This is a genomic window from Pseudomonas sp. BS-2016 (assembly GCF_001806145.1).
In the GTDB taxonomy this organism is placed as follows: Bacteria; Pseudomonadota; Gammaproteobacteria; order Pseudomonadales; family Pseudomonadaceae; genus Aquipseudomonas; species Aquipseudomonas lundensis.
Genome location: NZ_MLCT01000036.1, coordinates 227,798 through 284,858, shown reverse-complemented (window position 1 = coordinate 284,858; position 57,061 = coordinate 227,798). Strand labels below are relative to the sequence as shown.

Sequence of the window (57,061 nt, the reverse complement as noted above, 5' to 3'; positions counted from 1 at the left end):
AGTGAGCCGACGCGTATCGTCATGGGGCCGTTCAGTGCCGTGTACAACGACGCCATTCTGGCGGGTGCCAGCGAGGCGGGCAGAACCTACACCGTGCGCAGTGCGGGTTTCACCGTCAATGACCTGCAACAGATGAAAAAAACCCTCGACGACAACAGCCGGGCCCTCGCTGAACTGCAGTCGCTCAAGCAGACGGTGAGTGAGCAGGCGCGCCAGATTGAAGCGCTCAAACGCGACACCGGGTCGATTCACAGCACCGGCTCCAATGAGCTGTCGCGGCTGACACGCACCACCGAAGAGCAAAAGAAAGAACTCGACAAGCTCGCGCAACAAGTGGAAGTGCTCAAGCGTAACGCGGGCGCCACTGACGTAACGGCGCTCAAAAACACGCTCGACAGCCAGGGCCGTACACTCGAGAAGCTCGACAGGGAGGTGCAAGACCTCAAGCGCAATGCCGGTTCCAGTTCCAGCTCGGGTGCCAGTGAATGGTCTGCACTCAAAAACAAAGTCGATAGCCATCACAACAGCCTGGACAAACTGGAGCGTCAGCTCGACGACGTGAAACGCAGTGCCGGTTCAAACTCAAGTGCCGCCGACCTGTCTTCCCTCAAGCGCGAAGTGAGCGATCAGCAGCGTGCAATGGAAGGGCTGAAGCGCAGCGTTGAAGACCTCAGCCGCAAAGTGAAATGAGGCGTGGAATGGGATCCATTTTGGCCCACGGCTGAAAAGATTCAGCTTATAGCCATTTGGAATAACCTTATGGGACTAATATTATTAAAAACATGTGGTTATTTAATGACTTAGGTCAGTAAAGAATTGGAAAAAAACGTGCAAAATATCTTGTTACGAGTTGTAACGCTGAGGTAAGATCGCCCCGCGTTCACCTACCACGGTTTATGCATTTTTTAAGGCCCAAGTTTCCATCAGCTACTTGGGCTTTTTTTTGGCAGGGCGATTTATTGGATCCAAAGTTGTCAGGGCCATGAGCCCCATCAGCCGCGCGGGATCACTTGAGGCCCCGGTTACGGCGCCAGGGTGCCGGCGTTATACGCGCCGGGCTTTGGTACACGGTGAAAGCATGGCCGTCGTAATACAGGCTGCGATGTTTGCCCTGATTGTCCACCGTGACCATGAGTTTGTCGGGTTGCTTGGCCAGCAGGCGCGTGTGGTGGCGGATTTCTATGCTCTGGCCGTTTTCCAGCACGTGATCGATCTGGGCCCCAAACTGCTTGAGGCTGCGCAGGTCACTGCCCATGCGCGCCAAGGCCTGCACGGCGGCGGGTCGACCTCATCAGCGGCGTGGCACAGGCGGGACACCGCCAGCAAGGTCCTGAGCAGCGCGCGATGCACAATAGCCATGGCCCGGCCCTTATCAGACGAGCGGCAAGCGAACGGTCCAGGTGTTCACATCCGACGAGCCGGTGCGTTCTGCGACGATCACGGTTTGACCGCCGCCCACTGCACGTCCACGGGCTGTCGAACAGGGTGCGTCAATGAATCCCGGCTGGCCGCGTGCTATCGTGCACGCCTTTTTCGAGGGGTAATCCGATGCGAATGCTGATTGGCGCTGTGAGCCTGGCCCTGCTGGGCGGTTGTGTTTCCTCTGCGATGAATGAGGCGCGTCACCAGACGCCGGTGCGGGTGCTGGCTTCCAGTAAAGCCACGCCGTTGGTGGCACAGTGCATTCAGTTTTCGTGGCAGGACGAAGCCGTGTTCGGCGTGGATGCCAGCGGCTACATGAACACCGGCAAAGACGGCGGCATGACGGTCTACACCCGGGGCGCCGAATCGTTTGCCGACCTGACGCCCCAGGGCACGGGCACCTCGGTGAGTTACTACGCCGCCAAACCCGATGACAGTGTGGCCATGCGTCGAATGGCGGCGATGGCCACTTGTCTGTAATTACGCGGTCCCGGGGTTGAGGGGGCGCGTGTGAGCCTGCACCACGGTTTTGTGCTGACCCGCCACTGGCGCGACACCCCGTCGGGGATTGAAGTCGAATTCTGGCTGGCCACCGACAACGGGCCACAACGCCTGCGCCTGCCGCTTCAGTCGTGCACCGCGTTCATCCCCGCCGAGCAGCGCGAGCAGGCGCAAGCGCTGTTGCAGGCTGAGCGCGGGTTCGAATTTCGGCCACTGGCGATGTGCGACTTTCATTCGCGCCCGGTGGTGGGGCTGTACTGCCAGCAATACGGCCAGTTGACTGACATCGCCCAGCGTCTGCGACGTGCCGGGGTAGACGTTTACGAGTCTGATATCCGCCCCCCGGAACGCTACCTGATGGAGCGTTTCATCACGGCGCCCGTCAGTTTTCACGGGCACCCACAACCGGACGGCCTGTGGCTGGAGGCGCAGATCAAACCCCATCCCGACTACCGGCCGCGCTTGAAGCTGGTGTCGCTGGACATCGAAACCAGCGAGCAAGGCGACCTGTATTCAATTGCCCTTGAAGGCTGCGGCCAGCGTCAGGTGTACATGTTGGGCAAGGCCACGGCCGCCGATGCCCCGGTGGATTTTGACCTTGAGTTCTGCGCCACCCGTGCCGAGCTGCTGCACCGCCTGAACCAGTGGTTTGCGCGGCACGACCCGGACGCCATCATTGGCTGGAACGTGGTGCAGTTCGACATGCGGGTGCTGCACGAACATGCGCGCCGCCTTGGCATTCCGTTGGCGTTGGGGCGCGACGGCAGTGAGATGCAGTGGCGCGAACACGGCGCGCGCAACAACCACTTTTTTGCCAGCGCGGCCGGGCGGCTGATTATCGACGGCATCGAGTCCCTGCGTTCTGCCACCTGGTCGTTCCCCTCGTTCAGTCTGGAGAACGTTGCGCAAACGTTGCTCGGGGAAGGCAAGGACATCAGCACCCCGTACCAGCGCATGGACGAAATCAACCGCATGTTCGTCGAGGACAAACCGGCGCTGGCGCGTTACAACCTCAAGGACTGCGAGCTGGTGACGCGGATCTTCGAGAAAACGCAGCTGCTGACCTTCTTGCTGGAACGTGCGTCGGTCACGGGGCTGGAGGCTGATCGCAGCGGGGGCTCGGTGGCCGCGTTCTACCACTTGTACATGCCCCTGATGCACCGTCAGGGCTTCGTGGCGCCGAACCTGGGGGAGAACCCGCCCCAGGCCAGCCCCGGCGGGTTTGTCATGGAGTCGCAGCCGGGTTTGTACGAGTCGGTGCTGGTGCTCGACTATAAAAGCCTGTACCCGTCGATCATTCGCACGTTTCTGATCGACCCGCTGGGGCTGGTAGAAGGCTTGCGCGACCCCAGCGATAGCGCGTCTGTGCCCGGCTTTCGCGGCGCCCGTTTTTCCCGCACCCGGCATTGCCTGCCGGCCATCATCGAGCGCGTGGCCAATGGCCGCGAAGCCGCCAAGCGCGAGCAGAACGCGCCGCTGTCCCAGGCCCTGAAAATCATCATGAACGCGTTTTATGGTGTGCTGGGCTCCAGCGGTTGCCGGTTTTTCGACACGCGACTGGCCTCCTCGATCACCCTGCGCGGGCACGACATCATGCTCAAAACCCGTGCGCTGATTGAAGCCAGGGGCTACAGCGTGATCTACGGCGACACCGACTCCACATTCGTCTGGCTGCGCAGTGAACACAGCGAAGCCGACGCCAGCCGCATTGGCCGCGAGCTGGTGCAGCACGTCAATCAGTGGTGGCAAGACCATGTTCGCGAAGAGTACGGGCTGACCAGTGCGCTTGAATTGCAGTACGAAACCCATTACCAGCGCTTCCTGATGCCCACGATTCGTGGGGCCGAGGAGGGCAGCAAAAAGCGGTATGCCGGGATGGTGGAGCGCCCCGACGGGCAGTTCGAGATGGTCTACAAGGGGCTTGAAACGGTGCGCAGCGACTGGTCGCCGCTGGCGCAGCAGTTCCAGCAGGCCTTGTACGAACGCATTTTCAAGCGTCAGCCGTATCAGGATTACGTGCGTGATTTTGTGCGCAGTACGCTGGCCGGTGAGCATGACGACTTGCTCATTTACCGCAAGCGCCTGCGTCGCCCGCTCAGCGACTACGAGCGCAATGTGCCGCCCCATGTGCGGGCCGCGCGGCTGGCCGATGAATACAACGACCGTCACGGACGACCCCGCCAATACCAGCGTGGCGGCACCATCAGCTACATCATCACCGTGGCCGGGCCGCAGCCGCTGGAGAACCTGACGGGCGCAGTGGATTACGAACATTACCTGACGCGCCAGCTTCAGCCGGTGGCCGATGCGATTCTGGTGTTCGTCGACGACGACTTCAGCGCCTTGGTGGGCGGGCAGATGGGCCTGTTTTAAGCCTTGTCCGACGCCTCAGCCAAGGCTTTGGACTTGGCCCGGTCCTTGGCGGCCTTGGCTTCGACGGCCAGGCACTCCATGCAGAACTGCTCGGCGTAGCTCATGAAAATCTCAGTGGTGTCATTTTTGATCGTGCGCGAACCGGCGAGGATGTAGCGCATGCGCTTTTCCGTCACGCCGATGCGCGACGCAATCCAGGCCGGGGTCTGGCCGATGCGATCGACCAGTTTGTTGGCGTATTCGGTGTCAGGGTTGTAGCGGTCAGCATTGGGGTACATGAGTGTTCCGTGTGGGCAGGATGCAAATCAGGGCGGCAGGGTACTCCTTTTTCGCCGGGCTGACGCGGCAAATCCGGCGGCAGGTAGCGAAACGTCCGGCCCGCAGATATGAACTAGAGTTCTTCCCACTCACTGACAGACACGAGAGGGATTTTCATGACTGCGCTGGACGTTTTTTGGGTCGGATTGGGGGGCGGGCTGGGGGCACTGCTGCGCTGGTGGATCGGTTTACGGGTTGGCCAACTGTATAAAGGGCCGTTGCCGCTGGGCACGTTTGTGATCAACGTCAGCGGTGCGTTTGTGATCGGTTACCTGAGCATCCTGTTCAGCGTCGACTGGCGTGACCGTTACGGTGATTTTCTCAACGCGGCCGTGCTCACCGGCATTCTGGGCGGCTACACCACCTTCAGCAGCATGCAACTGGACGCCTCGAAACTGGCCAGCGCCAAGGACCGTGCCTGGGCTGCCGGGTATCTGATTGTTTCGGTGGTGTTGGGGTTGGCGGCTGCCGCGTTCGGCGCCTGGCTGGCGCGTTAATCAGGAGCAGGAACCATGTTGAATCTGATCATGTTGATTTTTGTCGGCGGCGCGTTTGGCGCCATGTGCCGCGAGTTTGTGATGCTCTCGGTGCCACGCCTGGCCGACGGTTTTCCCATGGACATCTTCGTGGCCAACATCGTGGCGGCGTTTTTGTTGGGCGTCGCGACGTCGTTGTTCAAAAGCAACCGCATCAACCAGTACGTACACGTGATGATCGGGACCGGGATCATGGGCGGGCTTTCAACCTTTTCCAGCTTCGTGTTTGGCGCGGTTGAAATGATGAAAGACCCGGCCGGGGTCTTTGTGTCCATCTGCTACCTGGTGGCCAGCCTGGTGATCGGTTTTGCGGCGGTCGAACTGGGGTTGATTGCCGGAGCGAAATGGCCTGCCCGGCCGGCGGACGATAGCCACGCCTGAACGCACGAGCGCAGGCGCGGGGATGGCCCGCGCCTGCGCCTAGGTGCCTTAGCCCAGCGACGTACGCTTGCCGAAGAACATTTCGGTGATCAGGTCATTGTTGATCGCATCCCCCTGCAGGGTACGCACCAGCAGCTCACTGCCCAGCAAGGGCAGTGACAGCACCATGGTAGGGTTGACGCGTTTGACCTTGGCCATGTTCTGGGTTTCGTTAACCAGAGCAATGATTTGCGTGTCGTCACCGGCCACTTCCTTGGCCGCCAGAATCACAAACACGTTTTCCGCGTCACTTTCTGACAGCACCACGATGTATTTCGCTTCGTTGGCACCCGCCAGCTTCAGGGTCGACACGGCCGAGGTGTCGCCTTCGATGATGTCGGCCTTTTCCGGCAAGTCGTGCGGGCTGCCGGGGGGGCAGACCACGGTCACGTGTTCGCCCCGTTCTGTCAGGCCCTTGTAGACGTTTTGTGCCAGAGAACCCATGCCCACCAGGATGTAGTGATTTTTACGCGCCATGTGAGAAATCCTGCCCTTAACAATGCGTTGGATGTTGTTGCTGATCAGCGGACCGGCAATGGACGCCACCGAGATCGCGAAGATGGTGATGCCCAGGATGATCACCGTCAGGGTGAACATGCGGGCATCGGTGGTGTGCGGGACGATGTCGCCAAAGCCCACGGTGGACATCACCACGATGGCAAAGTAGAACGCGGTCGGCAGGTCGGTGACCTGCGGCGCGAACTGTTCGCCCATGTACAGCGTGCCAAGCATGCTGTAGACGATCAGCGAGGCGATGCTGACCACGGCGAAAAAGCTGCCGGTGGCCAGGCTGTAGTGGTCGAAGCGGCGCCAGAAGTACACCAGCACGGCAATGGTGAACAGCGAGAACAACGTCACGCCATCGGGTTGCTTCAGGATGAACACGTCGACGCAGACCGTGGCCACCAGCAACAGCAGGCAAAAGAACCAACTGATGCGCGACTTGATCAGCAGGCCGATGGACATCAACAGCAACACCAGCCCCACCACGAAGCCGGGGATTTCCAGCAGCGCCAGAAAGCTCAGGGCTTCCTTCCAGGAGCTGAACAGGCCGGACGCGGCGTTGGAGTGCGCCACGCCGCGTTGCAACACCGGTAAGAACAAGAGAAAACCGTTGATGGCCACCAGCAGGGCGACCCCGTAGGCAAAGGAGAATCTGGCTTTTACGTCCTCTTTTAAAGTCATGGTTCCTACGACGCCTCAGTTAAAGAATGGATGGAGTGTAGGTCAGCGGCTAACGCGCACGTCCTTTTGCTGAATCTGTTCATCAGGCATTGGCTCCTAAATGGTCATAACCGCGCAGGTAGTAGTTCAAGGCTGAAATCAGCCAGCACAACACGAACATGCCGATGATCCAGTAGCCGATCTCGCCAAAGTGTTTGCTGATGGCGTTGATCGGGGTCCAGATACCGCCCGTCAGTTGCAGTTTGTCGGCAATCAGCCCGAGGGCTTCAACCCCGCCGATAAACAGGGCCACCACCACCGAAGCGGCGGTGATGGTGATGTTGTAGTACAGCTTGCGCACCGGTTTGGAAAAGGCCCAGCCGTAGGCGCCGATCATCACAAAGTTGTCCAGCGAATCCACCAGCGCCATGCCCACGGCAAACAGCACCGGGAACACCATGATCGACCACAGGCTGATGCCATGGGAGGCGCTGGTGGCACTGATGCCCAACAGGCCGATTTCAGTGGCGGTGTCGAACCCCAGCCCGAACAGAAACCCCACCGGGTACATGTGCCAGCTTTTGTTGACCAGGTTGAACACCCGGCGAAACACCCGCGCCAACAGGCCGCCGTTGTTGCTCACCAGCCCGTCCAGCTCGTGCGGGGTGAAGGTTTTGCCAGCCTTGACCTGCTTGAACGTCTTGTACACCGAGATCAGGATCACCAGGTTCAGCACCCCGAACAACAGCAGGAACACCGCCGATACCAACGTGCCGATCAGCCCGCCGGTTTCGTGAAACCACGCCATGTCGTCTTTGAACGCCATGGCCGTGGCGGCGATGGCCAGCGACGCCAGGACCACGATGGTGGAATGCCCGAGGGAAAAGTACGTGCCCACGGCAATCGGGGTTTTGCCTTGTTGCATCAGCTTGCGGGTGACGTTGTCGATCGCCGCGATGTGGTCGGCATCCACCGCGTGGCGCAAGCCAAAACTGTAGGCCAGCAGCGCTGTGCCCATCAGCACCGGGTTGGTGCCGAATTCACTGAAGGCCCAGAGCCATGCCAGTGCGTTGGCGACGATCAGGCCGGTCAGCAAACAGATCGCATTGCGCCGGGTCGTGGAGGGCGCTGCTGTGCCCAGAGGTTCGACGATGGCTGTCATGTAAAGGCTCCGCAAAAGGATGAAGGCTACTGGCGGTGGGCAGGCATGACGTCTTTGTTGGGCACCAGAAATAACCACGACGCCAGTACAAACGGCATGGTCAGGGTCGGTATGCCCACCGGTGCCAGCAGGGTATTCAAAGCCCCTTGCACAAACACCGTGAAAATCACCCCGATCACGGTGTAGATCAGCACCCGCCAACTGGGCGTGTTGAACGTTGAGCCCAGCGCAATGGCGGTCAGCACGGCGCTGAACGCGTACAGGCCATTATTGATGCTGGCATGCTCGGCTTGCAGCACGGTAGCCGTCAGCACCGCCAGCAGCGAACCGCAGACGGCAAACACCGCCGCCCACAGCGAGGACACCGCGAGCCCGGCGAGAAACAGCACGCTGCCGATCAGGGTGCTGATCAGAAACACTTCGGAAATGCCGTTGAACACCCCGTCGAGCAGGTGAATGCCGTCGAACAGGTTGCTGTTGTGGGCGACCAGATCGTGGGGCAGGTTGGGCACCGGCAGCGCCGTATTGGTCAGGCCGCCAAAGGCGTAGCTGGCCAGCAGGATCATCCAGGTCACCAAGACAAACGGGGCAGTCAGGGCGGCGACTTTCCAGGTGTTGAGGATGTCGGCAATGCAGAGCATGACGATCACCGAGACCACGCTGGCAAGGATGATGCACAGCCACAGCACCGGTGTGACCTCAAGAAAGGTCGGCAACGCCGCGCCTACCAGACAACCGTTGTAGCCGTACAGCCCGGCCTTCCACGAGGCGCGGTCCTTGAGGCTTAGCCCGGCGAGGGTCGCCACCGCCGTGCCCAGTACGCAGCCCCAGGCCACGGCCGGGATGCCTTCGGCATAGGCGCCGACGAAGATCGCGGCGAAGAACAACAGCCCGGTCAACGGGTTGTTCTGGAACATGACTTGGGCACAACCGCGCAGGGTGACGTCGATGAACTCGATCCCCCGATTGCCGTTTGCCAGTTGGGTCCATGTAGAACCGGGCGCTTTGGCGACATCCATAGATGCTTCTCCATTCGGGCTGCAAAGGGTGTGCAATCACCGGCGCCGCAGCCGGCCCCGGTCACTACTGCGCAGTGCGAGTCGCCTAGCGCCAGAGAAACGGCGGCGCTACGGTGACCCCCAGAATTTCCTCACGGGCGACTTTCCAGAACTCGCGGACCTGTGCCTTGACCTCACCGCTGTCATTGCCCAGCACCTTGAAGATCAGCCCGCAGTCATTGGGCAGGCGGGTCACGCCACTGGCCAGCCCGGCCTTGATATCGAACAGGGCAGGCATGCGTTCGACAATCCGGTCGTGATGCGCCTTGGGGGTGAGCAGCACCACGTTGCCGAACACGTCGAAGGTCTGCATCACGCCAATGGCGTCGAGGCTTTCCTTTTTGGGCTCCAATACGTATTTCTCGACAAACAGCTCCCGGCCCTCAAGGGTTTGGGCGCAGACCCGCGAGGAAAACACGTCAAAACCGAAGCGTTCATCCACGTGGTGGTATTTGCGCCCGGACATCAGGATTTCGCTGTAAATCGCCGTGGCCGTGGGGTGAATCGTGATCCGGGTGTCGGTGATAAACCGTGCATCGCGGTGCGGGATCAGCGGGTCGGGCATGAACTCCAGGTAGCCGTTTTCCTCGACCCGAAACTGCTGGATCTGCGAGGCATAATTGGCATTCATCGAATGCACTTTGGTGGCCGATTGGGTCGTCACGTGCCCGCAGGCGCCCACGCCCACATTCACGTCGGTGGCCAGGCGGTCGCCTTGCAGCACGCAGCCGGAAGTCGAAATCATGGTCACGCAGGGCAGACCGGGCATTTCTTCGTCCCAATACAAGGCCCGCTGCACCAGTGACGGCACGCGCCGCTCGACATCCGCCAAAATGCTGCGCTCCCCGCGCCGCTCAAACCCCAGGCGCAAGTAACCGCTTTTGCCGACCGCGCCGCTGTGCATCTGCGGCGGTTCATTCTGGTACTCCGCCAGCTCCGGCGCGTCCTGACCCAATGCATGAGCGCGAAGCCGTGAAGGGGTGTTCACGATGTTCAGGCTCTGAGCAGTCATGCAGTGACCTCGTGGGTGGCGGGTTTCTGGGCGAACAGGAACATGTGTTCAATCATGTCCACCAGCTCTTCAATGCCTTGGCCGGTCTTGCAGTTGGTGAGGATGTACGGGCGGTTGCCGCGCACCACTTTGGTGTCGCTTTCCATCACGTCCAGGCTGGCGCCCACGTACGGCGCGAGGTCGATTTTGTTGATGATCAGGATGTCGGCCTGCACCAGCCCCGGACCGTTTTTGCGCGGGATTTTTTCGCCTTCGGCCACGTCGATCACATAAATGTAGAAGTCGGCCAGCGCCGGGCTGAAGGTCAGGGTCAGGTTGTCGCCGCCGCTCTCGATCATGATCAGGTCGCTGTCGGGGAATTTCTCTTCCATTTCCTCGACCGCGGCGATGTTCATGCTCGGGTCTTCGCGCACCGCCGTGTGCGGGCAGGCGCCGGTTTCGACGCCGAGGATCTTGTCTTCGTCGAGGATGCCCTTGAGGGTTCGCTTGACCTGTTTGGCGTCTTCGGTGGTGACGATGTCATTGGTGATGATCAGCGGTTTGTAACCGCGATTGATCAGGATCGGGGTGATCACTTCAATGATTGCGGTTTTACCCGAGCCGACCGGGCCGCCAATACCAATACGTGTAATTTTTTTCACGGGACTTGCTCCTGAAACAGTCTTTTCATCGGGCACCGCGCCGGCAGGGGCCGGCGCGGTGCAGCGGGTCAGTTCATAAACAGCCGCACATGGGCTTTGACGTGGACCGCAGCCAGCACGTCGACAATGGGCACATAGGACGACATCTGCTCGATGTCGCCGATTTCAGCGATGTCGCAAAACGCTTCAATGTCGTGGTTGAGTTCAAACAGGATGTGCTGGGTGTCCAGGTGCGTGATACGCATCAGGCGCATGGCGGCGCTGAGGATGGTCATCGCCACCCCGTACTGGTGCATCACCACCACCTCGCGGGCGCCGATGCCCTGAGTCGACATCACCACGGCCTGGGTCACGGGGTACGTGCCTGCGGCGTTGCCGGCCTTGATTTGTTCCAGCCACCAACGCACCAGCGGGGTTTCCACCACATGGATTGACATCTGCGCGAGTTTTTTGCCCATGCGGGTGGCCATCAGGCGGCTTTCTTCGTTGAGCTTGCGGTTATTGACCGCCCAGTCCGCACGCAAAATGCCATCACGGTCATCAGCGATGGCCGCGCGGTGCGCCGCGACCACCCCCATGCCGTCACAACTGGCGGCCTGCTTGAGCGCCGTGAGTACAAACCCCTTGAGGGTTGCCACATCGTGCACGATGCCGGTCTGGATCGCGGACTCGACCCCGTTGGAGAACGTGAACGCACCGACCGGTAACACCGAGTCGCCAAACTGCATGATGCGGATGAGATCTGCTGCCTTCATGGTCACGCCTTCTGCAAGGTTCAGTGCTTATGGTCGTGGTGCGTATGGCCATGGTCGTGGCTGTGACTGTGGCTGATGCCGTCGCCATGGCTGTGCACGCCGTGAATATTGAGTGCCGCGGCCTCCAGCTTGTCCTGAGGGCTGGCGACGTGGACGTGGGTGTCGGTTTCTTCGGCGCCGCCGAATAGCAGGCGGGCTTCGGAGCTGGTGAGGTGCGGCAGGATTTCGGCGCCGCCGATGAAGGCGTAGGGCAGGTGTTCAAAGCCGTGGGTGCGCATCACCGAGTCCATCATCTTGGTTTCCACGGTGAGCGGGATGTACACCTCGTTGTTTTTGGTCACGGCTTTCCAGTGCTGGTTGCCCAGTGCGTGGCCGAGTTCGAAGCTGGTTTTTATCAGGATATCGAGGGGCTGTTTTTTCAGCTCCTTGAGGTCAATCACCATGACGTCGCGCAGGTTCAGTTGCACCACCACGGCGGTTTTGCTGGCCTCATCCCACATCAGCACATCGCCGTCGGCCAGCACCACGTTGCGTTCCAGCGAAATACCCAGGTCGCGCCCGCCGAGGCTGGTGCGGCGACAGCGGCTTTTCTGCGCTTCGCGCTGATCGAGCACCAGCAGGTCGATGTGAGCGCCTTCGAGTCTGCGCTGCCAGACCGGGTCTTTCTTGGCATTGCCCAGAATGTGTTCAATCAAAATCACGTCGCAAACTCCTTCCTTGATGCCCGGCCATCCACCCACGGGTGGCGGCCGGGCGGTCTGCCTTAACCGAAGAAATACCGCTGGTTCATGGTGGCCACATCGATCGGTTTGCACGTGGCGTGCACGCCGTCGACTTTCACCTCGAACGTTTCTGGGTTGACTTCGATGTGCGGCGTCTGGTCGTTGCGCACCAGGTCCTTCTTGGAAATGGTGCGGCAATTGCGCACCGCCATGACCTGACGGTCCAGCCCGGCCTTTTCCTTGACCCCGTCTTCCAGCGCGGCCTGTGACACGAAGGTCACGCAGGTGTCTTGCATGGTTTTGCCGAAGGCGCCGAACATCGGACGGTAGTACACCGGCTGCGGCGTGGGCAGGGAGGCGTTCGGGTCACCCATGGCGGCCCAGTTGATCATGCCGCCCTTGATCACCAGTTTTGGTTTGGCCCCGAAGAAGCGCGGGTCCCACAGCACCAGGTCGGCCATCTTGCCCACCTCGACAGACCCCAGGACGTGGCTCACGCCTTGGGCAATGGCCGGGTTGATGGTGATTTTGGCCACGTAACGCAGCACGCGGAAGTTGTCGTTGCCCGCGCTGTCTTCCGGCAATTTGCCGCGCGAGACTTTCATGGCGTGGGCGGTTTGCATCACCCGCAGCCAGTTTTCACCGACCCGGCCCATGGCCTGGGAGTCACTGGAAAACATGGAGATCACGCCCATGTCTTGCAGCACGTTTTCGGCGGCGATGGTTTCCGGGCGTACCCGGCTTTCGGCAAACGACACGTCGGCCGGCACGTTGGGGTTGAGGTTGTGACAGACCATGATCATGTCGAACAACTCGGCCTGGCTGTTGACGCCGTAGGGCAGGGTGGGGTTGGTCGAGCTCGGCAGGACGTTGAGCTGGCTGGCCACCTTGATGATGTCCGGGGCGTGACCGCCACCTGCGCCTTCAGTGTGGAAGGTGTGAATAGTACGGCCTTCAAAGGCATCGATGGTGTCTTCGACGTAGCCGCATTCGTTGAGGCTGTCGGTGTGCACCGAGACCTGAATGTCCATTTCATCGGCGGTGCGCAGCGCATGGCGCAGGGCGTTGGAGGTAGCGCCCCAGTCTTCGTGGACTTTAAGCCCGGCCACACCGGCAATGATTTGTTCGGCAAGCGGGTCGCGGGCAAAGGAGTTGCCCTTGCCCAGCAGGCCGACGTTGATCGGCAAGCCTTCGAGCGAGCGCAGCATCTGCCGGATGTTCCACGGCCCCGGCGTCACGGTGGTGCCGTTGGTGCCGTCGGTAGGGCCGATGCCGCCGCCGAAGAACGTGGTGATGCCGTTGGACAGGCCGTGGTAAGCCTGTTGCGGCGAGATCAGGTGAATGTGGGTGTCGATCCCGGCGGCGGTGAGGATCAGGTGCTCGCCGGAAATGGCGTCCGTGCTCACGCCCACCACCATGTTATTGGTCACACCGCTCATGGTGCCGGGGTTGCCGCTTTTGCCGATGCCGCAGATCTTGCCGTCGCGGATCCCCACGTCGGCCTTGATCACACCCTGAATGGCGTCAACGATGGTGACGTTGGTGATCACCAAGTCGAGCACGCCGTTATCGCGGGTCAGGTGGTTGTTGGCGCCCATCCCGTCGCGCAGCGATTTGCCGCCGCCGTACACGGCTTCTTCGCCATAGCCGCGCAGGTCCTTTTCGATTTCTACAAACAGGTCAGTGTCGCCCAGGCGGATCTTGTCGCCCGTGGTCGGGCCGAACAGCCCGGCGTATTCTTTGCGTGAAATAGTTGGCATCGGTGGCTCCTTCCTTCATGCGGCGCATTCGTCAATGGCGCAACGACGCGCAGGCAAAATGTGAAATGCGGCGCTTAGTTGGATGGTTTGGAAAACTTGAAGCCGCGATCGGCTGCACGCTGGATGGCTTGCAGTTTTTCCGGGCGTTCATGGCCGCTGACCGTGCTGTCGGGGGCCCAGCCGTCCACCAGGTTGTTGAAGCCGTACAGGGTCTGTTTGCCGCCGAAGGGGATCAACGGCACTTCAATTTCATCGCCCGGCTCGAAACGGATGGCCGTGGTGGCGGTGATGTTCAGACGCTTGCCGAACGCCGCGGCGCGGTCGAACTCCAGCGCTCGGTTGACTTCGAAAAAGTGAAAGTGCGAACCCACTTGAATCGGCCGGTCGCCGGTGTTGCGCACTTTGACCTTGGTCACCGCACGGTCTTCGTTGAAGGTGATCGGCGTGCTGGCGTAGATGCAACCGCCCAGCGGCACATTGCTTTCATTGCCGGTGGATACACCCCCGGGGTTTTTGGCGTGGGGGATGTGGTGGTCAGGATGGGTGTCCTGATGCGGTGATTGGGAAGGCTGGGGGGATGCTGGCTTTTTGATGCTCATGACGGAATCCTCAAACGGGTGTGTTTGGCGTTAACCGGCTTGACTGCTCGGCCGTTATTTGATCGGGTCGTGAACCGTGACCAGACGGCTGCCATCGGTAAAAATCGCTTCCACCTGAACGTTGGGGATCAGGTCGCTCACACCCTCCATGACGTCATCTTTGGTCAGTACTTTGCCCGCCTCGGTCATGACGTCTTCCACCGACTTGCCATCCCGTGCCCCTTCAAGCGCCGTGACGGTAATAATTGAAACGGCCTCGGGAAAGTTCAACTTCAAACCACGCGCCTTGCGTCGCAGTGCCACGTCCGACAAGGTGTAAATCATCAATTTGTCGATTTCTCTCGGGGTGAGCTGCATAAGCCCTCCTATTCACAGTGCGCTTAATCGTTAAGTTTCAATGTGCCGGTCAGACGGACAAACCCTTGTTTCAACATTCGGTAACGGGCAAGGATGCAACGGGTTGAATGTGGCGCAGGGTTTCTTAACGCGGTAATGGTTGTATTCAACACAGCGGGTATCACGCAGGCAGTTATCTTGCAGTGTTGATGCAGGGCGGCCGTTGTCGGAGTGCCACTGAACGTGAGCACGTTATATGACGCATACACTGCGCACGTTGCACCGGGGCGGTGTATCAGGTGTTTAAGCGCAGTGGTGTGTTCAGTGGTCATGGGCTCTTCCGTTCAGTTCCATCAAGACGGGCGCGATCAGAGCGTAGACGATAATTTTGCAGCGGCGAGCCAATCCAGGGCAGGGAAGGAGGCCCGGGCAAGGCTGCTTGACGAATCTGAAAAGCGTGAGCTAATTGTTTGTGTCACTTTTAAAACAGTAACTTAGAGCTACATTGCCTGTGATCGTGGTGGGGTGAATACGCTGCTATCGGGCTCGGTTTCTGGGTTAAATCTTCATGTTCGGTGCTCCATGTCATATTCATTTGTAGGTTTTTTCTTTGATTGTCGTAGCTTTTGTATCGGTATTCGATAATGTGTCGCGACGAGCTCACCCTGGGATGTGCCGCACTGCCGCTCAATGGTCCGCAGGCGGCTTGTTGTTTTTAAACAAGTGTTTATGTCCCGGATGGTAAAGCGCCGCGTGCAGTTGATCGTTCAATTCAGCCAGTTGTTTGAGCATTTCAAGGCTGAGCCATACATAGGCATAAAAAGGCGTTTCTATTTCTTTGCCGCTAATACTCTTAAGTGCCAACTCGCGTAACTGGTGCGAACTTTTACGTAACTGTGAACTGATTTCGTTATCGCCAATGCCCATGACTAATTTGTTTTGCAACGATTGCAAGGCCAACGGTATAAGCCGGTGCAAGTCACTTAAGGCCGGTTCGTTTTTAATCAATAAATGATTTTCGCGGGAAGACCAGTACGCATCGATCATCAGAATCAGTGTGGAGACCACATTGCGGTGTAACGTTTGCAGGCCATTGAAAACGTCCTGCTTGAGGTGGCTTTCGTTGCTTGCGGCGGCGATGTAACTGCGCAACTTGACCACCGCGTCCAGCTCATCTTTGAGTGAGTCGTCCAGGTGGGGGCGCTCTAGCACCTGCGGCGAAAAGTAGGCTTCATACAGGTCGTTGAGTTTGCCCATGCTCTGGCTGAACTTGATGCGCAGGTCGGTATAGGCCCGTTGCGGATAGATGCTGGTGTAGATCAGCGCCAGTATCGAACCTGCCATGACATAAACGCTGCGCAACACGGCGGCGTCCATGTCATTGGGGGCCGAACAACTGACCACGGCCAGGGTCGCGCCAATCAGCAGCGCCATGTAGGGGTGTTTGCCCAGGGTCAGGTAGCCGCACGCGAACATCACCACCGCGCACCACAGCAGCATCGCGGGGAATGAATACATCTCCAGGTACAGCGCCACCAGCCCCGACACGGCGCCGATCACCGTACCGCCGGTTCGTTGCACGGCGCGTGAGAACACATTGCCCCAGTACGGCAGCGGGCCCATCACGATCAGCATGGTAATCAAGGCCCAGGAGGCGTCTTCGAGCTTGAACCAGCGGATCCCCGCGAAGGTGATTAAAAACGCCAGGCTGATGCGGGTCGCGTGAATCCAGCGGTAATAGCGACAGGCCAACTGTTCCAACGTCGAGATCTTTTTGCCCAAGTGCATGTCGCCTCCCACCCATGATCCGCAATGGGCTGGGAGCCTAGTTCAAGGGTGGGCAGTCCTCCACACGCGCCGGGCGTGGCCATGCCGGTTGCAGATGGCACGTTCTGTATTTCCTATGGCCGGGGCCGCGTGTACAGCGCATAAGATGACGCCAACTGGCCCAAAAAAATAAATGAGGAAGTGCTGATGAATGCTGTCCAGGCACCGCTGACCCGCCCACCCTTGCCCGCGTCGTTACTGCAATCGTTGCAGGCGCTGTTGGGCCCCCGCTTGTCGACGTCTGCCAGCGTGCGCGAGCACCATGGCAGCGACATTTCGTCTCTGGGCCCGATACCGCCGGATGCGGTGGCGTTTGTGCAGAGCCTGGACGAGATCGTCAGTGTTTCCCGGCTGTGCCATGCCCATGACGTGCCGATGATTCCGTATGGCAGCGGCACTTCGCTCGAAGGCTGGTTGCAAGCGGTGCAGGGCGGGGTGTGCATCGACGTGTCGGGGATGAATCAGGTGCTTGAAATTCGCCCGGACGACATGGATGTCACGGTGCAGCCCGGCGTCACCCGCAAACAGCTGAATGCGGCGTTGCATGGCACCGGTTTGTTCTTCCCGATTGATCCGGGCGCGGATGCCTCGCTGGGGGGCATGGCGTCTACCCGGGCATCGGGCACCAATGCGGTGCGTTACGGCACCATGCGCGAGAACGTGCTGGGCATGACTGCCGTGCTGGCCGATGGCCGGGTGATTAAAACCGGCGGCCGGGCACGCAAGTCGTCGGCCGGCTACGACCTCACGCATTTGCTGGTGGGCTCGGGCGGCACGCTGGCCACGTTTGCCGAATTGACCGTCAAACTGCACCCCTTGCCGGAAGCCATTTCAGCGGCGATTTGCACCTTCCCCACGGTGGACGATGCGGTGCGCACGGTGATTCAGACCATCCAGCTCGGGGTGCCGATTGCCCGCATTGAGCTGATCGATGCCCTGACGGTGCGAGCCATCAACGCCTACAGCCACACCGATTTGCGCGAAGCCCCGTCGTTGTTTTTCGAGCTGCACGGCTCCGAGTCCGGGGTCAAGGAACAGATAGAAACCGTGCGCATGGTGGCCGATGAACACGGCGGGCAGGACTTCGAATGGGCCGTCAACCCGGAGGACCGCACCCGCTTATGGCAGGCGCGGCACGATGCCTACTTCGCCTCGGTGGCGCTGCGTCCGGGGTGTCGCTCGTTGACCACCGATTCGGTGGTGCCGATCTCGCGCTTGGCCGAGTGCATTGAAGCCACGGCTGCCGACTTGCACGCAAACGGCTTGCTGGCACCGATTTTTGGCCATGTGGGCGATGGCAATTTCCATGCGCTGATACTGGTGGACCCCCATGACGCGGACGAAGTGGCCCGTGCCGAGGCGGTCGCCCATCGTTTGGCCGAGCGCGCGATTGCCTGTGAAGGCAGTTGCACCGGCGAGCACGGGATTGGCCTGACCAAGCGCGATTACATGGCCGTTGAACACGGGCAAAACGCGGTGGATGTGATGCAGTCGATCAAGCACGCGCTGGACCCGAAAGGGCTGATGAACCCCGGCAAGATTTTCCGGCGCGATTAACACCACGCGTGGGCGCGCTGCTCGCCGGGATTGTCAGGTGACGCTGCAATCGCGGCGTGTATAGAATCCGCGGCATGGAAATTCGTCAGCTCAAGTATTTCGTCGCCATTCTCGACAACGGCAGCCTCAGCGGGGCGGCCCGCGACGTGTTTGTCGCCCAGTCCGCCCTGAGCAAGCAGATCCTCGACCTTGAGAAAGAGCTGGGGGTGCAACTGTTGCACCGCAGCCACAGCGGTGTGACGGCCACTGCGCCGGGCAAGGTGTTTTACGAATACGCCCAGGGCATCCTCAAGCACCTGCAGGACGCCCGCAACGCGGTGCTGGATTCGGCGCAAGCGGTCAGCGGCCCGGTGGTGGTAGCGCTGCCGCAGAGTGTGGCCAGCCCGTTGGCCTTGCCGTTGCTGCGCGAGGTGGCCACGCGCTACCCGCAAGTGCGGCTGAACCTCAATGAAGAGCTGACCGGCAACCTGTTCGAGCAGCTGTTGTACGGGCGTATCGATCTGGCGCTGTTCACCGATGCCGAGCTGCCGCCCGAGATCGCGTTCACCCCGTTGCTCGAAGAAGACTTCTACTGGCTGTGCGCGCCCGCGGATGACCCGTGGCCTGCCGGTCAGGTGCTCGACCTGGAGCAGGCGTTTGCCCGGCCGCTGGTGTGGCCGGGCGCGGCCCACGGTCATTGCACGCGGGCGATTGTCGAGCGCGTGGCGGCCCGCCATGGCGTGTGTGCGGCGCCTCCCGCGCTGGAAGTCAACTCGGTACACATCCTCAAAAGTGCAGTGCAAGCTGGGCTGGGCCCGACCTTGATGCCGCTCAACCTGGCCCGTCGCGAGCTTGAAGAAGGGCGCCTCACCGCCCATCGCGTCGACTGCCCGGCGCTGTATCGCACGCTGGGCATCTGCGTGTCGACCCGCATGCCGCCGACCCCGGCGCGTGAGGCAGTGGCCGCGCTGATCGGGGAGGTGGTCAACCGCATGGGTGAGCAGGGGCAATGGCCCGGCAGTCGCCGGTTGAGCAACGGGCCGACCTGACGCTCAAGGGCGTTGCGCCGCCGCGACAGGTGCTGCGCTGCGCAGGTCGAGTCTGGCCTTGGGCACGCACAAGCCCAGCGCGCCGCCCATCACCAGCACGGCCGCCATCATGTACATCGCCGCTTGAGTGCTGCCGGTGAGCTGGGTCATCCAGCCCACCACGATGGTGGCGAAGAAGCCCGCCACGTTGCCCATCGAGTTGATCAAGGCAATCCCGGCGGCCGCCGCCGCGCCGCCTACCACGGCGGTCGGCATGCCCCAGAACACCGGCAGGCTGCTGATCATTGCCGCGGTGCCGACCGTCAGGCCGATCATGGCCAGCCACAGGTTGTCACCCAACAAAGTGCCGAACAGCACGCCAGCCGCGCCGAGGGTCGCGCAGATCGCCACGTGCCAGCGGTATTCGTGATGGCGGTCAGAACTGCGGCCCACCAGCACCATTGCCACGGCGGCTGCGGCAAAGGGAATGGCCGACAACAGGCCGATCACCCACGGTTGGTCGATGCCGCTGTTGCGGATGATGGTGGGCATCCAGAAGCTGATGATGTACTGGCCCATCACCAGGCAAAAATACACCGCGCCCAACAACCAGATTTTTGGGTTAAGCAGCCCCTCGCGCACCGAGTGCCCCTGTTTGCCCTGGTTGTCGCGGTCAATCGCGGCTTGCATGCCGCGCTTTTCGGCTTCGCTCAGCCAGCTGGCGTCGGCAATCCGGTCGCGCAGCAGGCAGAACACGGCCATGCCCAGAAACACGGCCGGCAAGCCTTCGATCACGAACAGCCATTGCCAGCCGGCGTAACCGGCCACGCCGTTCATGTACTGCATGATGTAGCCGGAAATCAGCGACCCCAGCAGGTTGGAAATCGGCAGGGCGCAGATGAACAGCGCCACCATCACCCCGCGCCGGTGTCCGGGAAACCAGGTGGTGAGGTAGAAAATAATGCCGGGAAAGAACCCCGCTTCAGCCACGCCAATCAGAAAGCGCAGCGCGTAAAAACTCCAGGGGGTCTGCACGAACATCATGGCGGCGGACAGCAAGCCCCAGGTCACCATGATCCGCGCGATCCAGCGCCGGGCGCCGAAGCGGTGCAGGGCGATGTTGCTGGGCACTTCAAACATCAGATAACCGATGAAAAATATCCCGGCGCCCAACCCGTACACGGCCTCGCTGAACGCCAAGTCATCGAGCATTTGCAGCTTGGCAAACCCCACGTTGACACGGTCCAGATAGGCCACCAGAAAGCAGACCATCAACAGCGGCATGACGCGCCACGCGGTTTTACGATAAGCCTCGTCCAGTGCCTGATCGTCGGGGTCAGGGTGTTGCGCAGGAATGTGATTCATCTCAAGCCCTTTTTTGTTATCGCGCGCCTGAGCACGGGCGTGGCCAGGCATCTTTTTAGGGAGGTGCAAAGGGACTTTACGGTCGTGGGACGATTCGCACAATCGGCGGTTTAAGTTCCGCGCAGGGAACGTTCAGGCACGACAAAGGCGGCAGAAAAGACCAGCAGACAGGGGGAGGCTGAGCAAGCGGGCGTAAAAAAGGCCATTACCATCATGGGGATCCGGTAATGGCCAACTATCTCAACCAAAGAGAGCGTCAGGACTGACCTGACGGACGAGAATGTATCAATGGGCCACTTAGTTAGCTAGCTAAGGAGGCGCGAAACAGTTTTACCTGATGCGCAACAATGGTGCGTTTTCGAGCACGGGATGGACGCCGCGGGCGGTCTGGAACTGTTCACGTCAACGCTTAGGCGCTAACCTTCGGCCCCATGCACATACCTGACATGAATTTACTGGTTGCCCTCAACGTGCTGCTCGAAGAGGGCTCGGTGGTGGGCGCTGCGCGGCGCATGAACCTCAGCGCCCCGGCCATGAGCCGTACCCTGACGCGCATCCGCGACGCCCTGAATGACCCCATTCTGGTGCGTTCCGGGCGCGGGCTGGTGCCTACGCCGCGTGCACTGGAGTTGCGCGAGCAGGTGCGTGGCGTGGTGGAACTGGCGCACGGGGTGTTTACCCAGAGTCAGAACAGCGACCTGAGCCAGTTGGACCGCACCTTCAGCATCCGCGCCAACGATGTGTTCTTCGGGGTCTATGGCGGTGCGTTGCGCCGGCAAATGGCGCTGGAGATGCCCAATGCTGCGCTACGAGTGGTGCCCGAAGGGTTTACCGACGATGAAGCCCTGAGTGAAGGGCGGATCGATCTGGCCATCGGTGCCACGCTACCGGTGAGTGCGGACCTCAAGGTGCAGCGGCTGTTTACCTGCCCGTTTGTGGGGCTGGCGCGCGAAGGGCATCCGATTTTCGATCAGGCCATCACCGCGCAGCGATTTGCCGGGTACGACCACATCAGCGTCTCGCGCCGGGGCCGCGCCCGTGGGCCGATTGATGCAGTGCTGGCCGAAATGGACCTTGAGCGTCGGGTGCTGTTCACCACGCCGACGTTCTATTCCGCGATTTTTGCCTTGGCCAATTCGGAGCTGATCCTGCCGTTGATGCCGCAATTGTTGCTCAAAACCCTCGAACCCCTTGGCCTCAAGCTGCGGGCCTTTGAGCTGCCCATCCCGTTGAAACCGGTCGAAATCACTCAAGCGTGGCACCCGCGGCTCGATAACGATCACGCCCACCGCTGGCTGCGACGCACCCTGAAAACCCTGTGCGATAACGCCACGGCGTAAATCGCGGTGGTGGATTGCGTTTGCTGCAATCCAGACGTGCCGAGAGATCAATTTTTATAACGGTTTGTGCTGATTAAACTTTTCGTCATCTTTAAAGGTGACGGAGTCAGCCATGTACGGCGGTGTTAACAGTGCGCGGGTGTGCGCGGCGGGAACTGGACAGTGACGGCGTTGAACGTCGGTGTGCCCACCGCCCCGGCAGTGGCCCCGGCCATCAGCGCGGCGTTTGGCCTGCGGATTTTCACCGGGCTGGTGGGTGTGCTGCTGGCGGTACTGGTGTCGGGCTTCAACGAAAACGTCACCAAGGTGGCGATGCCGGATATTCGCGGCGCGATGGGCATCAGTTATGACGACAGCACCTGGCTGCTGGCGGTCTATTCCGCGACCTCGATCAGCGCCATGGCCTTTGCGCCGTGGTGCGCGGCCACGTTTTCCCTGAGGCGTTTCACCCTGTGTGCGATCGGTGCTTTTCTGCTGCTGGGCATCCTCTGCCCGTTGGCCCCCAATGTCGAGGTGCTGATGCTGTTGCGCACCCTGCAAGGCTTCGCCGGGGGCGCTCTGCCGCCGATGCTGATGTCGGTGGCGCTGCGGTTTTTACCGCCGGGGATTCGCCTGTACGGCTTGGGCAGTTACGCGCTGACCGCCACGTTTGGCCCCAGTTTTGGCACGCCGCTGTCGGCCTGGTGGGTGGAATACGCCGGGTGGCAATGGGCGTTCTGGCACATCATTCCGTTGAGCCTGCTGGCCATGGCCTGTGTCGCCTGGGGCTTGCCGCAGGACCCGCTGCGCCTTGAGCGTTTCAAGCAATTTGACTGGCGCGGCCTGCTGTTGGGGCTACCGGGGTTGATCATGCTGGTGTTGGGGCTGGAACTGGGTCAGCGGATGAACTGGTTTGAGTCGTCGATGATCCGGGTGTTCATCGTTGGCGGGCTGGGATTGCTGGTGCTGTTTTTCATCAATGAGTGGTCGCACCCGCTGCCGTTTTTCAAGTTGCAGTTGCTCAAGATCCGCAACCTTGCGCATGCGTTGATCACCTTGGGCGGGGTGCTGTTCGTGCTGCTGGCGGTGATCAAGATTCCGTCTGCGTATCTGGCACAGATCCAGGGTTACCGACCGTTGGACACCGCGCCGGTGATGCTGCTGGTGGCGGTGCCGCAATTGATCGCGCTGCCATTGGTGGTCGCGCTGTGCAACCTGCGTCGGGTGGATTGCCGATGGGTGTTGGCCATTGGCCTGGCCTTGTTGGCGCTCGCCTGTGGCCTGGGTTCACAGGTGACGTCGGTGTGGAATCGCGACAATTTTTACGCGCTGCAAGCGATTCAAATCATTGCTCAGCCCATGGCGGTGATCCCGCTGTTGATGCTCGCCACGGGCAGCCTGAACCCGGCGGACGGGCCGTTTGCATCGGCCTGGTTCAACACGGTCAAAGGGTTCGCGGCCATGGCGGCGGGCAGCTTGTTGCAGGTGCTCACCGTCAACCGCGAACACTTTCACTCGATGATGCTGGTGGACCGGCTCGGCAATTCGCCGTGGGTCAGCGACAGCGCCGATCTGGCGCAGCGCGTGCACCAGCAGGCGATGGTGCTGACCTCGTCTGACCTTTACCTGTGCATGGCCGGTCTGGCCGTGTTGCTGGTCGTTCTAATCCCTTTCGGCCCAACGCGGATTTACCCGCCACGGGCCGCACGCTGAACCTGTGTGGAGTCATGAAATGAGTACAACAAGTGCGCGCACGCCTGTGCTGAAGGCCGGGCTGGGACTGCTGGCGGTCGTGGTGCTGTATGGCCTGTGGCGGCTGGTGTTTGGCACCACCGGGGTGCAAAGCACCAATGATGCCTTCGTGAGTGCTGACTTCACGCTGGTGGCGCCGAAAGTGGCGGGGTTTATTGACGAGGTGCTGGTGCAGGACAATCAGCCGGTCAAGGCGGGCCAGTTACTGGCGCGCATCGACCCGCAGGACTACCAAGCTGAGGTTCAGGCGGCCCGGGCCAACGTGGCCACAGCGCAGGCGCAACAGGCCAATGCACTGGCCATGATGGAGCGTCAGCGGTCGCTGATCGAACAGGCCAACGCCACGGTGGACGCGGATCTGGCACAGGTGGAGTTTGCGGCCCATGAGTTGCAGCGCTACGAACACCTGGCCGGGCAGGGCGCCGGGACACTGCAAAATTCGCAACAGGCCAAAAATCGCTCGCAAACGGCGCGGGCGTTGTTGGCGCAACACAAGGCCGCGCTGGAAGCGGCGCGTCAGCAAACCCGCGTGCTGGTGGCCGAACACACCGCCGCCCAGGCTTCGGTGCAACATGCCCAGGCCGTGTTGGCGCGCGCCGAACTGGACTTGTCGCACACCCGCGTGGTGGCCCCCTTTGATGGGGTGGTCGGGCGTCGCAGCCTGCGGCTTGGGGCCTACGTGAAGCCCGGCGACACGGTCATGGCCGTGGTGCCGCTGGCGCAAGCCTATGTGGTGGCCAATTTTCTGGAAAACCAATTGACCCGCATGAGCCCTGGCCAGCGGGTGACCATCAACGTCGATACCTTCCCCGGAGAAACCCTGCTCGGCACGGTAGAGAGCATTGCCCCGGCCACGGGCGTGACGTTTTCGGCCATCGCGCCGGACAACGCCACGGGCAACTTCACCAAGGTGGTGCAACGGGTGCCGGTGAAAATCGCCCTGGATCCCCATCAGCCGCTGGCCAGCCAGCTGCGCCTGGGCATGTCGGTGGACGCGGCCATCGACACGGCCTCGACCCCGGCCGAACAGGTGAGTGCGCGATGAAGCTCGGTGGATTGGCCTGCGCTGTGGCCGGTTACTGCGCCTTGAGCCTGACCGGTTGCGTGATGGGCCCGGACTATCAGACCCCGACCACGCCGCTGGCCGCCCATTGGGCGCTCACGCCCGGTGAAGCGGGGCACAGCCGGGCCGTTGAAGGGGAGGTCGACCCGCGTTGGTGGGACCGTTTTGGTGATGCGCACCTGTCGGCGTTGGTGCGTGACGCGCTGCGCAGTAATTTCGACCTGCAACGGGCCGCCAGTCGGCTTGAGCAAAGCCGCGCCCTGCGTCGCCAGATTGCGGCCGATTCACTGCCAGCGGTGGACGCAGGTCTGGAGTACAGCCGCGGCCGTAATAGTCAGCGAGGCTTGAACGACCCGTCGGGCCGTAGCGGTAAACAGGCGTTCAACCTGTGGAACAGTGGCCTGGGGTTCAGTTGGGAAGCTGACCTGTGGGGGCGCGTCAAACGTTCAGTGGAGGCGGCCGACGCCTCGGTGCGCATGGCCGAGGAAGACCGGCACGGCGTGCAATTGCTGGTGATCCGGCAAACGGCGCAGCAGTACATCCAGTTGCGCGGCACCCAGCAGGCGCAGGCGGTGGTGGAGCAGAACCTGAAGATTGCGCAACGCACGCTGGAGCTGACCCAACTGCAAGTGCAGGAGGGCGTCGCCACGGATTTGGAAGTGTCTGAAGCCGCCTCGCAAGTGGCCGAGATGCAAGCGCGCCTGGCGCCGTTGCAGCAAAACAGCGCGCAGTTGATCAATGCCCTGAGCCTGTTGCTGGGCAAGGCGCCGCGTGCCTTGCAGGCGCAATTGGCACCCCCTGGGCAAGTGCCGTCGTACCAGGGCGATGTGCCCATTGGTGTGCCGAGCGAGCTGGCGCAACGTCGCCCGGACATCCGCGGGGCTGACGCGCATTTGCACGCCGCAACGGCGTCCATCGGTGTGGCCCGGGCCGATTTTTATCCGCGCATCACGCTGTCCGGCAACCTCGGGTTTCAAGCCCTGCAGTTGTCGGATCTGGGCAGTTGGGGCTCGCGCAGTTTTGCGTTCGGGCCCGGTCTGAGTCTGCCGGTGTTTGAAGGCGGGCGGTTGCAGGGGGCGTTGCAGTTGCAGGAAGGGCGTCAGCAAGAGGCGGCGGTCCAGTATCAGCACACCGTGCTACGCGCCTGGCATGAGGTGGATGATGCGCTGGTGGCGTATCAGGCCAGCCAGCAGCGGCGCGACAGTCTGCAGCAGGCCGTGCGGCACAGCCAGCGGGCGCTGGACAGCGTGCACCAGCAATACGCACAGGGCACGGTGGATTTCCTTAACGTGATGACCGTGCAAAACGCGTTGTTGGCCAACGAAGCTGCGTGGGTGGACAGCACTGCGGCGGTGTCGCTGTCGCTGGTGGACGTGTATGCCTCGCTGGGCGGTGGCTGGGAGGCATCGACCCCGGCGCGGCGCTGAGGTCGGGGTTGAAGAACCGGGGTGTGGATTTGCTATGCTCGCGCCCCTGAGCGCAGCGTCTGTTGAGGCGTGCCCCTTCCTATTGAGCGTATTTATGCCTGCTGATACTCAAGCCCCTTCGGTGCGATTTTCCCGGTCCGACTACCGGACCCTTGGCCTGGCGGCCTTGGGCGGGGCGCTGGAAATTTACGATTTCATCATTTTCGTGTTTTTCGCCCTGACCCTCAGTCAGCTGTTTTTCCCGCCGGACATGCCCGAGTGGCTGCGCCTGCTGCAAAGTTTCGGCATTTTTGTGACCGGCTATCTGGCGCGTCCGCTGGGCGGAATTCTGATGGCGCACTTTGCCGACCATTTGGGGCGTAAACGGGTGTTCAGCCTCAGTATTTTGATGATGGCGCTGCCGTGCCTGCTGATCGGAGTCATGCCCACCTATGCCGACATCGGGTATTTCGCGCCATTGATTCTGTTGGCGCTGCGCATTCTGCAAGGTGCAGCGGTGGGGGGCGAAGTGCCCAGTGCCTGGGTGTTTGTGGCCGAGCATGCCCCGGCCGGCCGACGCGGGTATGCGCTGGGCTTCTTGCAGGCCGGGCTGACCTTCGGCTATTTGCTGGGCGCCCTGACCGCCACGGTGCTGGCGCAGGTGTTTACCCCGGCCGAAATCCTTGATTACGCGTGGCGTTTTCCGTTCCTGCTGGGCGGGGTATTCGGGGTCATTGGCGTGTGGTTGCGCCGCTGGCTGAGCGAAACCCCGGTGTTTCTGGCGCTGCGCGAACGCAACGAGGGCAGGGCGCCGTTCCCGCTGCGCACGGTGTTACGCGACCATCGAAGTGCCTTGCTGCCAGCGGCATTGCTGACGTGTGTGCTGACCAGTGCGGTGGTGGTGTTTGTGGTGATTACCCCGACCGTCATGCAGCAGCGCTTTGGCATGGACGCCCGTCACACCTTTGCGCTCAGCAGTCTGGGGATCGTGTTCCTGAATCTGGGCTGTGTGCTGGCCGGGTTGATCGTGGACCGCATCGGTGTGTGGCGCAGTATCGTGCTGTACAGCCTGTTGCTGCCGCTGGGCATTGGCTTGCTGTACGCCAGCCTGGTGGGGCAGTGGGCCTTGCCGGGCCTGGCCTATGCGTTTGCCGGGCTGACCTGCGGCATCGTCGGGGTGGTGCCGTCGGTGATGGTGGGGTTGTTTCCCGCACCGATTCGGGTGTCGGGGATTTCCTTCACCTACAACATCGCTTACGCGCTGTGGGCCAGTACCACGCCCCTGTTGCTGATTGCGCTGATGCCGTGGAGCCCGTGGGTCTGCGTGGCGTTCTGCGCCCTCATGGGGCTGGTCGGATTGCTCACGGCACGCAGGTTCGGGTTTGCACGCGGCCTTCAGGTGGAGCAGCGATTGCTGGCGAGCGTGCAGCGTTAGGATGTAATGATTGCTGGGCATAATAGGAAGCATTACTATTCGCGCCCCGCCTTCGCAGCCCATGGTAATGACCCATAAGCCGCCCCGTAAAACGGGCTTTTTTGAACATTACGAAGAGTTGATTGGCACCTGGACTCGCCGCCTGCGCAATCGTCAGCAGGCACAGGACCTGGCCCATGACACGTTCGTGCGCGTGCTCGAAACCGATGCGGCCACGGTCGAGCAGCCGCGTGCCTATCTGCATCAGACCGCGCGCAATATTGCGGTCGACGACTTTCGCCGCGCAGAACGCCGCGACGCCAAGGAACGGGCAACCATGCCCCCTAGCGCGTCGGAGACAGGCGACCCGGAGCAGTTCATGCGTGCGTTGCAGTTGGCCGAGTCGGTCGAAAGGGCCTTGCAGGAGCTGCCCCTCAACTGCCGCAAGGTGTTTGTGTGGCAGAAGATCGAAGGGCTGACCCAGGCCGAAATTGCCGAGCGGCTGGGGCTGACCAAAAACATGGTGGAAAAATATATGATCCGCACCCTGCGCCATCTGCGTGAACGCGTGGAGGCTCCGTGATCCGCTCAACTGGCGAGTGTGATCGTCCCACCACCGACCCAGAGACGCCGGGCGCGGGCGAACATGCCTGCGTGCGCGAGGCTGCCGCCACGTGGTTTGCGCGGGCGCAAGCGGGCAGCCTGAGGGCCGGGCAGCAGCGCGAGCTGGCCGCCTGGCGCGGGCAAGACCCAAGTCATGAAGCCGAGTACCAGTGGCTGTTGAACATGTGGTCGGCCCTCGACACCCTGCCTGCGTCGCGCTTGCAGGCCCTGTGCGCAACCCCGTCAGCGCCGCTCAGGCGGCGCGGTCTGTTGCGTTACGGGTTGGCGGCCAGCCTGATGGCGCTTGCGGCCGGGGCCGGTTTTTGGGGGTATCAACTGTCCTCACCGTCTTATCAGGCGGCCTTTGCCACTGCGCCGGGGGAACGGCGCGTAGTGACATTGCCCGACGGCTCCACCCTCGAACTCAACAGCCGCAGCCGGGTGCAGGTCAGTTTCGAGGCTGACCGGCGCCATGTGGACTTGAGCGAAGGCGAAGCCATGTTCAGCGTGGCTCGTGACAGCGCCCGGCCGTTTGTGGTGCAGGCGGGTCCGGGGCAGATCACGGTCACCGGGACCCGCTTTGATGTCCGCCGCGATGGCGAACAGGCGCGGGTGGCCGTTGAGTCGGGCCATGTGCAGGTGCAGGGCGTCGACCCGCAGACCCGGGTCAACCTGACGGCCGGTCAGGGCACACAGGTCAGTGCCCAGGGGCACGTCGCGGCGGTGCAGGCTGTGAACGCTCAGGCACTGACGGCCTGGCGCAAAGGCCAATTGGTGTTTGATAACGCGACCCTCGGTGAAGTGGCGGCCGAAGTGTCGCGCTATCGCGCACAGCCGTTGCAGGTGAGCAGCCCTGCGCTGGCGCAGTTGCGTGTGTCCAGTGTGTTCAAGGTGGATGACACCGACGCACTGCTCAGGGCATTGCCCAAGATCCTGCCGGTGGCGATTCGCACCCGCGAAGATGGCAGTCAGGAAATAATTGCCCGCTGAATTCAGGTTTTTTTTGAGTTCTTCGTCTTCTTGAACAACTGAGACTGGTTTGCATTAACAGTCGCACTTCAGATGCGATCAATAGGGCAAGACTCGACGTGAAAAATAACAAGCTTCGTGGGCGCTTCTCTTCGTTCAACTGCGCTTTGAGTACCCCGCCTCGTGGTGGCCGGGCGCGCTGGCTGCCCTTGGCACTGGCATTGGCGCTGGCCGTCAATGCTGCTCTGCCTGTTGCAGTCGCCGGGGAAGACACATCCGGCGCCATTCACATTCAGGCCCAGCCGCTGGCAAGTGCGTTGAGCCAATGGGCCCAACAGACCGCCTTGCAGGTGTTTTTCAACCCGGACATGGTGGCGGGCAAACAGGCGCCTGCGGTGAATGGCAAGCTGTCGGCGCAAGAGGCGCTGGCGCAACTGCTGCAAGGCAGCGGCTTGAGTTACGCCCTGGACGGTGATGCCGTGACCCTGCGTGAAGCGCCGGTCAGCCATGCCTCGTCAGCCAGCGGCACCCTTGAACTGGCCCCGCTGGATGTGAAAGTGGTGGGCGACTGGCTGGGCGATGCCAATCAGGCGGTGGTGCAAAACCACCCGGGCGCCCGCACCGTGGTGCGCCGCGAAGCAATGGTCGAACAAGGGGCGATGAATGTGCGCGATGTGCTCAAGGGCATCCCCGGCGTTCAAGTGCAGGATTCCAACGGCACCGGCGGCAGCGATATTTCCTTGAACGTGGGGGTGCGCGGCCTGACCTCACGCCTGTCGCCACGCTCCACGGTGCTGATTGACGGCATCCCGGCGGCCTTCGCGCCCTATGGCCAGCCGCAGTTGTCGATGGCGCCGATTTCGGCGGGCAACCTGGACAGCATCGACGTGGTGCGCGGTGCCGGTTCGGTGCGTTACGGGCCACAGAACGTGGGGGGCGTGATCAACTTCGTGACCCGCGCCATCCCCGAAACCTTTCAGGGTGAAGTCGGCACCACCCTCGAAACCTCGGAGCGTGGCGGCTGGAAACACATGGAAACCGCGTTTCTGGGAGGCACGGCGGACAATGGCATCGGCGCCGCGCTCTTGTACTCGGGGGTCAAGGGCGATGGTTACCGCGCGCGCAACAACGACAACGACATCGATGACGTGTTGCTCAAAACTCATTGGGCGCCCACCGACCAGGACGACTTCAGCCTCAATTTCCATTACTACGACGCCACGGCCGACATGCCGGGCGGCCTGACCCAGGCGCAGTTCGATGCCGACCCGTATCAGTCGGTGCGCGACTATGACGGCTTCAGCGGTCGGCGCAAGGACGTGTCCTTCAAGTACCTGCGCCAGATCGACGATCTGACCCAATTTGAAGTGCTGACTTACTACACCGACAGCTTTCGCGGCAGCACCATTGCCTCGCGCAACCTGGACACGCTGGTGTCCTACCCGCGCAATTACCACACCTTCGGCATCGAGCCGCGCTTGTCCCGCGTGTTCACCCTTGGCCCTGTGACTCAGGAAGTCGGGGTCGGCTATCGCTATTTGAAAGAAGCGATGCACGAACAGGCGAGTCAGTTGCAGTTGGTCAACAACGTGCCGGTGGTCGGGCCCAAGGGTGACGGTCATGCGTATCAGGACCGCACTGGCGGCACCGAGGCCAACGCGTTCTACATCGACGACAAGATCGACGTGGGCAACTGGACCGTGACGCCGGGTATTCGCTTTGAGCGCATCAGTACCCAATGGCACGACCGGCCCGTGCTGGACGCCAAAGGCAAGCCGGTGCAAGAGAAGAAACGCAGCATCGACAGCAACGAAGCGCTGCCGGCGTTGAGCGTGATGTACCACCTGTCTGACGCCTGGAAGCTGTTCGCCAACTACGAAACCTCGTTTGGCAGCTTGCAGTATTTCCAGCTGGGGCAGGGCGGCGTTGGCGATCAGACAGCGGCGGGGCTCAAGCCCGAGAAGGCCAAGACGTACGAGTTGGGGACGCGTTACGACAACGGCGTGTGGGGCGGGGACATCACGCTGTTCTACATCGATTTTGCCGACGAGCTGCAATACATCAGCAACGACATTGGCTGGACCAACCTGGGGGCCACCAAGCACCAGGGGCTGGAGACGTCCGTCCACTACGACCTGGCCAGTCTGGACCCGCGTCTGGACGGGTTGACCGTGAATGCGGCGTTTACCTACACCAAGGCCACGTCCGAAGGCGACATTCTCAACTTCAAGGGGCGCGACTTGCCGCTGTATTCGCGACAAGTGCTTAACCTTGGCATGCGCTATGCGGTTAATCGCTGGACTTACAACCTGGACATGTTTGCCCAGTCCAAACAGCGGGCGCCGGGCACTGGCGGGGTCTACATCACCGAGCCGACCGCGGACGGCCAGTACGGCGATATACCGGGTTATGCCACCTGGGCCACCCGCGTCGGGTATGACTTCGGGCCGCAAGCCTCGAACCTGAAGCTCGGGGCGGGGATCAAGAACCTGTTCAATCAGCAGTACTTCACGCGCTCCAGCGACAACAACTCGGGGATGTACCTGGGCGAGCCGCGCACGTTCTTCGTGCAGGCGAGCGTCGGGTTTTAAACGCGCCGTCGTAACGGCTTCATACCCGCAAGATCCGCCCGCTGATGGCCACGGCCACCAGCAGGGCGGCGATTATCAGGAACGCCGCGCTCAAACTGCTGGCGTGCGCAACGAACCCGATGGCCGCAGGGCCCGCGAGGATCCCGGCGTAGCCCAGCGTGGTGATCGCCGGCACGGCGATGTGTTCGGGCATCACGGTTTGTTTGCCCACGGCGGAGTACAGCACCGGCACAATGTTGGAGCACCCGGCGCCCACCAGCGCGTAACCGAGCAGCGCCACTTCCCAGCCCGGAGCCAGCGTGGCCAGCGCCAGGCCCAGCGCCGCGAGCGACCCCCCCAGCACGATCACCCGGGTCGGCCCCAGGCGCCTGACGAGGGTGTCGCCCAGCAAGCGCCCGGCGGTCATGGTCACGGCGAAGGCGGCATAGCCCAAGCCCGCATAAGCATCCCCGATGTGTTTTTCAGCGCTGAGGAACACGGCGCTCCAGTCGAGCATCGCGCCTTCGGCCAGAAAGACGATGAAGCACAGGACCCCGATGAACAGCACCACGCCATGGGGGATGGCAAAGGCCGGGCCACTGCTTTCACTGCCATACGGCAGCAGGTGCGGTGCGGCTTTGGCCAGCGCAGCCAGTAACAACACAATCACCACGGCAATCGCCCACAGCGGCGTAAGCCCCAACGCCAGCAAGGCGCTGACCCCCGCCGCACCGGCAATTCCGCCCACGCTGAACAGGCCATGGAAGCCCGACATCATGTTGCGGCCGCTGGCGCGTTCGACGATCACGGCTTGCAGGTTGACCGTGGAATCCACGACCCCCAAACCGGCCCCAAACACAAACAGCGTGGCAATCAGCAGCGCGACGGTGCTGGCGGTGGCCAGCAGGGGCAGCGCCAGACAAATCAGCAGCGTGCCAGCGATGGTGACCTTGCGGCAGCCGTAACGGGACGCCAGCATGCCCGCGATGGGCATAGCCAGAATCGAACCGGCCCCCAGGCATAACAGCAGCAGGCCCAACGTGGCTTCGTCCAGGCCCGCTCGGGCTTTGGCATAGGGCACCAACGGCGCCCAGGCCGCCACGCCGAACCCGGCAATAAAGAACGCCAGACGGGTCGACTTCTGTTCAAGGCGGCCTGGAACGAGGGGCTTTTGGGTAACGGCGGCTGTCATGGTCATCCTTGTCGGTCGCGTCGGTGCGACGCGGGGAAATATCCTTGCTTATTCGGCGCAGGCGTCGCGGCGACAGGCGGAGCATGGCCGTCTGTAACCGCTGGCGCCCGGCTTACACCTGTAACAAACGCTCACGCAGCTTGCCGATTTCGTCGCGCATTTGCGCCGCGGCTTCGAACTCCAGGTCGCGGGCCAGGGCGTACATTTTTTCTTCCAGCTGACGAATCCGCTTGCTGATTTCGCTGGGCGAACGCAGTTCGTTTTCGTACTTGGCGTTTTCTTCGGCGGCTTTGGCCATGCCTTTGCGTTTTTTGCTGCGCGAGCCCGGTACGGTCGCGCCTTCCATGATGTCGGCCACGTCCTTGAATACGCCTTTGGGGGTGATGCCGTTGGCGAGGTTGAAGGCGATTTGCTTCTCCCGGCGCCGTTCCGTTTCGCCGATCGCCCGCTCCATGGAGCCGGTGATGCGGTCTGCGTACAGGATCGCCCGGCCATTGAGGTTTCGCGCCGCACGGCCGATGGTCTGGATCAACGAACGCTCGGAGCGCAGGAAGCCTTCTTTGTCCGCGTCGAGAATCGCCACCAGCGACACTTCCGGCATGTCCAGGCCCTCACGCAGCAAGTTGATCCCCACCAGTACGTCAAACACCCCCAGACGCAGGTCGCGGATGATCTCGACCCGTTCCACGGTGTCGATGTCCGAGTGCAGGTAGCGCACCCGCACGCCGTGGTCCGCCAGGTAGTCGGTCAAGTCTTCGGACATGCGCTTGGTCAGCGTAGTCACCAGCACGCGTTCTTCCAGCGCCACGCGCTTGGTGATCTCCGACAGCAAATCGTCGACCTGGGTCAGGGCGGGGCGGATCTCGATTTGCGGGTCCACCAGACCGGTCGGACGCACCACCTGTTCGATCACCCGGCCCGCATGTTCGGCTTCGTAGTTGCCAGGGGTGGCCGAGACAAAAATGGTTTGCGGGCTGATGCGCTCCCACTCGTCAAAACGCATGGGCCGGTTGTCCAGCGCCGACGGCAGGCGGAAGCCGTATTCCACCAGGGTTTCCTTGCGTGAACGGTCGCCCTTATACATGGCGCCGACCTGCGGCACGCTGACGTGGGACTCATCGATCACCAGCAGCGCGTCGGGCGGCAGGTAGTCGAACAAGGTAGGCGGCGGGGCACCGGATTCACGGCCCGACAGGTAGCGCGAGTAGTTTTCGATGCCGTTGCAGTACCCCAGCTCCATGATCATTTCCAGATCGAAGCGGGTGCGCTGCTCAAGGCGCTGGGCTTCCACCAGCTTATTGTTGGCGCGCAGGTAATCGAGGCGCTCCTTGAGCTCTTCCTTGATGCCCTCGACGGCATCGAGCAGGGTTTCGCGCGGGGTCACGTAGTGGCTTTTGGGGTAGAAGGTGAAGCGCGGCATCTTGCGGATCACTTCACCGGTCAACGGGTCGAAGGCGCTGATGCTCTCGACCTCATCGTCAAACAGCTCGATGCGGATGGCTTCGAGGTCGGATTCGGCCGGGTAAATGTCGATGACGTCGCCGCGCACGCGGAACGTGGCGCGGGCGAAGTCCATGTCGTTGCGGGTGTATTGCAGGTCAGCCAGGCGACGCAGCAGTTCGCGCTGGTCGAGTTTGTCGCCGCGGTCAATGTGCAACACCATTTTCAAATAGGTTTCAGGGCTGCCCAGGCCGTAGATGCACGACACCGTGGTGACGATAATCGCGTCCTTGCGCTCCAGCAGCGCCTTGGTCGCGGACAGTCGCATCTGCTCGATGTGATCGTTGATCGAGGCGTCCTTCTCAATGAAGGTGTCGGAGGAGGGCACGTACGCTTCGGGCTGGTAGTAGTCGTAATACGAAACGAAGTATTCCACGGCGTTGTTGGGGAAGAACGACTTGAACTCGCCATATAGCTGGGCCGCCAGGGTTTTGTTGGGCGCGAGCACCAGGGTCGGGCGGTTCACGTGGGCAATCACGTTGGCGATGCTGAAGGTCTTGCCCGAACCGGTCACCCCGAGCAGGGTCTGGTGCGACAGGCCGGCTTCGATGCCTTCAATCATCTGGCGAATGGCTTCGGGTTGATCGCCTGCGGGCTCAAAGCGGGTAACGAGCTGAAAATCGGACATATCTGACCTCTGGATTCGCATCTATAAAGGCATGGACCTTTCAAACGCGAGAAAGACTGCATACGACGCATGCCGCAGGAAAAAAACAGGATACGGCTAAATATGGTGGTGGTGACTGACTGTTTCAAGGCGTGTCGCTGACAGGGCGATTCAGGCCCGGTTTGCAATTAGACCAGTGGCCTTAAAATAAACGGAAATACTTGGGCAAATCCGGGAATCGCCTGTTGCCCCAATCGTGTTCGGGCTTATACTTGCTCCCCGTTTGTGCACCGCTCTAGTGCAATCGGCTGGAGCGTTGTCACCCCCTCCATTCCCTATTCAGAGCCGCCGTAATAATGAGCCTGTTCTCCGCTGTCGAAATGGCACCACGCGATCCTATCCTGGGCCTCAACGAAGCATTCAACGCCGATACCCGAACCAGCAAAGTGAATCTGGGGGTCGGTGTTTACTGCAACGAAGAGGGAAGAATTCCGCTCTTGCGTGCCGTTGTCGAAGCCGAGACCATTCGCGTCGCTCAACACGCGTCGCGCGGTTACTTGCCCATCGACGGTATTGCCGCCTACGACCAGGCCGTTCAAAAACTGCTGTTCGGCGCCGAGTCGCCGTTGTTGGCCGCTGGCCGGGTCATCACCACCCAGGCGGTAGGCGGGACCGGCGCACTGAAAATCGGCGCTGACTTCCTCAAACAATTGCAGCCCAACGCTGTGGTCGCCATCAGCGACCCGAGCTGGGAAAACCACCGTGCGCTGTTCGAAACCGCGGGTTTCCCGGTGCAGAACTACCGTTACTACGACGCCGCCACCCACGATGTGAACCGTGCGGGCATGCTGGAAGACCTGAACGCGTTGCCGGCGGGCTCCATCGTGGTGCTGCACGCCTGCTGCCACAACCCGACCGGCGTCGACCTGACCCCGGCCGACTGGCAGAACGTGCTGGACGTGGTCAAGGCCAAGCAGTTGATCCCGTTCCTCGACATGGCCTACCAGGGGTTTGGTGACGGCATCGCTGAAGACGCCGCCGCTGTGCGTCTGTTTGCCGAGTCCGGCCTGAGCTTCTTTGTTTCCAGCTCGTTCTCCAAGTCGTTCTCGCTGTACGGCGAGCGGGTCGGCGCGTTGTCGATCATCACCGAGTCGAAGGACGAGAGCGCCCGCGTGCTGTCCCAGGTCAAGCGCGTGATCCGCACCAACTACTCCAACCCGCCGACCCACGGCGCAAGCATCGTGGCGGCTGTGCTGAACAGCCCTGAGCTGCGTGCCATGTGGGAAGACGAGCTGGCAGAAATGCGCCTGCGCATTCGCGGCATGCGCCTGCAAATGGTCGAACTGCTGGCCCAAAAGGCGCCAGGGCACGATTTTAGCTTCGTGGCGCGTCAACGCGGCATGTTCTCCTACTCGGGCCTGACCGTTGAGCAAGTGGCGCGCCTGCGTTCCGAGTTCGGCATTTACGCCCTCGACACCGGTCGGATCTGCGTGGCTTCTTTGAACCAGCGCAACATTGAGGTGGTTACTGACGCCATTGTTCAGGTCATCTGAATAATGCAAAGAGAAGTCATCGCGAGTGTTGACTTCTCTTTTTATATCAGTAAGATAGACGCCATTCCGCGATAGCTCAGTTGGTAGAGCAAATGACTGTTAATCATTGGGTCCCTGGTTCGAGTCCAGGTCGTGGAGCCAGATACAAGAAAAGCCGCTAGCGATAGCGGCTTTTTTTATGCCCGCAATTCCTTCCTTCCGCGTTCCCCTGCCACCCCTGACAACTCAAGCGCTTCTTGCGCCTGCCGATAACTACGGCGGTGGCCGTGTGCCTGACTAAATAAATGGAGTGTCGCTTGGAGGTGTCCAAGCGTTAAGGAGAGCACCTTGAAACGCATGGGTTCGACGATTGGCCTGATCGTTCTGTTGTCAGGCTGCGGGGTGTACAGCGATGTGAAACTGTCGATGGCGCGTGATGCATTGCGTCAGGAGTGCATGGGTAATTTCACGAATACCTGTGTGAGTAAAACGATCGACTACAACATCCTGTTATTGGAAGAAGCCAAGTCAGCCTGGCTGGCTCAAGAAGATGAGTGGGTCGAATCTTTGGGTAAGGATGCTGGCAAGCTTTGGACCGGCCTGGTTGAGCAGCGCACCGATCAACTGGTCGACAAGCTGGAGTCGGTGCGACCCGGCATGTTCTCACGCTGGTTCTTGGGCGATGCACAGCCCTTCAGCGGTAAGGGAATGATGGAATTCTCCGGTCAGGACCTGAAAGAAATGCACGGCGCGTTGATGGCTGAGTTCATTGCCAAGGGCAAGCAGCAGGGCCTGAGCCTGACTGAAAAAGGTGTTGAAAAATACGCTCCGGCCGCCGATACGAAGGGTGTCGAGTCTGACGCCACTCAGGCGGATGCCGCATTGGAGGCTGCGATCAGTGACGTGATTGCGATGGAAATTTCCAAGGATGGAGGGGCGGAATACACCGATAACCGTCAGGTTATATACATGGACCTGAATGAAGACGGTCAGCCTGACGCCGTGGTGCTGTTTACTGTCGAAGGGCAGGGGGGCGGTAACGGCTCCTACCAAAGCCTGGCGGGGTTCTATCGCTCAGGGGCTGGCTGGGTGTATCAGGGCCATTCTGTGGTGTCGGGGGCGGCAACCGACATCAAGGCCTCCACAGGCCCGCGCGTCGCCGTGAGCACCCTGACCAGTGGCCCGGATGACCCTCGGTGCTGCCCGAGTGTTGAAAGTGTCGAGATCTATACGTGGAACGGACGCGGCTTTGAATTGAAACAAAGCTGAATACCGCACACAGGCGCCGCGATGCCTTTACCGGGTGGGCGGCATCTGTGCGAGTCGAAGTGTCTGTGAATCGGCGGGGCGGTGCGGCAACCACAGGATTTGCGCTTCGGTGCCGGGGTATTGGTCGGCACTTGTGCCGTCACGGTCCAGCACGACGCGGTCGTTGTATCCCTTCATGGAGGGAATGGCGAACAGCTTGCCGATCAGCGAGGGCATCCCGTGGACATCGGCAAAAAAACCCGCATGGCGGGCTTCCAGATCACTACGGTTTTGCGCCTGTGACCCGTGCCGCGCCTGTTTGCGATTATCGAACAGCGGTTCGATAATCGCTCACGCCTTTGTGGGCATCAGGACAGGAAAACAATAATGAGTGAAGAACCCACGTTGCCACGCTCGACCGTGGCGCCGCCGATTGTGGCGTCACCGGCCAGGCGCATCGATGCCTTGACCGGCGACCCGAATTTCATGACGTCACTGGCCCGCGGGCTCGCCGTGGTGCATGCCTTTGAGGCACGTAAACGGCAACTGACGATAGCCCAGATCAGCCACCGCACCGACATTCCCCGTGCCGCCGTGCGCCGCTGCTTGCATACCCTGATCAAACTCGGGTACGCCACCACCGACGGACGCACGTATTCGTTGCTGCCCAAAGTGCTGACGCTGGGTCACGCTTACTTGTCTTCAACCCCCATGGCGGTGACGGCCCAGCCCATTCTGGATCGGCTTAGCGAACAACTGCATGAGGCGTGTTCGATGGCCACGCTGGAGGGGGATGAGATCCTGTACATCGCCCGCTCGGCCACCCCTCAACGTTTGATCTCGGTTGACTTGAGTGTGGGCAGTCGTCTACCGGCGTATTGCACGTCCATGGGACGGATTCTGTTGGCCGGGCTGGATGACCTGGCGCTTGAGGATTACCTGCAACACGCCCCGTTGCAGGTTAAAACCCGTCGCACGGTGCATACCGTTGAAGGCCTGCGGGCCAGCCTCGACAGCATTCGCCAGCAGGGCTGGGTGATTATTGATCAGGAGCTGGAGATCGGTTTGCGCTCGATTGCCGTGCCTTTGAAAGACTCGGCAGGTCAGGTGATGGCAGCCCTCAATGTGGGCACTCACGTCAGCCGCGTCACCCTTCAGGCGTTGGAATCGCGCTTTCTGCCGGTACTGCTGCACGCCAGCCAGGAACTGTGCACCCGACTGTACAGCTGAAACAGTGTGCGTTAATCGAACGCTTGGCTGAAGGTTCAATTGAGTCCTTGCGCCTCGTGCGGCTTAATGCGGCAGGGGGAATGCGCCGTAACCGTTCCTCCGGTCAGCGTATGTTTCTGTGCCCACAGGCATAGAATCGGTGACAGCTTGATCAAACACTGCGTTAAGGCAGAGCGCAGTGCATAAAAACAATGTGAGTGCCTTGTCATGAACAGTTGCCTGCTCAGTCACACCAGTAGTGTGTTCGACCGTGCTGACCCGCACGTGGTGTCCAGTTACGTCAATGAACACATGGGAATGCACGATATCCGCATGCCGAGGCTCGGCCAGCCGGCGGCTTCGCTAAACCATCGCAAGTTCGCCAGCCTTGACCTGTGTCGCATCAGCTACGGTGGCAGTGTGCAGGTGACTTCACCCGCGCTGGAGACCGTTTACCACCTGCAGGTTTTGTTGCAGGGCCATTGCCTCTGGCGCGGCGGCGGTGAGAAGCACCCGTTCAGCCCCGGTGAGTTGCTGCTGATTAACCCGGATGATCCGGTCGACCTCACGTATTCCGCTGACTGCGAAAAATTCATCATCAAACTGCCTTCGTCGCTGCTGGATAAAACCTGCCGCGACCATCACTGGCAGCCTCCCGAAGACGGTATTCGTTTCAAACCCCGGTACAACCTGCATCAGCTAGAGGGTTTTCAGGGGTTGTTGCAGTTGGTGTGTGTCGAAGCGGAAAGCACCCACACGTTGCAGCAAGTGCAAGAGCAATTCACACGCATCCTCTGCGCCAAATTGCTCACGCTGCTGGACAGCAACGTCAGTCGCCTGCCACTCGAACAGGGTGCCGCCAGTTTCGAGCGCATCCTGCACTTTATTGAAGCCAACCTGAAACACGACATCAGCGTTGAGCAGCTGGCGCGCTTGGCCCACAGCAGCCCACGCTCGTTGTATGCCTTGTTTGAGCGACACACGGGCACCACGCCCAAGAGTTTTATCCGCCAGAAGAAGCTCGAACAAATCCGTTCAAGCCTTACCGACCCGGCCTCGCGTGTGCGCAACGTGACGCAAGTGGCGCTCGATTATGGGTTTGTTCATTTGGGCCGGTTTTCCGAAAGCTACAAAAATGCCTTTGGCGAATTACCTTCCGACACCCTGCGCCGGCAAAAGGCACCGAACCCTTCGGTGTAGCCGCATCGTCGGTCTGTCCAGGGCCGACGTCCTTTTTGTGTCAGTCATCACCGCCCGTTTGTCTGCCTGCCGTGAGGTGTGCAGTAAACGGATAGAGGTTGTGCGCAAAGCGGATATTGCCGCGCCAGCGAGCCACGTAGCCTTCATTCCGTTGAAACAATAATAACGGAGCCATGGCCATGAACCTGGGACTCGACTACCTGAACAGCCTGCTGCAAGACGATAAAGAGAAAGGCATCTTCCGCTGTAAGCGCGAAATGTTCACCGACCCGCGGTTGTTTGATCTGGAGATGGAACACCTCTTCGAAGGCAACTGGTTGTACGTGGCGCATGAGAGCCAAATCGCGCAGAACAACGACTACTACACCACCTACATGGGGCGTCAGCCGATTGTTATCGCGCGCAACAAGGCGGGTGAGCTCAATGCGTTTATCAACGCTTGCAGCCATCGCGGTGCCATGCTGTGTCGCTTCAAAAGCGGCAACAAGGCGACCTACACCTGCCCGTTCCACGGCTGGACATTCAATAACTCGGGCAAGCTGCTCAAAGTCAAAGACCCCAAGCACGCCGGCTACCCCGAAAGCTTTGACTGCGACGGTTCCCATGACTTGAAGAAAGTGGCGCGGTTTGAGTCATACCGGGGCTTCTTGTTCGCCAGCCTGCGCGCTGATGTCGCGCCGCTGGAAGTCTTTCTGGGCGAGTCGAAAAAAATCATCGACATGGTGGTCGATCAGTCGGCCGACGGCCTGGAAGTGCTGCGCGGGTCATCGACCTACGTGTACGAAGGTAACTGGAAGTTGCAGGCCGAGAACGGCGCAGACGGTTACCACGTGTCGGCCGTGCACTGGAACTACGCCGCGACCCAGCAGCAGCGCAAACTCAAAGAGGCGGGTGATGACATTCGTGCCATGAGCGCGGGCGGCTGGGGCAAAAAAGGCGGCGGGTTTTACTCGTTTGAACATGGCCACTTGCTGCTGTGGACGCGCTGGGACAACCCCGAAGACCGGCCGATGTTCGCTGAGCGAGACCGCCTGGCCGGTGAGTTCGGTGAGGCACGCGCGGACTGGATGATCGGGAATTCACGCAACCTGTGCCTGTACCCCAACCTGTACCTGATGGACCAGTTCGGCTCGCAACTGCGCGTTGCCCGGCCGCTGGCGGTCGACAAGACCGAGGTCACCATCTATTGCATCGCGCCCAAAGGCGAGAGCGCCGACTCGCGTGCCAAACGCATTCGTCAATACGAAGATTTCTTCAACGTCAGTGGCATGGCCACGCCGGACGATCTGGAAGAGTTCCGCGCCTGCCAACAAGGCTTTGCCGGTCGCGCCATGGAATGGAATGACATGTCCCGGGGCAGCGAGCATTGGGTCGATGGCGCCGATGAATCGGCAAAGGAAATCGACCTGCACCCGTTGATGAGCGGCATGCGCACGGAAGACGAAGGCTTGTTCGTGTTGCAGCACACGTACTGGCAGCAGCAGATGATCAAGGCGCTCACGCACCGCCAGGACTCGATGATTCACGTGGAGGGCGCGTAAATGAGCCTGACCTACGAAGCCGCGCGTGACTTCCTCTACCGTGAGGCGCGCTACCTGGACGACAAGCAGTGGGACGATTGGCTGGAGATGTACGCCCGTGACGCCAGTTTCTGGATGCCCGCCTGGGACGATCGTGACCAATTAGTGGAAAACCCGCAGACCGACATCTCGTTGATCTGGTACGCCAACCGCAGCGGCCTGGAAGACCGCGTGTTCCGCATCCGCACCGAACGCTCCAGCGCCACGGTGCCTGACACCCGCACCTCGCACAACATCAGCAACATCGAGCTGATCGGGCAAGCGGATGGCCTGTGCAAGCTGCGGTTCAACTGGCACACCCTGAGCTTTCGCTACAAGGTCGTCGATCATTTTTACGGCACCAGCTTTTACACCTTGGACACCCGCGGGCCCAACCCGCTGATCAAGGCCAAGAAAGTGGTCCTGAAGAACGATTACGTGCGTCAGATCATCGACGTGTACCACCTGTAACCCCGAGGTGGAGCCCGCGCAGGCCTGCCTCAGCGGCGAGCAGAACAGGCGTTCTTGCCGCCGCCCCGGGTGCCCCTGCGCGCATCAAGCTCCGCCAGCGGTTTGACCTCTTACTGTGTTAAGCGAGGCGTGCCATGAGCCACAAGATCGCACTGAATTTTGAAGACGGCGTGACCCGTTTTATTGATGCCACTGTGGGCGAAACGGTTGCCGATGCGGCCTACCGCCAGGGCATCAACATCCCGCTCGATTGCCGCGACGGCGCTTGCGGTGCCTGCAAGTGCTTCGCGGAGTCCGGTCAGTACGACCTTGGCGAAGACTACGTTGAAGACGCCTTGAGCGAAGAAGAAGCGCAACAAGGTTTCGTATTGACTTGCCAGATGCGCGCCGAAAGCGACTGCGTGGTGCGCGTGCCCGCCTCCAGCGAGGTGTGCAAAACCCGACAGGCCACGTTTGAGGCGCCTATCAGCGCCGTTCGCCAGCTTTCCGAAAGCACCATCGCCCTGTCCCTCAAGGGCGAGGCCCTGTGCAACCTGGCATTTCTGCCGGGCCAATACGTCAATCTCAGCGTGCCTGGTAGCGAACAAACCCGTGCCTATTCGTTCAGCACGTTGCAAAAGGGCGGTGAAGTCAGCTTCTTGATCCGCAATGTGCCCGGCGGGTTGATGAGCGGTTTTTTGACCGGGCAGGCAGCGGTCGGCGACACCATGACCCTGGCCGGCCCCCTGGGCAGTTTCTACCTGCGGGAAATCAAGCGGCCGCTGTTGCTGCTGGCCGGGGGCACGGGGCTGGCGCCGCTCACCGCCATGCTGGAAAAAATCGCCGAGCAGGGCAGCGTCCACCCCGTGCACTTGATCTACGGCGTGAGCAATGACGTGGATGTGGTGCAAGTGGACACCTTGCAGGCCATGGCCGCACGCATCGCCAACTTCACCTACAGCGTCTGCGTCGCCAACCCGGACAGCACGCACCCGCTCAAGGGGTACGTCACCCAACACATTGCGCCTGCGCACCTGAACGAGGGGGAGGTGGACGTTTACCTGTGTGGTCCGCCGCCGATGGTCGAAGCCGTCAGCCGCTACCTGCGCGAGCACGCCATTGAGCCTGCGAACTTCTACTACGAGAAATTCGCCGCCAGCGCCTGAGCGTCCTTCTTCACGGCCCCTTGCTGGTTCAGCGGGCTTGTTTAATCGCGACGCGGTGTGCGGTTCGTTTGCCGGATCGCCCACCGACTTTTACCGAGGTCAGGACCATGAATATGCGTTTTCAACATAAGGTTGCCGTTGTCACGGGCGCCGCCCAAGGCATCGGTCGGCGTGTGGCCGAGCGCCTGGGGCAAGAGGGCGCGCAATTGGTGCTGGTCGACCGTTCGCCGCTGGTGCATGAACGGGGTGATGCCGGGGCGCGAGAGACTGACGTGCTGACCCTGACCGCCGACCTTGAACAATTCGCTGAATGCCAGCGGGTGATGGCGGCGGCAGTCGAACGTTTCGGGCGTCTGGACATCCTGATCAACAACGTCGGCGGCACCATTTGGGCCAAACCGTTCGAGCACTATCAGGCCTCTGAAATCGAGGCCGAAGTGCGCCGTTCGTTGTTCCCGACCTTGTGGTGCTGCCATGCCGCCTTGCCGCAGATGCTTGAACAGGGCGCAGGCGCCATCGTCAACGTGTCTTCCATTGCCACCCGCAGCATCAATCGCGTGCCCTACGGCGCTGCCAAGGGCGGGGTGAACGCCCTCACGGCATGCCTGGCGTTTGAAACGGCCGAGCGCGGGATCCGGGTCAACGCCACCGCGCCGGGCGGAACCGAGGCACCGCCACGGCGAATCCCGCGAAACGCCGCCGTGCAGACCGAACAGGAAAAAATCTGGTACCAGCAAATCGTCGATCAAACCCTCAGCAGCAGCCAAATGAAGCGCTACGGCACGATGGATGAGCAAGCGGGCGCGATTTTGTTCCTGGCCAGCGACGACGCCGCGTACATCACCGGCGTGACCTTGCCCGTCGGCGGCGGCGATCAGGGCTAGCCGGGTGTGTACCGGTCCGTCAGCAGTGTCAGGCGCCGCCAGGGCCTGGCCCTCTTTAACTCACACAACAGAGAACCCTGAAATGAGCCAAGTCCTGATCGAACGTGTGTCGGCCGTTATCGTCGACCTGCCCACCATACGCCCGCACACATTGGCCATGCACACCCTGCATCAGCAGACGCTGGTCGTGATCCGCGTGCAGTGCAGCGATGCCATCGAAGGCATCGGTGAGTCGACCACCATCGGTGGCCTGGCCTATGGCAACGAAAGCCCGGAGAGCATCAAGCAGAACATCGACAGTCATTTGGCCCCGTTGTTGGTAGGCCAGGACGCGGCCAACATCAACGCGGCGATGCTGCGCCTGGACAAGGTGGTCAAAGGCAACACGTTCGCCAAATCCGGGCTGGAAAGCGCGCTGCTCGATGCCCAGGGCAAGCGCATGGGGCTGGCGGTGAGTGAGTTACTGGGCGGGCGCGTGCGCGACAGCCTTGAGGTGGCCTGGACCTTGGCCAGTGGCGACACAGGGCGCGATATCGCCGAAGCGCAGCACATGCTTGACCTGCGCCGTCACCGGATTTTCAAGCTCAAGATCGGCGCCAATTCGGTGGAACAGGACCTCAAGCACGTGATCGCCATCAAGCACGCGCTGGGCGACCGCGCCAGTGTGCGGGTGGACGTGAATCAGTCGTGGGACGAATCCCGGGCCATTCGCGCTTGCCAAGTGCTGGGCAACAACGGCATCGACCTGATCGAACAGCCCATTGCGCGCATCAACCGCGCCGGGCAAGTGCGCCTGAACCAGCGCAGCCCGGCGCCGATCATGGCGGACGAATCGATCGAAAGCGTCGAAGACGCCTTTAGCCTCGCTGCTGACGGCGCGGCGAGCATCTTCGCCCTGAAAATCGCGAAAAACGGCGGCCCGCGTGCGGTGCTGCGCACGGCGGCGATTGCCGAAGCGGCGGGCATTGCGCTGTACGGCGGCACCATGCTCGAAGGGGCCATCGGCACCCTGGCCTCGGCCCACGCCTTTTTGACCCTGCGGCAGCTGAGCTGGGGCACGGAGTTGTTCGGCCCCTTGCTGCTCACCGAAGACATCGTCACCGAACCGCCGGTTTATCGCGATTTTGCCTTGCACGTTCCCCGCACGCCGGGCCTTGGCCTGAGCCTCGATGAAGAGCGCCTGGCGTTCTTTACCCGTCACTGACCCAGAGGAGCCGCACATGTTGTTCCACGTAAAGATGACCGTAAAACTGCCGGTGGACATGGACCCGGCCAAAGCCGCAACCCTTAAGGCCGATGAGAAAGCACTGGCCGGGCGCCTGATGCGTGAAGGCACGTGGCGTCACTTGTGGCGCATCGCCGGGCACTACGCCAACTACAGCGTATTTGACGTAGAGAGTGTGCAGGCGCTGCACGACACCTTGATGCGCCTACCGCTGTTTCCCTACATGGACATTGAGGTGACGCCGCTGTGTCGGCACCCGTCCTCGATCCGCGAAGACGACCGTTGATTTCGCCCATAACAAAAAAATGAGGTAACCCCCATGACCGTTAACGTCAGCCACACTGCCGAGATTCAGCGCCTGTTCAACGAAGCGGCGGGTCTCAACAACGACCAGGGCAACCCGCGCGTCAAAGCCATCCTGTTGCGCATCATCAACGACCTGGCCAAGGTCATTGAAGACCTGGACATCACCGACAACGAGTTCTGGTTCGCCGTGGACTACCTCAACCGGCTGGGCGGGCGCAATGAAGCGGGCTTGCTGGTGCCGGGGTTGGGCCTGGAGCACTTTCTCGATGTCTTGCAAGATGCCAAAGACGCTGAAGCAGGCCTGACCGGTGGCACACCGCGCACCATCGAAGGCCCGTTGTATGTGGAGGGTGCGCCCATGGGCGAGGGCGAAGTGCGCATGGACGACGGCAGTGAACTGGATCACGCCACGGTGATGTTTCTGGAAGGCGTGGTGCGCGACAACCAAGGCCGTGCGGTGGCCGGGGCGGTGGTCGACCTGTGGCATGCCAATACCCAGGGTAACTACTCTTACTTCGACAAGAGTCAGACGCCGTACAACTTGCGCCGACGCATCGTCACCGACGCCGAAGGCCGTTACCGCGCCCGCAGCATCGTGCCCAGCGGGTACGGCTGTGCACCCGACGGACCGACTCAAGAGTGCCTGAACATGCTGGGGCGCCACGGCCAGCGCCCGGCGCATATTCATTTCTTCATCTCGGCGCCGGGTCATCGGCACTTGACCACACAGATCAATTTGTCGGGTGAAGCCTACCTCTGGGATGACTTCGCCTATGCCACCCGAGAGGGGCTGGTGGGGGACATTAGCTTCGTCGAAAACCCGACCGCGGCCCGTGAGCGGGGTGTGCAGGGTGTGCGCTTCGCTGAATTGACATTCGATTTCCAGTTGCTACAGGCACCCCACGTTGACGCCGAGCAGCGCAGCCAGCGCCCTCGCGCCTTGCAACAGGCCTGATCCGGCCGGCCAGTGGGCGGCCCCCGAAGTTGCCCACTGCGCCTGCTGCGAGGCGCCATGACCCGCGTGATTAACGTACGGGCCCGGTGCGCTGCCTGATCAGGTTTGTGTGTCCGATTATCGAACCCGTAGTCGTTTATCGCCTGGATGGCAGGCGCCCCGAGCCTACTTTTTATCCACCTGACGCCTTGCTGCGTCCTGGACACCATCGAGATCACCATGGCTGAGATTCTTTCCCTGCGCGAAGCCGTCGAGCGCTTTGTGAATGATGGCGACACCCTTGCGCTTGAAGGGTTTACCCACCTGATTCCGACTGCCGCTTCTCACGAGATCATCCGTCAAGGCAAGAAAAACCTGACGTTGATTCGCATGACGCCTGATCTGGTCTACGACTTGCTGATTGGCGCCGGTTGCGCCAAAAAACTGATTTTTTCATGGGGCGGAAACCCTGGCGTCGGCTCTCTGCATCGGCTGCGTGATGCCGTTGAAAAAGGCTGGCCGCAGCCACTGGAAATCAGCGAGCACAGCCATGCGGCCATGGCCAATGCGTATGTGGCAGGTGCGTCAAACCTGCCGTTTGCGGTGCTGCGTGGTTATCAGGGGTCGGATTTGGTGAAGGTCAATCCCGACATCAAATTTATCCAGTGCCCCTACACCGGCGAGCAATTGGCCACCGTTCCGAGCGTGCGTCCACAGGTGAGCGTGATCCACGCCCAGAAAGCCGACCGCAAAGGCAACGTACTGATTCAAGGCATCCTCGGTGTTCAAAAAGAAGCGGCCCTGGCGGCCAGGCGTTGCATCGTGACGGTTGAAGAAATCGTGGAGGACCTGCACGCGCCAATGAATGCCTGTGTCTTGCCAGGCTGGGCGCTGAGTGCGGTCTGCGTGGTGCCCGGTGGCGCTCATCCGTCTTACGCCCACGGGTATTACGAGCGTGACAATCGCTTCTATCAGGCGTGGGACGCTATCGCCCGCGACCGTGAGACGTTTACTGCCTGGATCAATGAATACATCCGTGGCACTGAAGATTTTGAACAGTTTCAGGCGAAAGTAACCGCAGGGGCCAAGTGATGAACGACTTCAATACCAACGAAATGATGACCGTTGCGGCGGCCCGTCATCTGGGTAACGGCAGTGTGTGTTTTGTCGGCATTGGCTTGCCTTCGAAGGCGGCCAATCTGGCACGTTTGACCCACGCCCCCGAGGTCGTGCTGATTTACGAATCCGGCCCGATCGGCGCGAAACCCACCGTGCTGCCGCTGTCCATCGGGGACGGCGAGCTGGCCGAAACCGCTGACACGGTCGTGCCCACCGGTGAGATCTTCCGTTACTGGCTGCAAGGCGGGCGCATCGATGTGGGGTTTCTCGGTGCCGCTCAAGTCGACAAGTTCGGCAATATCAACACCACGGTTATTGGCGACTATCACCAGCCCCGCGTGCGTTTGCCTGGGGCCGGGGGCGCGCCGGAAATCGCGGGCAGCGCCAAAAAGGTGTTGATCATGCTCAAACAGGGGCACCGCACCTTCGTCGAGAAGCTTGCGTTCATCACCTCCGTGGGGCATGGCGAAGGGGGGGATCACCGCACGCGTCTCGGGTTGCCGGGCCAGGGGCCGGTGGCGATCATCACCGACCTGTGCATCATGGAGCCGGAAGCGGGCAGCCACGAATTTATCGTCACGTCGCTGCACCCGGGGGTGACCCGCGAACAGGTGATTGACAGCACCGGTTGGCCGGTGCGCTTTGCCACCGAGGTGGCCACCACGCGGGCGCCCACGGTTGAAGAACTGGCCGCACTGCGTGACCTTGAAGCCCGCACTGCCGCTGCCCACGGGCAGCAGGGCGGTGAGGAATGAGCCGCGAGGTGTTCATTTGTGACGCCATTCGCACGCCGATTGGTCGCTTGAATGGTGGGCTGGCCCCGGTGCGGGCGGATGACCTGGCGGCCATCCCGTTACACGCCTTGATGCAGCGCAACCCGCAGGTGGATTGGTCGGCAGTGGACGAAGTGTTCATGGGCTGTGCGAACCAGTCGGGTGAAGATAACCGCAACGTGGCGCGCATGGCGCTGCTGCTCGCCGGCCTGCCTGCCAGCGTGCCGGGCGTCACCCTCAATCGGTTGTGTGCCTCGGGCATGGAAGCGGTGGGGGCTGCGTTCCGCGCCATTGCCAGTGGTGAAATGACGCTGGCCATCGCGGCCGGGGTCGAGTCCATGACCCGTGCCCCCTATGTGATGGGCAAGGCCGACAGCGCCTTTGGGCGTACACAACGACTCGAAGACACCACGTTGGGCTGGCGCTTCGTCAATCCGGCCCTGCGGGCCGAGTATGGCGTGGACAGCATGCCGGTCACGGGCGATAACGTGGCCCACGCATACGCTATCAGCCGCGCCGACCAGGACGCCTTCGCCCTGCGCAGCCAGCAACGTGCCGCCCAGGCCAGCGCGGCGGGCTATTTTGCCGAAGAAATCGTGCCGGTGGTCATCCCGGGCAAACACGGCGAGACGGTTATTGAAGCCGATGAGCACCCGCGCGCCGGGTCAACCCTTACTGCACTGGAAACGCTCAAGCCGGTCAACGGCCCGGGGCAAACGGTCACGGCGGGCAATGCGTCGGGCCTAAACGATGGTGCCTGCGCCATGGTGCTGGCGTCGGCCGACGCGGTGGCCAAGTATGGGTTGACGCCACGTGCCAAAGTGCTGGGCATGGCCAGCGGTGGGGTGCTGCCGCGCATCATGGGCGTCGGGCCATTACCTGCGGTGCGCACCTTATTGACGCGTCTTGGATTAGGCATTCACGACTTCGACGTGATTGAGCTCAATGAAGCGTTTGCAGCTCAAAGCCTGGCCGTGACCCGTGCCTGGGGGTTGGCTGACGACGATGCGCGGGTCAACCCGAACGGTGGCGCGATTGCCCTCGGTCACCCGCTGGGCATGAGCGGGAATCGTTTGGTGCTGACGGCGGTGCACCATCTGCATAAATACGGCGGCAAATATGGGCTGGCAACGATGTGTGTGGGGGTCGGCCAAGGGCTGGCGTTGGCCGTAGAACGCGTGTGAGCTGCCGGTTCGAGTCCCTGGAACGGCAGTCGTCGTCGAAAATTCCTCCCTTCTGGAGTGCTGTATGTCTGAAGCAAACCGGGTCAACGGCCCACTCAATTACCGCCTTGAAGGTCCGCAAGACGCCCCGGTGTTGGTGTTGTCCAACTCGTTGGGCACTGACCTGCACATGTGGGAGGCGCAAATGGCAGCGTTCACCGGGCATTTCAGGGTGTTGCGCTACGACACCCGTGGGCACGGTCAATCGCGGGTGACGCAGGGCCCTTACAGCATCGAGCAGAATGGCCATGATGTGGTGGCATTGCTGGACGCGCTGCAGATTGAGCGGGCATTTTTTTGCGGCCTCAGCATGGGGGGCTTGATTGGCCAGTGGCTGGCGATCCATGCACCGCAGCGTTTGCACCGCGTGGTGCTGTGCAATACCGCCGCGAAGATCGGCAGCCCCGATGGGTGGAATCCGCGTATCGAAACCGTTGTGCGTGAAGGCGCGGCGGCCATGCGCGGGCTGCGTGACGGTTCGGTGGCCCGCTGGTTTACCCCTGAATTCGCCTTGGCCCACCCCGATCGGGTTGAGCGCATTGTCGACATGCTGGCCCACACCTCGCCCCAGGGTTATGCCGCCAACTGTGCTGCCGTGCGCGATGCCGACTTCCGCGAGCACGTGGGTCGTATTGAGGTGCCGGTGTTGATCGTGTGCGGTTCGCAGGATGCCGTCACCACTGTGGAGGACGGGCGGTTTATGGCTGAGCGTATACGCGGTGCCGCGTGCGAGGTGCTGCACGCGGCCCATCTGTCAAACGTTGAGGACGCTGCGCTGTTCACCCGTCACGTACTGGGCTTTTTGCGGGCCGGGGTGGTTGGGTAGCGCGCCACCTGCCGTGAACACCTTACCCCGTGGCCCGGATGACCCTCGGTGCTGTCCGAGTGTTGAAAGTGTCGAGATCTTTACGTGGAACGGACGGGGGCTTTGAATTGAAGCAAAGCTCAATACGCACAAAGGCGCCGCGTTGCCTTTACCGGCTGGGCGGCGTCTGTGCGAGTCGGGGGGGCTGTCAATCAGCGGGTCGGTGCGTTATCCAGCGCTTCGCGCAATGCCGTGGCGGTGGTAAAGGCCTGCTGTGACACCAGTTTTCCGTTGTCCAGCTGCAACAACAGGATTTGCTCTTTGGCGCCGGGGTATTGGTCGGCAATTTTGCCGTCACGGTCCAGCACGACGCGGTAGTTGTATCCCTTCATGGAGGGAATGGCGAACAGCTTGCCGATCAGCGAGGGCATCCCGTGGACATCGGCAAGAAACACCGCATGGCGGGCTTCCAGGTAACCTTTTGGCTGGTCTTCAATCGCCGCCTTGACCATTTGAGCGGCCTTCATGTCGCGCGCGACCAACAGGATCCGGGTGTTCTGGTCGAGGGTATAAGGCTGGTCGAACTGGTCATTAAGCGTCCACGGCGTCAATGTATCGCCCACATTGGCTGCCTGAGCCAGCAGGGTTGCCGCACTCAATAACAACGCAAGTACAATTTTCACCGTTCAATCCCTCTGTCATGACTGTTGATTCAGGTCGCTAACGGCGGATGGCCATTAGTCGTAGCGCGGCATGTTAGCCCGCGAGCTGCATGAGTAGAACCTGTATGGTCATGCGGTTGTCTCAAAGTATGACAAAGGTTGCACGGTTATCCGGCGTCAAGTCAGGCACAAATTGTGCGGCTGGCTTATCATCGGCGGCGTTTCACCGATCAATGGCAGTAATCAGAGTAACGGCGTAATGACTGACTGGCTTCAACACGATGGCGCGATGGCTGAGCGAATCAGAACGCATGATTGGGCCAGTACGCCGCTCGGGCCGTTGACCGAGTGGCCGGATGTGTTGAAAACCAGCGTAGCCTTGATGCTGGATTCGCATTTTCCGCAGTGCATCGTGTGGGGCGCATGCCTGATTACCCTGTACAACGACGGGTTCGTGCCCATTTTGGGCAGCAAGCCAGAGGCGCTCGGGCGGGCGTTCAGTGATATTTGGAAAGAAGCCTGGCCTGATATCAGTCCCATTGCCGACCTGGCTTTTGCCGGTAAAGCGACGTATATCGAAAATTTCCCTGTCGTGATTCATCGCAGCCAGCGCCCTGAGCTGGCCTATTTCACCTTCTGCTACAGCCCGATACGCGATTCGGCCGGCAAGGTGGTCGGCATGCTCGACACCGTGACCGAGACCACAACGACGGTGTACATGACCCAGCGACTGTCAGTACTCGACGCGATCAGCCATGCCGTGGTCAATGCCCATGACCCGCAGGAAATTCTCGCCATCACCATGAGCACACTCGCAGATGCTTTGCGCGTGACCCACTGTGCCTACGCGGATATGGAAGCGGACGAGGACACGTTTTTCATTCGCGATAACTGGCTGGCAGACGGCGCGACCCGCCTGGTGGGCCAATACAGCCTGAGTGAATTCGGCCAGCACGCGGTGTCTCGTTTGAAAGCGGGCAAGCCGCTGGTGATCAACGATGCGCAGGCAGAACTGCCGGCACACGCTGCCGCCAGTTTCACCGCGCTGGGCGTCAAGGCCACCCTCTGCCTGCCGTTGATCAAGGGCGGACGCCTGACTGCGCTGATGGCCATACACGACACCTCGCCGCGACTGTGGTCGCCCCAGGACGTGGCCTTGCTGCGTGAAGTCACGGAGCGTTCGTGGGCGCACATTGAGCGCGCGCGGGCTGATGCGGCGGTGCGTGCAGGCCTGGCTGAGCTGGCACAGCTCAACACCACCCTCGAAGAGCGCGTCCAGGAGCGCAGCGCCCGCTTGCTGCACATCGAGGCGGCGCTGCATCAGTCGCAAAAGCTCGAAGCCATCGGTCAGCTCACCGGCGGCGTGGCCCACGATTTCAACAATCTGCTGACCATCATTCGTTCGTCGGTGGATTTTCTGCGCATGCCGAACCTGTCGGATGTGCGCCGGGAGCGCTATGTCAATGCCGTCTCGGATACGGTTGAGCGGGCGAGCAAATTGACCGGTCAGTTGCTGGCGTTTGCCCGGCGCCAGCCGCTCAACCCGCAGGTGTTCGAGATCGGTCAACGCATCCGTGACATCGGTGACATGCTGGAGACCATCACCGGGGCCAGAATCAACGTCGTGGTCCAATTGCCGCCCGAGACCTGCTATGTGCGCGCCGATGCCAGCCAGTTCGAGACGGCGTTAATCAATATGGCGCTTAACGCACGGGATGCCATGGAGGGGCAGGGCACGCTCCTGTTGCGGCTCAATGACACCACCACCTTGCCCGCGATCCGGGGGCATGCAGGCTCCGACGAGCCCTTCGTGGCCATTTCGCTGACCGACACCGGCATCGGGATTTCCTCGCGCATGCTGACGCAGATTTTCGAGCCCTTTTTCACCACCAAGGAAGTAGGTAAAGGCACGGGGCTGGGGCTGTCGCAAGTGTTCGGGTTTGCCAAGCAGTCCGGCGGTAATGTGGACGTGGCCAGTGTCCTCGGTCAGGGCACGGTCTTCACCCTGTACCTGCCGCGAGCCAGCGCGCAGGCGCTGACGGACGATGCATCCGGCGTGTGCGCGCCTGCCTGCCTCGACCCTGAAGCCGATAAGCCGCGCGTGTTGCTTGTGGAAGATAACCTTGAGGTCGGTCGATTTGCCCAGCAGATCATGCAGGACCTGGGTTATGAGACGGCCTGGGCTACCCATGCCGAAGAGGCCCTGCACATGATCGGGCCGCAGGCCATGGCGTTTGATGCGGTTTTTTCGGATGTGGTCATGCCGGGCATGACGGGTGTAGTAATGGCTAGGGAGATGCGTAGGCGCCGCCCCGATTTGCCGATCATTCTGGCCTCTGGCTACAGCGAAGAACTGGCGTTCGACGGTTACGATGGCTTCGAGTTCCTGCCTAAACCTTACTCAGTCGAGCAGATTTCGCAGATTTTAGAAAAAATCACCCACAAGCGTTGAGGTCTGTTTTTCTGCTCGGCAGAGTGTCTGAAATACCCTTCAAACTTGTAATCCCTATCTCCATCCGTTATAGCTAAAAAGGCATTCATAACCAAAAGAGGCTAATAAGCCCCCATGCATGAGACCACACGTATCTTTGACCCTTTCGGCCTTCCGCCTGCGCAACGCAGTGACGGAACCAGGCCGATCCAGCTGCACACCCTGCCTGTTTTAGTGGCCACGTTCTGCCAGACCCTGGCGACGCGTTTTCATTTGCCCCCCACGTCGCTGCGAGACGCTTTAGTCACTCGCCCGCGCAGCCGCGCAGTGCCTCCCCCTTCCGTTTGATCCCTGATCGCCGCCGTCTCGCCACGCGCTTGGAGCGTGTTTGCGCGAGGGTTTTTCACTGATTCAGCGTTCAATCTGTTGAGGGAATTCGATGTCTACTCGTGTTGCAATTATTGGCGCAGGCCCGTCGGGTCTGGCGCAACTGCGTGCCTTTCAGTCAGCCCATGCAAAGGGGGCGGCCATGCCGGATGTGGTGTGTTTCGAAAAGCAGGCCGACTGGGGCGGCATGTGGAACTACACCTGGCGCACCGGCCTGGACGAGCACGGCGAACCGGTGCACGGCAGCATGTACCGTTACCTTTGGTCCAATGGCCCCAAGGAGTGCCTGGAGTTCGCGGACTACAGTTTCGATGAGCACTTCGGTCGCCCCATTTCTTCGTATCCGCCTCGTGAAGTGCTGTGGGATTACATTCAGGGCCGGGTCAAAAAGGCCGGGGTGCGCGATTACATTCGTTTCAATACGGCGGTCAAACAGGTCACGTTTGACCCCGTATCGCGGCAATTCACTCTGACCGCCTACGACTACGCCAACGGGCGAAGCACGACCGATACATTTGATTTCGTGATCGTGGCCAGCGGGCATTTCTCCACGCCGCAGGTGCCTGCGTTTGCCGGGTTCGAGCGTTTTTCCGGGCGCATTTTGCATGCCCATGACTTTCGCGAAGCGACGGAATTTCAGGGCAAGGATCTGCTGATCGTGGGTAGCAGCTATTCGGCCGAAGACATCGGCTCCCAATGTTACAAATACGGCGCGCGCTCAATTACCAGCACCTACCGCACACAGCCAATGGGGTACACATGGCCCAAGGGGTGGGAAGAGCGTCCGCTGCTGAACAGGGTCGAGGGTGACATCGCGTATTTTGCCGATGGGTCGAGCAAGCGGGTGGACGCCATCATCCTGTGCACCGGCTATCAGCATCACTTTGCGTTTCTGCCGGATGAGCTGGCCCTCAAAACCGGTAATCGCCTGTGGCCGCTGGGGTTGTACAAAGGCGTGATCTGGGAGCACAACCCGCAGTTGATTTACCTCGGTATGCAAGACCTGTGGTACAGCTTCAACCTGTTTGATGCCCAGGCCTGGTTTGTGCGCGATTACATCCTGGGTCGCATCACCCTGCCTGAACAGTCCGAGATGCAGGCCGACAGTGCCGCGTGGCGCGAGCAGGAAGAGGGGTTGCAGTCCACCGCTTCGATGTACGAGTTCCAGGGCCGTTACATCAAGCACCTGATCGAACACACGGATTACCCGTCCTTTGATATCGACGCGGTCAATCAGATCTTCCTCAAATGGAAGACTGACAAGAAGCGCGACATCATGGGCTATCGCGACAAATCCTACCGTTCGGTCATGACCGGCACGTTAGCGGTGCCGCATCACACGCGCTGGTTGCAGGCGCTGGATGACTCGATGGAAGAATATTTGCGCGAAACGGCGGGCAAGGGTGACGTCAATGCACTGCGTCAGCGTTAACGTGAGCCGGTGAACGGCCCAGCCTCTGGCGCGTGACGGTGGCCAGAGGCGGCTTAGCCTTTCTTTTTTTGCAGGTTTTTCAGGCGGGCACTGGCGCGTTGCACGGCGGCCATTTTCTCCGGGCGCTTCATGCGCCGCCACGTTCTGATGTCTTCTTTGCTGCGCCCGCAGCTCACGCATAAATCCCCGCTGAGCTTGCAGGTGGCCACGCACGGGTTTTCGATGTCCTTGGCCACGTTTTACTTGCGACCTGCGCCCTTGCGCGCAAGACGTTGCGGCCAGTGCCCGGCGTCGGTGCGCTGGCATTCTTCCTCGGAATCGAAGTACACATGGGTGGCCACGTTACGCACGTTGACATTGGCTTTGTCGAACGCCTTTTCGGTCAGCTCGACCATGTAACCGGCTTCGCCATCGGCCAAGGCAAAGTCCTTGTTGTTTTGCGTATCGAACACCCAAACCACTTTGAGACTGGCAGGAAATGCGTCGTAGTCGACCGCGTGAGTCAGCCAGACAAACCCGTCGATTTGATGTTTGGCGATTTCGCAAGCCTCGGTCAGGGCTTTCACCAGGCGGCGTTCGATTTGGGCCTGATTGCGTTTGTTCAGTGACATGAATCTTCCTGTGGGCTGGCAGTGCGCAAAAGCCGGCCATCATACGCCAAGCCTTGCGCGGCCGGGCCGTTGATTGCGCCCGTGTGTGGAAGCGGGGCGGCAAATCGTGGGCAACCCCTTGTCGCAAACGATTCAGCTGCCTGAAAAAACCGCAAAAGATGCGTTTTCGCCCAAAGGGCCACCTGAGGTAGAATGTCGCGGTTTTGAGGCTGGCCACCCGGAATACTCATGTTCACGCAGTTCCCCGGAAGGAACCGCGAGGCGGTCGGATGCAAGGGAATAGCGAAACGGTTGGTGGTTGCGAAGGAGCTGGGCGGAGGCAATTCGTTCAAGCCGTGGCCATCAATAGCTGACACTTATCATCAATGTCACCCAAGTCGCTGAAGCCAATAATTAATAAGAGATCAGCACCCAAGGTACATAAACGTGAGGTCTATAGTTGTGCATAGGCCTTTATCCATCTATCCGTTCAAGGCCTGAGGGCTCGATTGCAGGCGATCAGCCTGTGGTGAGCCGGTATTGCTCATGAACCGCGTGCCGGGTAGATGATGTTTTATCTTAGGTACTACAACATGTTAAAAAAAATGAACAAGGGGCTACTGGGCCTCGCGCTGAGCATGGGGTTGACCTCCGTGCAGGCAGCCGAGACCAAACACGTTGATGTCTTGCTGATTGGCGGCGGCATCATGAGCACCACATTGGGCGTGTGGCTCAATGAGCTGGAACCGAACACCTCGATGCAGATGATCGAGCGTCTGGACGGTGTGGCGCTGGAAAGCTCCAATGGCTGGAACAACGCAGGTACGGGTCACTCGGCACTGGCCGAACTGAACTACACCCCGGAAGACAAGAACGGCAACGTCGAAATCCCGAAAGCCATTGAAATCAATGAAGCGTTCCAGATTTCCCGTCAGTTCTGGTCCTGGCAGGTCAAGAATGGCGTGCTGAAGAACCCGCGCTCGTTCATCAACTCCA

53 protein-coding genes and 1 tRNA gene (2 of these 54 cut by a window edge) are annotated in these 57,061 nt (G+C 60.9%); 34 read left to right on the top strand and 20 right to left on the bottom strand.

Annotated elements, in window-relative coordinates:
* Window positions 1–690 carry the 3' portion of a hypothetical protein gene (locus BKD70_RS19855; protein WP_052892180.1) on the top strand. It extends 84 nt beyond the left edge of the window, so 690 of the gene's 774 nt are visible here — the last part of the coding sequence; its start codon lies off the left edge, out of view; its stop codon occupies window positions 688–690.
* A gap of 316 nt (window positions 691–1,006) precedes the next feature.
* On the opposite strand, the gene BKD70_RS19850 is transcribed toward BKD70_RS19855, so the two are convergent.
* Entirely contained in the window at window positions 1,007–1,255 is a 249-nt protein-coding gene (locus BKD70_RS19850; protein WP_094987551.1) for a DUF2092 domain-containing protein, read from the bottom strand.
* Window positions 1,256–1,548: 293 nt separating this feature from the next.
* Between BKD70_RS19850 and BKD70_RS19845 the strand changes: the two genes are divergently transcribed.
* Both BKD70_RS19845 and BKD70_RS19840 read left to right on the top strand, forming a co-directional pair.
* Window positions 1,549–1,902, top strand: coding sequence for a lipoprotein (locus BKD70_RS19845; RefSeq protein WP_047275745.1), 354 nt, complete (start codon window positions 1,549–1,551; stop codon window positions 1,900–1,902).
* Window positions 1,903–1,932: 30 nt separating this feature from the next.
* Entirely contained in the window at window positions 1,933–4,296 is a 2,364-nt protein-coding gene (locus BKD70_RS19840) for a DNA polymerase II (RefSeq protein ID WP_047275743.1), read from the top strand.
* Here the strand turns inward: BKD70_RS19840 and BKD70_RS19835 are convergent.
* Complete coding sequence (locus BKD70_RS19835) at window positions 4,293–4,574, bottom strand: hypothetical protein (protein ID WP_047275741.1); 282 nt, start codon at window positions 4,572–4,574, stop codon at window positions 4,293–4,295. The two genes, BKD70_RS19840 and BKD70_RS19835, sit on opposite strands and share 4 nt — an antisense overlap.
* A 156-nt stretch (window positions 4,575–4,730) precedes the next feature.
* Between BKD70_RS19835 and crcB (BKD70_RS19830) the strand changes: the two genes are divergently transcribed.
* Window positions 4,731–5,111: a fluoride efflux transporter CrcB gene (crcB, locus tag BKD70_RS19830; RefSeq protein ID WP_047275739.1), complete on the top strand. Its 381-nt coding sequence runs from the start codon at window positions 4,731–4,733 to the stop codon at window positions 5,109–5,111.
* 15 nt (window positions 5,112–5,126) lie between these two features.
* On the top strand, window positions 5,127–5,531 hold the full coding sequence (gene crcB, locus BKD70_RS19825) for a fluoride efflux transporter CrcB (RefSeq protein ID WP_047275737.1): 405 nt from the start codon (window positions 5,127–5,129) through the stop codon (window positions 5,529–5,531).
* 48 nt (window positions 5,532–5,579) lie between these two features.
* Here crcB (BKD70_RS19825) and kch read toward each other — a convergent pair whose 3' ends face one another.
* From kch to BKD70_RS19770, 11 genes are all read right to left on the bottom strand, one after another.
* On the bottom strand, window positions 5,580–6,755 hold the full coding sequence (kch, locus tag BKD70_RS19820; protein WP_047275735.1) for a voltage-gated potassium channel protein: 1,176 nt from the start codon (window positions 6,753–6,755) through the stop codon (window positions 5,580–5,582).
* Between the two features lie 82 nt (window positions 6,756–6,837).
* Window positions 6,838–7,896: a HoxN/HupN/NixA family nickel/cobalt transporter gene (locus tag BKD70_RS19815; RefSeq protein ID WP_047275734.1), complete on the bottom strand. Its 1,059-nt coding sequence runs from the start codon at window positions 7,894–7,896 to the stop codon at window positions 6,838–6,840.
* Window positions 7,897–7,922: 26 nt separating this feature from the next.
* On the bottom strand, window positions 7,923–8,915 hold the full coding sequence (gene yut / locus BKD70_RS19810) for an urea transporter (protein WP_047275732.1): 993 nt from the start codon (window positions 8,913–8,915) through the stop codon (window positions 7,923–7,925).
* Window positions 8,916–9,000: 85 nt separating this feature from the next.
* The gene (locus BKD70_RS19805) at window positions 9,001–9,966 is read right to left on the bottom strand and encodes an urease accessory protein UreD (protein ID WP_047275730.1); all 966 of its coding nucleotides are present in this window, start codon (window positions 9,964–9,966) and stop codon (window positions 9,001–9,003) included.
* Window positions 9,963–10,607, bottom strand: coding sequence for an urease accessory protein UreG (ureG, locus tag BKD70_RS19800; protein WP_047275728.1), 645 nt, complete (start codon window positions 10,605–10,607; stop codon window positions 9,963–9,965). Before ureG ends, BKD70_RS19805 begins: the two co-directional genes overlap by 4 nt.
* 68 nt (window positions 10,608–10,675) lie before the next feature.
* On the bottom strand, window positions 10,676–11,362 hold the full coding sequence (locus tag BKD70_RS19795) for an urease accessory protein UreF (protein ID WP_047275726.1): 687 nt from the start codon (window positions 11,360–11,362) through the stop codon (window positions 10,676–10,678).
* Window positions 11,363–11,382: 20 nt separating this feature from the next.
* Complete coding sequence (gene ureE / locus BKD70_RS19790; RefSeq protein ID WP_047275724.1) at window positions 11,383–12,063, bottom strand: urease accessory protein UreE; 681 nt, start codon at window positions 12,061–12,063, stop codon at window positions 11,383–11,385.
* A 62-nt stretch (window positions 12,064–12,125) separates the two neighbouring features.
* Window positions 12,126–13,844, bottom strand: coding sequence for an urease subunit alpha (locus BKD70_RS19785; protein WP_047275721.1), 1,719 nt, complete (start codon window positions 13,842–13,844; stop codon window positions 12,126–12,128).
* Between the two features lie 74 nt (window positions 13,845–13,918).
* On the bottom strand, window positions 13,919–14,443 hold the full coding sequence (locus tag BKD70_RS19780) for an urease subunit beta (protein WP_080960217.1): 525 nt from the start codon (window positions 14,441–14,443) through the stop codon (window positions 13,919–13,921).
* 54 nt (window positions 14,444–14,497) lie between these two features.
* Window positions 14,498–14,800 (bottom strand): urease subunit gamma, encoded by a 303-nt coding sequence (locus BKD70_RS19775; protein ID WP_047275719.1) that lies wholly within the window; start codon window positions 14,798–14,800, stop codon window positions 14,498–14,500.
* 666 nt (window positions 14,801–15,466) lie between these two features.
* Entirely contained in the window at window positions 15,467–16,567 is a 1,101-nt protein-coding gene (locus BKD70_RS19770; RefSeq protein WP_047275717.1) for an FUSC family protein, read from the bottom strand.
* A 186-nt stretch (window positions 16,568–16,753) separates the two neighbouring features.
* On the opposite strand from BKD70_RS19770, the gene BKD70_RS19765 reads away from it, so the two are divergent.
* Both BKD70_RS19765 and BKD70_RS19760 read left to right on the top strand, forming a co-directional pair.
* Entirely contained in the window at window positions 16,754–18,163 is a 1,410-nt protein-coding gene (locus BKD70_RS19765) for an FAD-binding oxidoreductase (protein ID WP_047275715.1), read from the top strand.
* Between the two features lie 74 nt (window positions 18,164–18,237).
* Window positions 18,238–19,191 carry a LysR family transcriptional regulator gene (locus BKD70_RS19760; RefSeq protein ID WP_047275713.1) on the top strand — a complete coding sequence of 318 codons (954 nt, stop codon included), beginning with the start codon at window positions 18,238–18,240 and terminating at the stop codon, window positions 19,189–19,191.
* A 3-nt stretch (window positions 19,192–19,194) separates the two neighbouring features.
* Here the strand turns inward: BKD70_RS19760 and BKD70_RS19755 are convergent, their stop codons facing one another.
* Entirely contained in the window at window positions 19,195–20,535 is a 1,341-nt protein-coding gene (locus BKD70_RS19755; protein WP_047276178.1) for an MFS transporter, read from the bottom strand.
* A gap of 431 nt (window positions 20,536–20,966) precedes the next feature.
* Here BKD70_RS19755 and BKD70_RS19750 point away from each other — a divergent pair, with 431 nt between their 5' ends.
* From BKD70_RS19750 to BKD70_RS19715, 8 genes are all read left to right on the top strand, one after another.
* Window positions 20,967–21,875 carry a LysR family transcriptional regulator gene (locus BKD70_RS19750; RefSeq protein WP_047275712.1) on the top strand — a complete coding sequence of 303 codons (909 nt, stop codon included), beginning with the start codon at window positions 20,967–20,969 and terminating at the stop codon, window positions 21,873–21,875.
* A gap of 162 nt (window positions 21,876–22,037) precedes the next feature.
* The gene (locus BKD70_RS19745; RefSeq protein WP_047275710.1) at window positions 22,038–23,567 is read left to right on the top strand and encodes an MFS transporter; all 1,530 of its coding nucleotides are present in this window, start codon (window positions 22,038–22,040) and stop codon (window positions 23,565–23,567) included.
* 19 nt (window positions 23,568–23,586) lie between these two features.
* Complete coding sequence (locus BKD70_RS19740) at window positions 23,587–24,651, top strand: HlyD family secretion protein (protein WP_047275708.1); 1,065 nt, start codon at window positions 23,587–23,589, stop codon at window positions 24,649–24,651.
* Window positions 24,648–26,096, top strand: coding sequence for an efflux transporter outer membrane subunit (locus BKD70_RS19735; RefSeq protein ID WP_047275706.1), 1,449 nt, complete (start codon window positions 24,648–24,650; stop codon window positions 26,094–26,096). Before BKD70_RS19740 ends, BKD70_RS19735 begins: the two co-directional genes overlap by 4 nt.
* 94 nt (window positions 26,097–26,190) lie before the next feature.
* The gene (locus tag BKD70_RS19730; RefSeq protein WP_047275704.1) at window positions 26,191–27,510 is read left to right on the top strand and encodes an MFS transporter; all 1,320 of its coding nucleotides are present in this window, start codon (window positions 26,191–26,193) and stop codon (window positions 27,508–27,510) included.
* A gap of 67 nt (window positions 27,511–27,577) precedes the next feature.
* Complete coding sequence (locus BKD70_RS19725) at window positions 27,578–28,072, top strand: sigma-70 family RNA polymerase sigma factor (protein ID WP_047276176.1); 495 nt, start codon at window positions 27,578–27,580, stop codon at window positions 28,070–28,072.
* A gap of 71 nt (window positions 28,073–28,143) precedes the next feature.
* On the top strand, window positions 28,144–29,082 hold the full coding sequence (locus BKD70_RS19720) for a FecR family protein (protein ID WP_240478027.1): 939 nt from the start codon (window positions 28,144–28,146) through the stop codon (window positions 29,080–29,082).
* Between the two features lie 146 nt (window positions 29,083–29,228).
* Window positions 29,229–31,652 (top strand): TonB-dependent siderophore receptor, encoded by a 2,424-nt coding sequence (locus BKD70_RS19715; RefSeq protein ID WP_047276172.1) that lies wholly within the window; start codon window positions 29,229–29,231, stop codon window positions 31,650–31,652.
* A 19-nt stretch (window positions 31,653–31,671) separates the two neighbouring features.
* Here the strand turns inward: BKD70_RS19715 and BKD70_RS19710 are convergent, their stop codons facing one another.
* Window positions 31,672–32,823 (bottom strand): MFS transporter, encoded by a 1,152-nt coding sequence (locus BKD70_RS19710; protein ID WP_047276170.1) that lies wholly within the window; start codon window positions 32,821–32,823, stop codon window positions 31,672–31,674.
* 112 nt (window positions 32,824–32,935) lie between these two features.
* The gene (gene uvrB, locus BKD70_RS19705; protein ID WP_047275701.1) at window positions 32,936–34,951 is read right to left on the bottom strand and encodes an excinuclease ABC subunit UvrB; all 2,016 of its coding nucleotides are present in this window, start codon (window positions 34,949–34,951) and stop codon (window positions 32,936–32,938) included.
* A 335-nt stretch (window positions 34,952–35,286) separates the two neighbouring features.
* Here uvrB and BKD70_RS19700 point away from each other — a divergent pair, with 335 nt between their 5' ends.
* The 3 genes from BKD70_RS19700 to BKD70_RS19690 all read left to right on the top strand — a co-directional run bounded on the left by BKD70_RS19700 (window position 35,287) and on the right by BKD70_RS19690 (window position 37,731).
* Window positions 35,287–36,483 (top strand): amino acid aminotransferase, encoded by a 1,197-nt coding sequence (locus BKD70_RS19700; RefSeq protein ID WP_047275700.1) that lies wholly within the window; start codon window positions 35,287–35,289, stop codon window positions 36,481–36,483.
* A 65-nt stretch (window positions 36,484–36,548) separates the two neighbouring features.
* Window positions 36,549–36,624 (top strand) — tRNA-Asn (locus tag BKD70_RS19695).
* A 186-nt stretch (window positions 36,625–36,810) separates the two neighbouring features.
* Window positions 36,811–37,731: a hypothetical protein gene (locus BKD70_RS19690; protein WP_052892179.1), complete on the top strand. Its 921-nt coding sequence runs from the start codon at window positions 36,811–36,813 to the stop codon at window positions 37,729–37,731.
* Between the two features lie 27 nt (window positions 37,732–37,758).
* Here the strand turns inward: BKD70_RS19690 and BKD70_RS19685 are convergent, their stop codons facing one another.
* Window positions 37,759–37,947, bottom strand: coding sequence for a hypothetical protein (locus BKD70_RS19685; RefSeq protein ID WP_052892178.1), 189 nt, complete (start codon window positions 37,945–37,947; stop codon window positions 37,759–37,761).
* Between the two features lie 150 nt (window positions 37,948–38,097).
* Between BKD70_RS19685 and BKD70_RS19680 the strand changes: the two genes are divergently transcribed.
* The 13 genes from BKD70_RS19680 (at window position 38,098) to pcaD (ending at window position 50,584) form a co-directional block, all read left to right on the top strand.
* Window positions 38,098–38,940: an IclR family transcriptional regulator C-terminal domain-containing protein gene (locus BKD70_RS19680; RefSeq protein WP_047275698.1), complete on the top strand. Its 843-nt coding sequence runs from the start codon at window positions 38,098–38,100 to the stop codon at window positions 38,938–38,940.
* Between the two features lie 207 nt (window positions 38,941–39,147).
* Window positions 39,148–40,119, top strand: coding sequence for an AraC family transcriptional regulator (locus BKD70_RS19675; protein WP_047275696.1), 972 nt, complete (start codon window positions 39,148–39,150; stop codon window positions 40,117–40,119).
* Window positions 40,120–40,298: 179 nt separating this feature from the next.
* Complete coding sequence (gene benA / locus BKD70_RS19670; RefSeq protein WP_047275694.1) at window positions 40,299–41,660, top strand: benzoate 1,2-dioxygenase large subunit; 1,362 nt, start codon at window positions 40,299–40,301, stop codon at window positions 41,658–41,660.
* Window positions 41,661–42,149, top strand: a complete 489-nt coding sequence (gene benB, locus BKD70_RS19665) for a benzoate 1,2-dioxygenase small subunit (RefSeq protein WP_047275692.1) — start codon at window positions 41,661–41,663, stop codon at window positions 42,147–42,149.
* Between the two features lie 134 nt (window positions 42,150–42,283).
* A complete protein-coding gene (gene benC, locus BKD70_RS19660; protein WP_047275690.1) occupies window positions 42,284–43,294 on the top strand; it encodes a benzoate 1,2-dioxygenase electron transfer component BenC in 1,011 nt (336 codons plus the stop codon).
* Between the two features lie 107 nt (window positions 43,295–43,401).
* Complete coding sequence (locus BKD70_RS19655; RefSeq protein WP_047275688.1) at window positions 43,402–44,178, top strand: 1,6-dihydroxycyclohexa-2,4-diene-1-carboxylate dehydrogenase; 777 nt, start codon at window positions 43,402–43,404, stop codon at window positions 44,176–44,178.
* Between the two features lie 82 nt (window positions 44,179–44,260).
* Window positions 44,261–45,382: a muconate cycloisomerase family protein gene (locus BKD70_RS19650; RefSeq protein ID WP_047275686.1), complete on the top strand. Its 1,122-nt coding sequence runs from the start codon at window positions 44,261–44,263 to the stop codon at window positions 45,380–45,382.
* A 16-nt stretch (window positions 45,383–45,398) separates the two neighbouring features.
* Window positions 45,399–45,689 carry a muconolactone Delta-isomerase gene (catC, locus tag BKD70_RS19645; RefSeq protein WP_047275685.1) on the top strand — a complete coding sequence of 97 codons (291 nt, stop codon included), beginning with the start codon at window positions 45,399–45,401 and terminating at the stop codon, window positions 45,687–45,689.
* Window positions 45,690–45,722: 33 nt separating this feature from the next.
* The gene (gene catA / locus BKD70_RS19640) at window positions 45,723–46,664 is read left to right on the top strand and encodes a catechol 1,2-dioxygenase (RefSeq protein WP_047275682.1); all 942 of its coding nucleotides are present in this window, start codon (window positions 45,723–45,725) and stop codon (window positions 46,662–46,664) included.
* Window positions 46,665–46,883: 219 nt separating this feature from the next.
* On the top strand, window positions 46,884–47,735 hold the full coding sequence (locus BKD70_RS19635; protein ID WP_047276164.1) for a CoA transferase subunit A: 852 nt from the start codon (window positions 46,884–46,886) through the stop codon (window positions 47,733–47,735).
* Entirely contained in the window at window positions 47,735–48,517 is a 783-nt protein-coding gene (locus tag BKD70_RS19630) for a CoA-transferase subunit beta (RefSeq protein ID WP_047275680.1), read from the top strand. The genes BKD70_RS19635 and BKD70_RS19630 overlap by 1 nt, the downstream gene beginning before the upstream one ends.
* A complete protein-coding gene (pcaF, locus tag BKD70_RS19625) occupies window positions 48,514–49,719 on the top strand; it encodes a 3-oxoadipyl-CoA thiolase (protein WP_047275679.1) in 1,206 nt (401 codons plus the stop codon). The genes BKD70_RS19630 and pcaF overlap by 4 nt, the downstream gene beginning before the upstream one ends.
* Before the next feature lie 64 nt (window positions 49,720–49,783).
* Window positions 49,784–50,584 (top strand): 3-oxoadipate enol-lactonase, encoded by an 801-nt coding sequence (pcaD, locus tag BKD70_RS19620; protein ID WP_047275677.1) that lies wholly within the window; start codon window positions 49,784–49,786, stop codon window positions 50,582–50,584.
* A 191-nt stretch (window positions 50,585–50,775) separates the two neighbouring features.
* Here the strand turns inward: pcaD and BKD70_RS19615 are convergent, their stop codons facing one another.
* Complete coding sequence (locus BKD70_RS19615) at window positions 50,776–51,246, bottom strand: hypothetical protein (RefSeq protein WP_047275674.1); 471 nt, start codon at window positions 51,244–51,246, stop codon at window positions 50,776–50,778.
* Window positions 51,247–51,484: 238 nt separating this feature from the next.
* Here BKD70_RS19615 and BKD70_RS19610 point away from each other — a divergent pair, with 238 nt between their 5' ends.
* Both BKD70_RS19610 and BKD70_RS19605 read left to right on the top strand, forming a co-directional pair.
* A complete protein-coding gene (locus BKD70_RS19610) occupies window positions 51,485–53,677 on the top strand; it encodes a GAF domain-containing protein (RefSeq protein WP_047276162.1) in 2,193 nt (730 codons plus the stop codon).
* Between the two features lie 418 nt (window positions 53,678–54,095).
* Window positions 54,096–55,475, top strand: coding sequence for an NAD(P)-binding domain-containing protein (locus tag BKD70_RS19605; RefSeq protein WP_047275672.1), 1,380 nt, complete (start codon window positions 54,096–54,098; stop codon window positions 55,473–55,475).
* A 53-nt stretch (window positions 55,476–55,528) separates the two neighbouring features.
* Here the strand turns inward: BKD70_RS19605 and BKD70_RS19600 are convergent, their stop codons facing one another.
* The gene (locus BKD70_RS19600; protein WP_047275669.1) at window positions 55,529–55,711 is read right to left on the bottom strand and encodes a DUF1289 domain-containing protein; all 183 of its coding nucleotides are present in this window, start codon (window positions 55,709–55,711) and stop codon (window positions 55,529–55,531) included.
* Window positions 55,712–55,714: 3 nt separating this feature from the next.
* Window positions 55,715–56,086 carry a hypothetical protein gene (locus BKD70_RS19595; RefSeq protein ID WP_047275668.1) on the bottom strand — a complete coding sequence of 124 codons (372 nt, stop codon included), beginning with the start codon at window positions 56,084–56,086 and terminating at the stop codon, window positions 55,715–55,717.
* A gap of 572 nt (window positions 56,087–56,658) precedes the next feature.
* On the opposite strand from BKD70_RS19595, the gene mqo reads away from it, so the two are divergent.
* Window positions 56,659–57,061, top strand: the start of a protein-coding gene (gene mqo / locus BKD70_RS19590) for a malate dehydrogenase (quinone) (protein ID WP_047275666.1). 1,247 nt of this gene lie beyond the right edge of the window; only the first 403 of its 1,650 coding nucleotides appear in the window; it begins with the start codon at window positions 56,659–56,661; its stop codon lies off the right edge, out of view.

What these genes read in the sequence shown, in the direction of transcription:
- BKD70_RS19850 (WP_094987551.1), bottom strand. Translation starts at nt 1,255, where the DNA reads ATGGGCAGTGACCTGCGCAGCCTCAAGCAGTTTGGGGCCCAGATCGAT.
- BKD70_RS19845 (WP_047275745.1), top strand. Translation starts at nt 1,549, where the DNA reads ATGCGAATGCTGATTGGCGCTGTGAGCCTGGCCCTGCTGGGCGGTTGT.
- BKD70_RS19835 (WP_047275741.1), bottom strand. Translation starts at nt 4,574, where the DNA reads ATGTACCCCAATGCTGACCGCTACAACCCTGACACCGAATACGCCAAC.
- crcB (WP_047275739.1), top strand. Translation starts at nt 4,731, where the DNA reads ATGACTGCGCTGGACGTTTTTTGGGTCGGATTGGGGGGCGGGCTGGGG.
- crcB (WP_047275737.1), top strand. Translation starts at nt 5,127, where the DNA reads ATGTTGAATCTGATCATGTTGATTTTTGTCGGCGGCGCGTTTGGCGCC.
- kch (WP_047275735.1), bottom strand. Translation starts at nt 6,755, where the DNA reads ATGACTTTAAAAGAGGACGTAAAAGCCAGATTCTCCTTTGCCTACGGG.
- BKD70_RS19815 (WP_047275734.1), bottom strand. Translation starts at nt 7,896, where the DNA reads ATGACAGCCATCGTCGAACCTCTGGGCACAGCAGCGCCCTCCACGACC.
- yut (WP_047275732.1), bottom strand. Translation starts at nt 8,915, where the DNA reads ATGGATGTCGCCAAAGCGCCCGGTTCTACATGGACCCAACTGGCAAAC.
- BKD70_RS19805 (WP_047275730.1), bottom strand. Translation starts at nt 9,966, where the DNA reads ATGACTGCTCAGAGCCTGAACATCGTGAACACCCCTTCACGGCTTCGC.
- BKD70_RS19795 (WP_047275726.1), bottom strand. Translation starts at nt 11,362, where the DNA reads ATGAAGGCAGCAGATCTCATCCGCATCATGCAGTTTGGCGACTCGGTG.
- BKD70_RS19785 (WP_047275721.1), bottom strand. Translation starts at nt 13,844, where the DNA reads ATGCCAACTATTTCACGCAAAGAATACGCCGGGCTGTTCGGCCCGACC.
- BKD70_RS19780 (WP_080960217.1), bottom strand. Translation starts at nt 14,443, where the DNA reads ATGAGCATCAAAAAGCCAGCATCCCCCCAGCCTTCCCAATCACCGCAT.
- BKD70_RS19775 (WP_047275719.1), bottom strand. Translation starts at nt 14,800, where the DNA reads ATGCAGCTCACCCCGAGAGAAATCGACAAATTGATGATTTACACCTTG.
- BKD70_RS19770 (WP_047275717.1), bottom strand. Translation starts at nt 16,567, where the DNA reads ATGCACTTGGGCAAAAAGATCTCGACGTTGGAACAGTTGGCCTGTCGC.
- BKD70_RS19765 (WP_047275715.1), top strand. Translation starts at nt 16,754, where the DNA reads ATGAATGCTGTCCAGGCACCGCTGACCCGCCCACCCTTGCCCGCGTCG.
- BKD70_RS19760 (WP_047275713.1), top strand. Translation starts at nt 18,238, where the DNA reads ATGGAAATTCGTCAGCTCAAGTATTTCGTCGCCATTCTCGACAACGGC.
- BKD70_RS19755 (WP_047276178.1), bottom strand. Translation starts at nt 20,535, where the DNA reads ATGAATCACATTCCTGCGCAACACCCTGACCCCGACGATCAGGCACTG.
- BKD70_RS19750 (WP_047275712.1), top strand. Translation starts at nt 20,967, where the DNA reads ATGCACATACCTGACATGAATTTACTGGTTGCCCTCAACGTGCTGCTC.
- BKD70_RS19740 (WP_047275708.1), top strand. Translation starts at nt 23,587, where the DNA reads ATGAGTACAACAAGTGCGCGCACGCCTGTGCTGAAGGCCGGGCTGGGA.
- BKD70_RS19735 (WP_047275706.1), top strand. Translation starts at nt 24,648, where the DNA reads ATGAAGCTCGGTGGATTGGCCTGCGCTGTGGCCGGTTACTGCGCCTTG.
- BKD70_RS19730 (WP_047275704.1), top strand. Translation starts at nt 26,191, where the DNA reads ATGCCTGCTGATACTCAAGCCCCTTCGGTGCGATTTTCCCGGTCCGAC.
- BKD70_RS19725 (WP_047276176.1), top strand. Translation starts at nt 27,578, where the DNA reads ATGACCCATAAGCCGCCCCGTAAAACGGGCTTTTTTGAACATTACGAA.
- BKD70_RS19710 (WP_047276170.1), bottom strand. Translation starts at nt 32,823, where the DNA reads ATGACAGCCGCCGTTACCCAAAAGCCCCTCGTTCCAGGCCGCCTTGAA.
- uvrB (WP_047275701.1), bottom strand. Translation starts at nt 34,951, where the DNA reads ATGTCCGATTTTCAGCTCGTTACCCGCTTTGAGCCCGCAGGCGATCAA.
- BKD70_RS19700 (WP_047275700.1), top strand. Translation starts at nt 35,287, where the DNA reads ATGAGCCTGTTCTCCGCTGTCGAAATGGCACCACGCGATCCTATCCTG.
- BKD70_RS19685 (WP_052892178.1), bottom strand. Translation starts at nt 37,947, where the DNA reads ATGCCCTCGCTGATCGGCAAGCTGTTCGCCATTCCCTCCATGAAGGGA.
- BKD70_RS19680 (WP_047275698.1), top strand. Translation starts at nt 38,098, where the DNA reads ATGAGTGAAGAACCCACGTTGCCACGCTCGACCGTGGCGCCGCCGATT.
- BKD70_RS19675 (WP_047275696.1), top strand. Translation starts at nt 39,148, where the DNA reads ATGAACAGTTGCCTGCTCAGTCACACCAGTAGTGTGTTCGACCGTGCT.
- benA (WP_047275694.1), top strand. Translation starts at nt 40,299, where the DNA reads ATGAACCTGGGACTCGACTACCTGAACAGCCTGCTGCAAGACGATAAA.
- benB (WP_047275692.1), top strand. Translation starts at nt 41,661, where the DNA reads ATGAGCCTGACCTACGAAGCCGCGCGTGACTTCCTCTACCGTGAGGCG.
- benC (WP_047275690.1), top strand. Translation starts at nt 42,284, where the DNA reads ATGAGCCACAAGATCGCACTGAATTTTGAAGACGGCGTGACCCGTTTT.
- BKD70_RS19655 (WP_047275688.1), top strand. Translation starts at nt 43,402, where the DNA reads ATGAATATGCGTTTTCAACATAAGGTTGCCGTTGTCACGGGCGCCGCC.
- BKD70_RS19650 (WP_047275686.1), top strand. Translation starts at nt 44,261, where the DNA reads ATGAGCCAAGTCCTGATCGAACGTGTGTCGGCCGTTATCGTCGACCTG.
- catC (WP_047275685.1), top strand. Translation starts at nt 45,399, where the DNA reads ATGTTGTTCCACGTAAAGATGACCGTAAAACTGCCGGTGGACATGGAC.
- catA (WP_047275682.1), top strand. Translation starts at nt 45,723, where the DNA reads ATGACCGTTAACGTCAGCCACACTGCCGAGATTCAGCGCCTGTTCAAC.
- BKD70_RS19635 (WP_047276164.1), top strand. Translation starts at nt 46,884, where the DNA reads ATGGCTGAGATTCTTTCCCTGCGCGAAGCCGTCGAGCGCTTTGTGAAT.
- BKD70_RS19630 (WP_047275680.1), top strand. Translation starts at nt 47,735, where the DNA reads ATGAACGACTTCAATACCAACGAAATGATGACCGTTGCGGCGGCCCGT.
- pcaF (WP_047275679.1), top strand. Translation starts at nt 48,514, where the DNA reads ATGAGCCGCGAGGTGTTCATTTGTGACGCCATTCGCACGCCGATTGGT.
- pcaD (WP_047275677.1), top strand. Translation starts at nt 49,784, where the DNA reads ATGTCTGAAGCAAACCGGGTCAACGGCCCACTCAATTACCGCCTTGAA.
- BKD70_RS19610 (WP_047276162.1), top strand. Translation starts at nt 51,485, where the DNA reads ATGACTGACTGGCTTCAACACGATGGCGCGATGGCTGAGCGAATCAGA.
- BKD70_RS19605 (WP_047275672.1), top strand. Translation starts at nt 54,096, where the DNA reads ATGTCTACTCGTGTTGCAATTATTGGCGCAGGCCCGTCGGGTCTGGCG.
- BKD70_RS19595 (WP_047275668.1), bottom strand. Translation starts at nt 56,086, where the DNA reads ATGTCACTGAACAAACGCAATCAGGCCCAAATCGAACGCCGCCTGGTG.